Here is a 53,916-nt window from a genome sequence, read left to right as displayed (position 1 = left end):
GGTGAGGCAGAGCGGTACGTGTCATGGCCAAAGCAGGGTTATCGCAAAGACGATCGCGAGACCTGCACCCCAGGCCCGCCAAAGCAGCGTGACGGCGCTGTCGATCTGGGCCGGGCCGATGGATTTGCGGCCTTCGGGGTGAACGAAGGGGAAGTCGGTGAGCTGCCCTTCGTAACTGCGCGGGCCGGCAAGCGAGATGTTCAGCGCATGGGCCATGGCGGCTTCAGGCCAACCGGCATTGGGCGAGCGGTGCAGGCGCGCATCGGCAGTGATGTCCGACCAGCGGATCGGGCGCGGGGCGACCGCCTTGATCGCGAGGGCCGTCAGGCGGGCGGGGATCCAGTTGAGTGCATCGTCGAACCGGGCGGCGGCCCAGCCAAAGGCCTCGTGGCGCGGGGTGCGGTAGCCGATCATGCTGTCGGCGGTATTGACGACTTTGTAAGCGAAAAGGCCGGGAAGGCCGCCGATCAGGAACCAGAAGGCGGGCGCGGTGACGCCGTCGGAGAGGTTCTCGGCAGCGCTTTCGATAGCCGCGCGGGCGATGGCGGGATCGTCCATTCCGGCGGTGTCGCGGCCCACGATGCGGGCGACGGCGCGGCGACCTTCGGCGGTCGAGAGGCGGAGGGCCTGTGCGACCGCCTTTACGTGATCGGAGAGGCTGCGCTGGGCGAGCAGGATCGCGGCGGTCAGGATTTCGGCGAGTTTGCCGGGCAGAGCCGCGAGAAGGGCCCCGATCAGGAGGGCGGCGGCGAGAAGGAGGATCAGGGCGGCTATGCCTTTGGCCTTGCGGGCTGCGCCTTTATTAAGGCGGGTGTCGAGCGCGCCTACGGCGCGGCCCATGAGGACGGCCGGGTGAGGGGCGCGGCTCCAGAGCCAGCGAGGCTCTCCGAAGGCGGCGTCGAGAAGAGCGGCGGCGAGGAGGGCCGTGCTCATCGGGACGGACGTTCGGCGCTCGCTGGCGGCTGCGCCGCAGCGTCGCCCCGCCCCCCGTCCCATCTCATCTTAGGGCGGCCTGGAGCTGGTCCCAGCGATCCGAGGCGGGAAGGCCGAGGCGGAGCCAGGTTTTCGAATAGGGGAAGATGCGGGACCAGATGTGATGCTCGGCGAGGCGATGCTGCCATGTGGTTGCATCATCGACCTCGTAAAGGCGGAAGAGTGTGGTGCCTCCGGCAACTTTGGCGCCCCCGCCGGTGAGGAGGGCGTCCAGCCGGACGGCGTCCTGTGCGAGGCGGGTGCGAGTGGCCTTGGCCCAGTCGTGATCTTCGAGCGCGCGGGCCCCGATCTCGAGCGCGGGGCCGGAGACGGGCCAGGGGCCGAGAAGGTCGGTCAGGCTTCGGCCAGGCGTTTTTTTGGAGGAGTCCGTGATGATAGCCGGGTCGAGCGTTTCGGGCGCGCCGATGGCGAAACCGAGCCGCAGGCCCGCGAGGCCCCAGAACTTGCCGAAGCTCTTGAGCAGGACGATGCCGTCCTCGCGGGTCAGGTCGATGTGGCTGAGATGGGGAACGGTGTCGCAGAAGCTTTCGTCGATGATGGTAAGGGCGCGGCGGCCCAGATCCTGCGCCTCCCAGAGACGGCCATCCGGATTGTTCGGGTGGACGTAGATGTCGGCAAACGCGCCGGATCCGTCCGGGTCGTTCACGTGATGACCGGTCTTCGCGAACGCGGCGGCATGTTCGTTGTAGGTCGGGCCGGGAATATGGGCGCCCGCCAGATCGATGAGATCGGGCATCCGGGCGATCAGGGCGGAGGCGCCCGGGGCGATGATGATCCCGGCGCTCTTTGGGACGGACCAGACGTGGCGCGCTGCGCGGAGCAGGCGATCGGTCGCGGCCTGGTCAGGGAGCGCGGTCCATGCATCGGCCGGGATGTCGCCGACGGGATAGGGGACGGGGTTGATGCCGGTGGACAGATCGAGCCAGTCAGACCGGGACCCGCCATATCGATGGATCGCGGCATCGAGATTACCGCCGTGATCGCGAGGCGGAGCGGTCATTCCGTCGGCAGCGGCGGGTGGCGGGTGACGAAATGTCCCTTCACGCCTTGCGGCCAGTCGCGATAGGGCACGACGCCGGTATCGCTTTGGGCATGGCGGGCGGCATAGTCCACGATGGCTTCGGCTGCGTCCGGGGCGGGTTCGAAGCGGCCAAGCGTATAGCTGAGCTTGCCTTCGGCCTGGATCGCGATGTTGCACCCTTCCGAGCAGCCCATGAGGCAGGAGATGCGCCGCGTCCGGATCTCTTCAGGTGCCGCGGTTTCGATCAGGGCGGCCAGCCGTTCACCATCGGTCTGACCCGGCGCGCGGGTCTCCCAGCCGTCGCGTTTGCAGGTATCGCAGATAGTGATCCAGGTAGTCATGGGAGGCTCCGGGGCGGGGCTGGGATGTCCGGTCGGTTCAAACGCAAAACGGAGGACGGCACAAGGGATGGGAAGTTTCTGATAGCGCGGACTTGAACTGCGGCTCTGTTAAGCTCTCTTTACAAATATTAGGTCTTTATTAACCTTTTTGAATCGAAGCTGGGAGACCGACACCTCCTGGTTTAGGGGACCGGATGGGGTGTCGCGCAGAGGTAGTAATGAAGGTCCTGATCGTCGAAAGTAATTTCGACCTGTGCCAGATCTGGCGCAGACATCTGACGCGGCTCGATATCACGGCGCGCTGCGCCCACACTCAGGCGGAGGCTGTTGCCGCCATCAGAGACGGTGCGTTCGATGCCATCGTGCTGGATCTGGTCCTGACGGATGGCAGCGCGTTTGCCGTTGCCGATTACGCGAGCTACCGGCTTCCGGAGGCACGGGTGATCTTTGTGACGAACACGACCTTCTTTTCGGACGGGTCGATCTTTAACCATATGCCCAATGCCTGCGCTTTCATCGAATCTCAGACGCCGCCGGAGGATCTGGCGGCCATCGTGGAGCATTACGCCGCGACCTGACTTCGGTCCCGCCCATGCGGCGCGTCCCAGTCGAGCACCGGATTGATCGGGAGGATGCGGTTCGGGTTAATCGTCTCATGGCTGTAGTGATAGTGGCGAACGATGTGATCGAAATTCACCGTCTCGGCGATGCCGGGGATCTGGTAGAGCTCTCGCGTGAAGGCCCAGAGGTTGGGGTAGTCCACGATCCGGCGGCGATTGCATTTGAAGTGTTGGTGATAGACCGGATCGAAGCGAACGAGCGTGGTCCAGAGCCGCCAGTCGGCTTCGGTCAGGCGGTCGCCCATCAGGTAGCGGCGGGAGGAGAGCCGATCCTCGAGCCAGTCCAGCGTGTCGAAGAGCGGATGGACGGCCTTGTCATAGGCCTCTTGTGTGGTGGCAAAGCCTGATTTGTAGACGCCGTTGTTGACGGTGTCGTAGATGCGGTTGTTGACCGGCTCTATGGCATCTCGCAGGTCGTCGGGCCAGTAGTCATCGGTGTTGCCGGTGAGATCGTCGAGGGCCGAGTTGAACATGCGGATGATCTCGGAGCTTTCGTTGGAGACGATGGTCTCGCGGTCTATGTCCCAGAGGATCGGGACGGTGACGCGGCCTGAAATCCTGGGGTCGGCCTTACGGTAGATGTCGCGGGCGAAAGGCAGGTCGTAGAGCCTGTCTCCCGTTGCGCCGGGATAGTCTGTTGCGAAGGTCCAGCCGTCCTCAAGCATGTCGGGATGGACGGCGGAGACGTCGATAAGCTCGGTCAGGCCCTTGAGAGCGCGGAAGACGAGTGCGCGGTGCGCCCAGGGGCAGGCATAGCTGACATAGAGGTGGTAGCGGTTCGGTTCGGCCTTGAAGCCGCCTTCGCCGGAGGGGCCGGGCGCCCCGTCTGGGGTGATCCAGTTGCGGAACTTGGCGGTGGAGCGTTTGAAGGCGCCGCCGGTCGATTTGGTGTCGTACCAAGTGTCATGCCATTCGCCGTCGACGAGCTGTCCCATCGGGTATCCTTTCCGCTTTGCCGTTGTCCCGTCAAATAGCGCGTCCTCCGGTGCGCGCCTATTGCGCAGGGGCGCAGGGATGTCGTGCGCGGATGTCGGGCCGGACGGACGACGCTCGCTGGCGGCTGCGCCGCAGCATCGCCCCGCCCACCGTCCCGAGGGGAGAAGCGATTGCGGCGCGTGGTGGTGCAGGATATGCAGATCCGGACGACGCCCCGGTGCCGGGGCCGGAACGGAGGTGTTTGCCGGGTCGACCCAGATCGGGGACCGGTGCAGGCACATCGTCTGAGGTGGGCAATTCCGTCCATCCTCCGGTTTTGGCACGCTTAGATCGGAGAAAGACATGACTGCACTGCCTGCTCATCTTGGACATGTCGGCGAAGCGGCCGGACACGATCACTGGCTCGCGGGAGCCGCGATCGGTGTGGCCATAGGCGTGGCGATCTGGGGCGCACTGAAGGGCCGCAAGTCCGAGGCGCCCGATGAGGACGTCGAGGGCGATGCCGAGGAAGATGCACCCGCATGAAGACCGGCGTGATGATCTGCGGGCATGGCTCGCGGAGCCAGTCGGCGGTCGATGAATTCGCGACCCTTGCGGAGAGCCTGCCGGGTTATCTGCCGCCGGACTGGATGACGGAATACGGGTATCTGGAATTCGCCAATCCGGTGATCCGGGATGGGCTCGACAAGCTGCGCGAGGCAGGCTGCGAGCGGATCCTGGCGGTGCCGGGGATGCTCTTTGCCGCGATGCATGCCAAGAACGACATCCCGACGGTGCTCAATACCTATGCGGCCAAACACGGGATTGAAGTGTCCTATGGACGCGAGTTGGGAGTCGATCCCAAGATGATCGCCGCCGCCGCGGGCCGGATCGAGGAGGCGGTCGCGAAGGCCGATGCGGGCGGCGGGGCGGTGCCGCGCCACGAGACCTGTCTTGTGGTCATCGGACGCGGAGCGAGCGATCCCGATGCCAATGGCAATGTCGCCAAGATCGCGCGGATGCTGGCCGAAGGGATGGGGTTCGGCTGGGTCGAGACGGGCTATTCCGGTGTGACCTTCCCGCTGGTCGAGCCGTGCCTCGAACATGCGGTGCGGCTTGGGTATCGGCGGATCGTGGTTTTCCCCTATTTCCTCTTTTCGGGGATCCTGATCGACCGGATCTACGGCTTCACGCGTGAGGTCGCGGCGCGCCATCCGGGGACCGAGTTTGTGACGGCAGGCTATCTGGGCGATCATCCCAAGGTACTGGAGACCTTCGCGGAGCGCATCCTAGAACAGGACGGTCCCACCCCTCCCCCCAATTGCGCGGCTTGCGCCTATCGCGAGCAGGTGCTGGCTTTGGAAGACGGCCGCCATGTTCATATCCGCGCCGAGGACCGGCACCACCCGGCCTTCGGAGCCGTTCCGCCGTCGGTTTGCGTCACCTGCAAGTACCGCACGGCTGTTCTGGGCTTCGAGGCCGAGGTCGGCGCGGTTCAGGAAAGCCATCACCATCATGTCGAAGGGCAGGGTGCCAGCGCGCCGGGATCCAACGTAGCCGATTGCGCGCTTTGCGATGATTTCTGCACCGGGATGTGCCGTCTCGAAGCTCAGGACGATCACCACCATCACCATCATCACCACGGCGATGAGGACCATCATCACCATCACGCACCCTACCCTCAGGCGGACCATCCGCACGGACCTGAAAGTGTCCGCAAGAGGGGAGGATGATCCTCATCTTGCTCAAAATACCTCCGCCGGAGGCTGAGGGCCGTTTTAGAAACGCTCCTGTGGAGCGTTTCAGGCCCGAAGGGTCGAAGACCCTCTGCCTCGCAACATTTGGACCGGTGCGATCATGCGTCCCTACCTGACCGATCCGGCGGCAATCTATGCGGAAAGCTTTGCCACCGTGCGGCGCGAGGCGCGGTTGGAGCGCTTTCCGGCGGGGCTCGATGCGCTGGCGGTGCGGGTGATCCATGCCTGCGGGATGATCGAGGTGGCCGACCGGCTGGCCTTCTCCGAGGACGCTTATGAGGCAGGGCATGAGGCCTTGGCCGCTGGCGCTCCAGTGCTTTGCGATTGCGAGATGGTCGCGGCGGGCGTGATCCGCTCGCGGCTTCCGGCGGGCAATGACGTTGTCGTGACGCTGAACGATCCGTCGGTGCGCGAACGGGCCGAGGTGTTGGGCACGACGCGGTCTGCTGCGGCGGTGGAGCTGTGGCGGGACCGCATCGAAGGCGCGGTCGTGGCGGTGGGCAATGCGCCGACGGCGCTGTTTCACCTGCTGGCGCGGCTTGATGATGGCTGGCCGAAACCGGCGGTGATCCTTGGCTTTCCCGTGGGCTTTGTCGGCGCGGCCGAAAGCAAGGCGGAGCTGGCGGGCAACCCGCGTGGCTGCGCTTTTGTCGCTTTGCGCGGACGGCGCGGTGGATCGGCCATGGCCTCGGCGGCTGTGAATGCCTTGGCCGCCGGGCTGCCGGAGGAGGCCCCATGAGTGCGCCGTGGCTGCATATTGTCGGGATCGGCGAGGACGGGATGGACGGGCTTTTGCCTGCGACGCGGGCAGTGCTTGAGGGGGCGGAGGTCATTGTCGGCGGCGACCGGCATCACCGGCTGAGCGAGGCAGTCACGGCAGAGCGCGTGGCCTGGCCGCATCCGTTCGATGCGCTGATCGGGATGCTCAAGGAAATGCGGGGACGGCGGGTGGTCGTGCTCGCGACGGGCGATCCGCTTTGGTATTCGGTGGGCGCGCGGATCGGGCGGTCGATCGCTCCAACAGAGATCGTCTATCATCCTCAGCTCAGCGCTTTCCAGCTGTCGGCGGCGCGGATGGGCTGGAGCCTTGCAGATGTCGAGACTTTGACCGTGCATGGCCGTCCGGTCGAGCAGATGATCGCGTTTATCCAGCCCGACCAGAGGCTGCTGATCCTGACGACGGGCGCCGAGACGCCGGGGCAGATCGCGGCTTTCCTGACGGAGCGGGGGTTTGGCGACAGTCCGATGACAGTGCTCGCCGCGATGGGCGGCAAGGACGAGGCGCGGTTCGACGGGATCGCGCGGAGTTGGGATCATGAGGTGCCGGCGTTTAATACTTTGGCCGTGGAATGTCTGGCTGCGCCCGATGCGGCGCTGTTGCCGCGTGTGCCGGGGCTGGCCGATGCGCTGTTCGTGCATGACGGGACGATGACCAAGCAGGAGGTGCGGGCCGCGACGCTGGCCAAGCTGATGCCGATGCGCGGGGCGCATTTATGGGATATCGGCACGGGCTGCGGGTCGGTCGCGATCGAGTGGATGCGGGCAGCGCGGTATGCCCGCGCGACCGGGATCGAGCCGCGGGCGGACCGCCGGGCAATGGCGGCCTCGAACGCTTTGGCTTTGGGGGCGCCCAAGCTGGATCTGGTCGAGGGCAAGGCGCCGGAGGTGCTCGAGGGGCTAGATCCGCCCGATGCGATTTTCATTGGCGGGGGCCTGAGCGCCGGTGTCTTCGATGCGGCCTGGGAGGCCCTTCGGCCACTCGGGCGGCTTGTGGCCAATGCGGTGACCTTAGAGAGTGAAGCGGAACTGGTGCGGCTGCACGGCGTGCATGGCGGTGAGCTGGTTCGGCTGCAGGTGCATCGCGCCGAGCCGGTCGGGCGCTTTTCCGGCTGGCGGCCCGGGATGCCGGTGGTGCAGTGGAGCCTGGTCAAGCGATGAGGCAAGCGGCTGCGGTGGGATATGAGTATTTCTGGCCAGATGAAGGATCATCTCTTCTCGGGGAGGCGGGCCTTTGAGTGGGACGCTCTACGGGGTCGGGCTGGGGCCTGGGGATCCCGATCTGATGACGGTGAAGGCGCAGCGGCTGATTTCCGGGGCGGCGGTGATCGCCTATCCGACGCTGGCGGGGGCCGAGAGTTTCGCCCGGTCGATCGCCTCGGGCGTGATCCCCGAAGGCGCGCGGGAGATTGTGATGGACGTGCCTATGAGCGTCGAGCGGGGACCGGCTCAGGCGGCTTATGATGCCGGGGCGGCGCAGATTGCGGAGGCGCTGGAAGGCGAATCGGATGTGGTGTGTCTGTGCGAGGGCGATCCGTTCTTTTACGGCTCGTTCATGTATCTTTATGCGCGGCTCTCGGGGCGGTTTGCCTGCGAGGTTGTCCCGGGGGTGACCTCGATGACGGCCTGCGCGGCGGTCGCGGGGCTGCCTTTGGCGGCGCGCAACGAGGCGGTGACGGTCGTGCCGGGGACCTTGGCCGAGGCGGAGCTGGCGCGGCGCGTCGAGAGTAGCGAGACGGCGGTGATCATGAAGGTCGGACGGCATCTGGAGAAGATCCGGCGGGTGCTCGCCTTAGCCGGGCGGGCGGAAGGCGCAGTCTATGTGGAGCGCGCCTCGCTGGGGGCGGAGCGGGTGATGCCGCTGTCGGAAGCGCCGGAGGAGGCGCCGTATTTTTCGATGATCCTCGCGGTGAAGGGAGATGATCCGTGGTTGTGACCCCTGTCGTTCTGGCCTTGTCGGCCTCCGGTGAGGCGGTAGCCCGGCGGGTCGCGGAGGCGCTCGATGCGCCGTTGCACGGACGCGAGGGGCGCGTGCGACAGGCGGATGCGGTCTTTGCCGACGCGCTGGTTCATGCGCGGGATCTCTTCGCGGCAGGCGTCCCGGTGATCGGCGTCTGCGCGAGCGGGATCTTGATCCGGGCCGTGGCGCCGATGCTGTCGGACAAGCGGCGGGAGCCTCCGGTCGTGTCGGTGTCCGATGACGGGTCGGTCGTGGTGCCGCTGCTCGGCGGGCATCGCGGGGCGAACCGGTTGGCGCAGCAGATCACGGAGGCGCTCGGCGGCAAGGCCGCGGTGACGACGGCGGGCGATGTGGCGCTTGGCGTGGCTTTGGACGAGCCGCCGGAGGGATGGCGGCTGGTCAATCCGGGCGATGCAAAGGGTGCAATGGCTGGTCTGCTCTCGGGCGGCGGTGTACATATCGGCGGGGAGGCGGCAGAGGCCGCCGATTGGCTGAGCGGCCTGCCCGACGGCGATGGCCTGCGGATCAGCTGCACGATGGCGCCTGAAGAGGCGGGGCCGGATCATCTGGTCTTTGCGCCGCAGCGGCTGGCGCTGGGCGTCGGCTGTGCGCGGAACTGCCCGCCCGAGGAGCTGTCGGCGCTGGTGCGCGAGACGCTGGCCTCCGCCGGACTTGATCCGGCGGCTCTGGCTTCGGTCTCGACGATCGATCTGAAGGCGGATGAGCCTGCGGTAATCGCCCTGTCGACCGAGTTGGACGTGCCGCTGAGGCTGTTCACGGCGGAGGAGCTGGAGGCCGAGGCGGATCGGCTGGCGATGCCGTCGGACGTCGTCTTTGCCGAGGTGGGGTGCCATGGCGTGAGCGAAGGAGCCGCGCTGGCGCAGGGCGGCCCGGAGGCTGGGCTCCATGTGGTCAAGCGCAAGACGGCGAATGCGACCTGCGCTGTGGCGCTGGCTCCGGAGCCGTTGGTGGAGCTGCGTGGGCGGCCGCGGGGGCGGCTTTCGGTGGTCGGGATCGGTCCGGGGCAGTCGGGCTGGCGCACGCCCGAGGCGTCCAAGCTAATCGTCGAGGCCGAGGAACTGGTAGGCTACGGGCTTTATATCGATCTGCTCGGGCCGCTGGCTGCGGGCAAGGCACGGTCGGATTTTCCGCTCGGCGGAGAGGAGGATCGGTGCCGCTATGCGCTTGAGCGGGCGGGCGAGGGGCGCGACGTGGCGCTGATTTGCTCAGGCGATGCGGGGATCTACGCGATGGGCGCGCTGGTTCTTGAGCTGCTGGGGCGCTCCGAAAAGGGGGTAAGCGATGCGGCGCGGCGGGTGGAAGTTGTCTGCGCGCCGGGCGTGTCGGCCTTGCAGGCGGCGGCGGCGCGGGCGGGGGCGCCTTTGGGGCATGATTTCTGCGCGATCTCGCTGAGCGATCTGCTGACGCCGCGTGCGGATATCGTCCGGCGGATCAAGGCGGCGGCCGAGGGGGATTTCGTGATCGCCTTCTACAATCCGGTTTCCAAGCGGCGGCGCACCCTGCTGGCCGAGGCGCGCGAGACGTTGCTAGGGCATCGGCCGCCCGACACGCCGGTTCTGCTCGCCTCGTCGCTGGGGCGGCCGGAGGAGGAGATCCGGTTCCGGCGGCTCGATGCTTTGGAAGTGGATGAGGTGGATATGCTGACGGTGGTGCTGGTCGGCTCGTCCCAGTCGCGGTTGGTGCAATTGGGCGAGGGGCCGAGAATGGTGACGCCGCGGGGCTATGCGGCGAAGGCCTTTGCGGGAGGGTAAGCCGGGCTCATGCATATTTTTGACAAGATGAAGGGGAGCGCGACGTGACCGTCTATTTCATCGGGGCCGGGCCGGGCGATCCGGAGCTGCTGACGCTGAAGGCCGCGCGGATCATCGGGGCCTGTCCGGTCTGCCTTTATGCCGGATCGCTGGTGCCTGCAGAGGTCGTGGCAGGGGCGCCAGAGGACGCTTTGGTGCGGGATACGGCGTCGATGACGCTGGAGGAGACCCATGCCGAGATCCTAGCTGCGCGGGATCGGGGGGAGGATGTGGCCCGGGTGCATTCGGGGGATCCGTCGCTTTACGGGGCGATCGCGGAGCAGATCCGGCTGCTGCGGCGGGACGGGGTGGAATACGAGATCGTGCCTGGGGTTCCGGCCTATGCGGCGGCGGCGGCGGCTTTGGGTCAGGAGCTGACCGTGCCGGAGGTCGGGCAGTCGATTGTGCTGACGCGGATGTCGATGAAGTCGACCTCGATGCCGGGTGGCGAGACGCTGGAGAATTTTGCGCGCACCGGGACCACTCTGGCCATTCACCTGGGGATCCGGGCGCTGCGCGAGATCGAGCGGCAGCTGATCCCGCATTATGGCGCGGACTGTCCGGTTGTAGTGGCCTATCGCGCCAGTTGGCCCGATGCGATCTATCTGCGCGGCACTTTGGGCGATATCCGCGAGAAGGTGCGGGAGGCCAAGATTACGCGGACGGCGCTGATCCTGGTCGGTCCCGTGCTGGGGCAGGTTCGGGATTTCCGCGATTCGGCGCTTTATGATGGCGAGCGTCCGCATGTTTTGCGGCCCCGGCTTGTCGAATCGGGCAAAACTAAGGCAATCATGGAACCAGATGGGTAACCTGCGGTTAAGGCGTTGCTTTTATCGTCGGTGGGGGAGGTTCGCGATGTCGACATATCTGTCCAAGGAGATCCGCGAGGGGCTCGAAGCGGCGCAGCGCAAGTCGCTCAAGCAATCGGCGCGGTTGCGGCTGATGGCCGGGAGCAAGGCCTACCCGGTGATCCGGCTTTGGGAGACTGGCTTTGCACTCGATCTGGAGGATGCGCCGTCCCTGCGCGGGTTTGTCGATCTGTTCGATGGCAGCCGCCATGTCGCGCAATGTCTTGTTATCGCAAGTCAGGACGAGGGGCGCGAGCGCCATTTCGAATTCAAGCGCCGCTCGCGGGTGGAGGACGAGATGCCGCTGGACTTCGAACGGGCCGAGAATGCTCCGGTGGCGCTACTGACCTGAAAGGCGGTTTGCCCTGGGCGTTGTTCGAGAGGCGCGCCGGATCGTTGACGCCGGGCGTCTTTGATGGTCAATCACGGATGATCTGTTTTCAGGACCCGGGATTTTGACATGATGTATTTTCGAGGCGCCGGTGTCGCGCTAGCTGCTGTTCTCGCTCCCTTAACTGCTATCGCCGAATTGACGCTCGTCCAGGGCGCAAACAATTCCGCGCGGCTGGAAGGGCGTATCGACGGATATGCGATGTCGGTCAATTGCTCGGCGAATTGGGGTCATCAGGGGCTTGCCGGGTTCATGATCGGACCTCGGGACGAGGATCCGGATCCGGCGCTGACCGGGGTGAGTGGCTTCGGGTTCGAATTCATCCTGCCGGACAACGTGCCCGAAGAGATTGCAGAAGGCGCTGCCGTCTGGAGCGATGTCGAGATCGAGGAATTCAATGACCGGCTGTTCTGGTATGTGCCGATCGACGATACGTTGACCAAGCTTTTTGCCTATTCGACTGCGCTCGAGGTCGCGTTTACCTCGCGAACCGGCCCTGTGAACCTGACGATGGCGATGGATCGCCCTGACGGGGATCTGGTGGGACGGACCGGGCAGGCGTGGCTCGGCTTGCACCAGATCTGTCAGGACAAACGGTAGACATCGCCTTAGCCATCTGTAAGCGTAAGTCATGGCTTACGCATTTATCCTTGGCGGGACCGGACAGATCGGACTGGCCGTTGCGCGGCGATTGGTTGCGGACGGATGGGACGTCACGCTTGCCAGCCGCTCTGCGCCGTCGATCCCGGGGCCTTGGAGGCATATCGCGGTTGATCGAAATGAGGGGGACCCTCTGCGCACAGCCATGGGCGATGGCGCGGATCTGCTGCTGGATTGCATTGCGTTTGAAGAGGGGCATGCCGATCAGCTGATTGCTCTTGAAGGGTCTATCGTACGGATTGCTGTCATCTCGAGTGCGAGCGTTTATGCGGATGACGAGGGTCGCACGCTCGATGAGGCGCGCGATTACGGGTTTCCGCGCTTTCCGGTTCCGATCCGCGAGGATCACCGGACGGTTACGCCAGGGCCGCAGACCTATTCGACCCGCAAGGTGGCGATGGAACAGCGGCTGCTTGAGTGGGCGACTGTGCCGGTAAGCATCCTGCGGCCCTGCGCGATCCATGGTCCGTTTAGCAAACATGCCTGGGAATGGTGGTTCGTCAAACGCCTGCTGGATGGGCGCGCGCGGATCCCCTTGGCCTATGGCGGGCGGAGCCGGTTTCAGACGACCTCAACCGGGGCGATCGCGGAGGCTGTTCTTCGTAGTCTGACATTCGAAGGGCACCGGATCCTGAATGTAACGGATGCTGATGCGCCGGATGTGGCGGAGATCGGACGCGCCATCATGATGGCCATGGGCCGGGAGGCGGAGCTGCTCGGCCTGGCGGACGAACCCTTTCCGCCACGCTACGGTGCCACGCCCTGGTCGACGAAACGGCCGATGGTTTGCGCGTCGTCCGTGCCCAGTTCGAAGAGCTATGCGCAAACGGTGGCTGCGGCGGTGGACTGGTTGGTCGAGACGGTCAAGCCTGATGAGTGGCAGACGGCCTTGCCGCAGCTCGCCGCCTACCCGAGAGATCACTTTGACTATGCGCAAGACGATGCGGCGCTCGCGACGGAGGGGGCTTTTCGGATTCCGGTCTGATGGCAGCAGCCTTACTGCAAGTCGGAGAAAGCCGCTTTCAGCCGCTCGGTTGCATCTTCGACCACTTGCCCGGGGGCGGCGATGTTGAAGCGGAGGAAGCTGTCGCCGCCCTTGCCGAAGGTGGGACCATGATTGACGGCGATCTTGGCCTCCTGCTCGACCCGGCGGGTGAATTCCAGCCGGTCCATGCCGGTGCCGGAGAAATCGACCCAGGCAAGATAGGTCGCCTCTAGCGGGATGGAGCGCAGGCCCGGGATCGCGTTCACGGCCTCGTCGAAGAGGCGGCGATTGCCGTCGAGATAGGCGAGGAGATCCTCGACCCAAGCCGCGCCAGCCTCGGAATAGGCAGCGGTGGCCATGAACAGGCCGAAGCTGTTGGCTGACATGCCGAGAGCCGCCATGCGGGCGGCGAAGCGCTTGCGCAGGGTATCATCGGCGATGATGACATTGCCGACATGGGAGCCCGCGATGTTGAAGGTCTTGGTAACGGCAGTCATCATCACGAGGCGGTCCGCAATCCCCTCGATATGGGCCATGGGTATGTGGCTGTGGCCTGCGAAGACGAGGTCGTGGTGGATCTCGTCTGATACGATGAGGAGATCATGGCGGCGGGCAAAAGCAGCGACGTCTTCAAGCTCTTCGCGGGTCCAGACGCGGCCGCCGGGATTATGCGGGGAGCAGAGGATCAGCATCGTCTCGCGCCCGGTCATCTGCGCGTCATAGGCATCGAAATCCATCACGTAGCGGCCCTCGTCACGGGCCAGCTCGCATTCCACGACCTGCCGGTTTGACGCGCGGATCACCTTGGCGAAGGCGTGATAGACAGGCGTGAACAGAACGATGCCATCGCCTTCTTTTGTAAAGGCGTCGAGGCACATGGCGGTGCCGTTGACGAGGCCGTGGGAGGTGAAGATATGCTCGGGATCGATCTGCCAGTTATGACGCGTTTCCATCCACCAGCGGATCGCCTCGCGGTATTTGCTGTCGTCGCCGAAATAACCGTATACGCCGTGATCGACCATGGCCTGCACCGCGTCCTGAACGCATTGCGGCGGGCGGAATTCCATATCGGCGACCCACATGGCGATGCCGTCTTCTTTAGGGACGCCGTAGAGCGTTTCCATCATGTCCCATTTCACGCAATGGGTGCCGCGGCGGTCGATGAGTTGGTCGAAGGACATATCGGTCTCCTTTGAGGCAGCAAGCTACCGTCACGCGGGCCGGGCGCAAGCGCGGATTGCAGTGGCCCGGCGGCTGTCCTAGATGGAGGGCATGGCGAAACGACCCATCCTCATTCATCCTGATCCGCGGCTCAAATCGGAGGCCGCGCCGGTCGGTTCGGTCTCAGGCGAGATCAAGGCATTGGCCGCAGATATGCTCGAGACGATGTACGATGCGCCGGGCATCGGGCTGGCGGCGCCCCAGGTCGGTGTTCTAAGCCGGCTTCTGGTTATGGACTGCGTGAAGGAGGAGGATCAGCCGCCGCGCCCGATGGTGCTGGTCGATCCTCAGATCGTCTGGTCCTCGGAGGAGCAAAGCGTCTACGAGGAAGGCTGCCTGTCGATCCCGGATCAATACGCGGATGTAGAGCGTCCGGCGGAGGTCGAGGTGACCTGGACCTCGCTCGAGGGCGGCGCCTGTTCGGAGCGGTTTTCGGGGCTGTGGGCGACCTGCGTACAGCACGAGATCGACCACCTGGATGGGCGGCTGTTCATCGATTACCTCAAGCCGCTAAAGCGCCAGATGATCACGCGCAAGATGGTGAAGCTCAAGCGCGAGAGGGCGCGGGCATGATCCGCGAAATCCATGAGGCGCCGAGCGATGCGTTGCGGGTGGCCTGCACGCGGGTGGCCGAGTTCGGCGACGAGTTTCAAAGCCTTGCCGACGATCTGCTCGACACGATGTATGCCGCCGAAGGGCGCGGTCTGGCCGCCCCCCAGATCGGCGACGACCGAAGGGTCTTTGTGATGGATGCCCGATGGAAGACCGGGGACAAGGCGCCGATCGTGGTCGTCAATCCCGAGATCGTCGAGGCCGCACCGATGCAGACGGTCGGGGAGGAGGCGTGCCTGTCGATCCCCGGGAAGGTTTACCGCGTGCAGCGGCCTCTTTGGGTGGACCTGCGCTGGATGTCCCGAAGCGGCGTTCTGACGACCGAGCGGCTGGTCGGTCAGGAGGCGATGATCGCCTGTCATGAGCTGGATCATCTGGATGGGCGGCTTATCTTGGATCACGGCACGGAGGTGTGACGCGCCCGTTCCTGCTCTGGCCGGATCCTCGGCTGCGCAAGGCGGCCGAGCCGATTGAGGCGGTGGATGACAAAGTCCGCGCTATCTGGGACGAGATGGTCGCTGCAATGGACGCGATGCCGGGGATCGGCTTGGCCGCCCCTCAGATCGGTGTGATGCGGCACTTGGCGGTCGTCGATGCGTCGGAGACGCGCGGGCAGGTGATCCGGATAGCCAATCCGCGGCTTCTGCAGGTGAGCGATGAAACGATTGCTATTCAGGAGGCCTCGCCCAATCTGCCGGGTGTCTCGGCGGAGGTGGTGCGACCGATCTCCTGTACGGTCGCCTATCTGGACGAGGGAGGATCGCCTTGCGAGCGGGAGCTGGACGGCTTGTGGGCGCGGTCGGTTCAGCATCAGATCGATCACCTATCGGGCCGGATGTACTTTCATAGGCTCAGCCGCCTGAAGCGGGATCGGCTGTTGAAGAAAGCGGGACGGCGACAGATTTTTAGCTAAAAATCTGACGATGAGGGGGGCGCCCTGCGGGCGGGCGCTTTCTTCTGACGAAGAAAGCGAAAGGACAGCGCGGGATGAAGATCGTGTTCATGGGGACACCGGCGTTTTCGGTGGCAGCGCTGGAGGCTATCGTGGCCGCCGGGCACGAGGTTGTGTGCGTTTACTGCCAGCCGCCCCGCCCTGCCGGGCGCGGGAAGAAGGACCGACCCTCGCCCGTCCAGGCCCGCGCGGAGGCTCTGGATCTGCCGGTACGCCATCCAGTCTCGCTCAAAGGCGAGAAGGAGCAGGCGGAGTTCGCGGCGCTGGAGGCAGATGTGGGCGTGGTCGTGGCCTATGGTCTGATCCTGCCTGTTCCCGTGCTGGAGGCGCCGCGGTTCGGGTGCCTCAATATCCACGCCTCGCTGTTGCCGCGCTGGCGCGGAGCCGCGCCGATCCAGCGCGCGATCATGGCGGGCGATGCCGAAACGGGTGTGGCGATCATGCAGATGGAGGCTGGCCTCGATACCGGGCCGGTGCTGCTGGAGGGCCGCGCCGCGATCGGAGCGGAAGAGACATCAGGGCAGCTGCATGACCGGCTGTCCCGACTGGGCGCGGATCTGATCGTGCAGGCCTTGGCCGATCTAGAGGAGCTCGAGCCGGTTCAGCAGCCCGAGGAGGGCGTGACCTATGCCGCCAAGATCGACAAGGCAGAGGCGCGGATCGACTGGAGCCGGCCTGCGGCAGAGGTATCGCGGCTGATCCGCGGGCTGGCCCCGTTTCCCGGCGCTTGGTGCGAGATCGGGGGCGAGCGTGTGAAGCTTCTGGGCGCGCGCGTGGTCGACGGTGCAGGCGCGCCGGGTGAGGTGCTACCCGGCTTTGTGGTCGCCTGCGGCGATAGAGCCGTCGAGATCACGAAAGCGCAACGGGCCGGCAAGCAGGCCATGGCGGCGGAGGAGATCCTCAGGGGGCTCGATCTGCCGCGGAAACTGATCTGATCACGCCACGAGGGAAGCTGCCCCGAGGCTCGAGACGTCGGGACTGAGAAGGTCTGCGTGGTTACTGGAGATGATCTGGTTTCCGCCGAGGTGCTCGTGATTATTCCACATCCCCTCGCTCGCAAATTGGAGGCCTGATGGATGAAGGCGAGCCATTCAGCGATCGCCGCCAGTTGTTTTTTACGGGCTCTTCTCTCCTCCTGCCTCAAGCTCGAGAACGCACGAGATGTCACGGATGGGCGGTCTATTGAGCATAAAAATTTATACAATCATTTGTTGTTCTTTTTTAGCACGCGCCATGGCACCCAAGATCGCATGTTGACGATGCCTCAGATGGATCCCGCTGCCCTGCTGTCCGCCTCCCATGTGGAGCTGGGCTTTTTTGAAGGCTTCGACGACCGCGTGCTGGAGTTGCCGGAGGGTCATGTCCGCTATCGTATCGGCGGCTCGGGACCCACGATGCTGTTGCTCCATGGACATCCTCAAACGTCTGCGATGTGGCACCGCATGGCCGGGGACCTTGCGCGGGACCACACGGTAATTTGCCCTGATCTTCGAGGTTACGGAAAGTCCTGGAAGCCGCCGACCGAGGCGGACCATTCATCGATGTCCAAACGCGCGATGGCGTCCGATCTGCTTGCCTTGATGGATGCGTTGGATCTTTGGGATTTCGTGATCGGTGCGCATGATCGCGGTGCACGGGTTGCCCACCGGCTGGCCGCCGATCATCCCGAAAGGGTTCGGGCGCTGATGACGCTCGATATCGCGCCGACCCGCGAGATGTATCGGAACACGACGGCCGAATTTGCCGCTGATTATTGGTGGTGGTTCTGGCTGATCCAGCCCAGCCCGATGCCCGAACGCCTGATCGGCGCAGATCCCGATTGGTATTGGTGCAAGAAATGCTGCACCGGGTCAGACGGTACGCCAATCTTTGCGCGTCAGGCCTCCACCGAATATCTAGACTGCTGGCGAGACCCCGGAACGATTGCGTCTGCCTGCGAGGATTACCGTGCCTCATGGACGATCGATATCGTTCATGACGATGCAGACGAGGGAAAGCTTTCCATGCCCGTCCATGCCCTTTGGGGCGCGAATGGTGCGATCGAGCGGCATTTCGATTGTCTTTCACTTTGGCGCGAGCGGGCTGAGACGGTGACCGGGCGGGCCTTGCCGGGCGGGCATTACCTTGCCGAGGAGATCCCCGACGCGGTCTTGTCGGAATGGCGGTCGTTTCTGGAGCGCCTCTAGCTGGCCGATCCGAACCGCGCTTCGATCTCGTTCGCCCGGTGACGGGCCAGGTCGAGAAAATATCCGAGCGTTTCGCTATCGCGGTCTCGCTCTCTCCAGGCGACGCCGAATTGCAGCACGGGACCCGCGTTGAGAGGCACGAAGCGGACGCCATGCGCCTCGATCTCGGACACCCATTGCGGGATAAGACCGATCCCAGTCCCTTCGCTTACCAGCCTGAGCAGGGTCGACTTGTCGAGCACCTGAAGATCGCTCACTGGCGGGTTTTTGAGCCCGGCCAGACAGGTGTCGACGATATTGGCCAGATAGGGGCGGGAATGACGCGGATAGCTGATAAGCTTGCGACCGGATAATTGCGCGGTATCGAGCCGCGCCTCCTGTGCAAGCGGATCGTCTTCGGCGAGAGCCACGAACATGCGCTCTTCGAACAAGAGCTCCCATTGAACGCCGTCCCGGTCCACCGGTGGCCGGAAGAAACACAGATCGATCCGGTGGCGAACCAGTTCCTCAAGCTGCACGGCCGATGCCGAAACCTCGGTTAGTTGCAGCCTGATCCCGGGATGCCGTTTCTGAAAGGCGGTGAAGATCGGCGGCAGAAACCAGACCAGCGCAGCGTCGATCCCGCCAATCCGCAGCCGGTCCAGACCGCTGGACGCCGCTGCGCCAGCGCGGTCCACGGCGAGGTCCAACCGGCTCAGAACGGCGCGGCTTTCGTCAAGAAAGACCGCTCCTGCCTGCGTCAGACTGACATGACGGGTCGTCCGGAAGAGGAGGGGATATCCCAGTTCGTCCTCCAGCCGTTTGACCTGCGCAGAAAGCGCGGTCTGCGCCAGACCGACACGCTCTGCCGCGCGGCGGAAGTGCAGCTCCTCCGCGACAGCGATGAAGCATCTGATCTGTCGTAGGTCCATTTGGATATCTCAGCCTTGTGTGATCCGCTGTCTCGCCGGGTGCGAGGCCCGATGCAAGGGCCGCACTCAGGGTCGTCGAGCTTAGCTGGAGCTTGTCATAGGGACATCAGGCCGCTGGCCTCTCGGTCCCGCGGTCTATTTCGATGTCGGTTTGAAGGGGGCCATGCCTGCGCGGGCAAGCTCGTCGGCACGCTCGTTCTCCGGATGACCCGCATGGCCCTTGACCCATTTCCAGGTCACATCGTGGCGGGCCTGCGCTTCGTCGAGCCGGCGCCAGAGATCCTCGTTCTTGACTGGCTTTTTGGTGGAGGTTTTCCACCCCCGACGCTTCCAGCCGTCGATCCATTCGGTGATGCCGCCTTTGACATAGGCGCTGTCGGTGACGACCGTGATCCGGGAGGGTTTTTCCAGCGCTTCAAGGGCGTGGATCGCGGCCAGAAGCTCCATCCGGTTGTTGGTGGTGTGCGCCTCGCCGCCTTTGAGATCCCGTTCCTTGATGACGGCATCGCCATCGCGTGCGATCAGCAATGCGCCCCAGCCGCCGGGGCCGGGATTGCCCGAGCAGGCGCCATCGGTATAGGCGAACAGCTCAGCCACGGGCGAGGAAGAGAATATAGGGAGAGACATCACCGGCGAGGCCGCGTTCCTCTCCGGTTGTCACGGAGGTTACGGTAAAGCCCGCGGTGTCCAGATGTGTGCGAAGCTCCTCTTCGGAGTAGAAGCTGTAGAACCGTCCCAGGCTGTCGCGGCGCTCGCCGTCGCCAAGCTTCATGCCAAGATGCAGGAGGCCGCCCGGTTTGAGGGCTGCCGATATCGCCGCCAGATAGTCGGGCAGCTTTGCGCGCGGCGCGTGGAGGAGGCTGAAGCTGGCCCAGATGCCATCGTAGAGGTCTGTGCCGGTCAGATCATCGAAGCTCTCCTGGCGGGCGGTAACCCCGGCAATCTCACCGGCCAACGCAATCATCTGGGCGGAGGCGTCTGTCGCGACGACCTTGAGGCTCGCCTCGGCCATGTGGCGGGATGCCGTGCCAGGGCCGCAGCCAAGGTCGAGGACGCGGCCGCCTTCGGGGAGCGCGGCGATGAAGTCTTGCAGCGTTTGGAACGATGTCGGGCCGAAGCAGGCTGCGTATTCGGCGGCCTTTGCATCATAGACCGCGAGGGTTTGGGGATCCTCCGTCATGTCGCGGCAAAGGCCAGGCAGATCAGGACCACGGCGGTCAGGGGGATGCGCAGCGACAGCCACCAGGGCGGGGCGAGACCTTGCCGCTGGAAGCTCCAGTCAAGCAAAAGCAGCGCGGCATAGCCGATCATCAGGTTCATCGCGGCAAGCTGGTGGCCGCCGCCGAAGGTGAAGAAGGCCCAAAGCGCAGGCAGCGTGGAGAGGGCATAGCCCGCAGCGGCGGCTTTGCCCTCGGTCTTGGTCGCAAAGCCCCAGAGGACGCCGGACATGAAGGCGAGGATGATCGTGCCATAGGCGACAAGCACATAAGGCGCGGTGAAACGCGGGCCGACCGTGCGGATCGTGACCTGTGCGATAGGGTCGGAGACGAGCGTTAGCACCCCCCAGAGAAACGGAAGAAGCCCGGCTGCGCCAAGCAGCATGGCGGAGAGGGGGACGGGCCTCATCGCTTTGCTACGCGGGCTCGCGCAGGATGCGAGGGACCTTGAACTCGACATTTTCCTCAGCCGTCGTGACAGTCTCGATGGTCACGTCATAGCGGGATTTGAAGGCGTCGATGACTTCTTCGGTGAGGATCTCGGGGGCCGAGGCGCCGGCCGTCAGGCCGACTGAGCGGATGCCGTCCAGGGCGCGCCAGTCGATCTGGTCGGCTCGGCCGATCAGCTGGGCATAGGGGCAGCCCGCCTTGCTCGCGACTTCGACGAGGCGCCGGGAGTTCGAGCTGTTGGGCGCGCCGACCACGAGGAGGGCGTCGCAACTGGGGGCCATGGCCTTGACCGCCTCTTGCCGATTGGTCGTGGCGTAGCAGATGTCTTCCTTGTGGGGGCCGATTATCTTTGGAAACCGGGCGTTTAGCGCCTCCACGATTTCGGCGGTATCATCGACGGATAGAGTCGTCTGGGTAACGAAGGCGAGCTTTTCGGGATCCCGAACCTGAACCGTGGCGACGTCGGCGACGGTTTCGACGAGCAGGACCTCTCCGGGTGGGAGCTGACCCATTGTGCCGATGGTCTCGGGGTGGCCTTCGTGCCCGATCATGATCATCTGCAGGCCGTTTGCGGCGTGGCGCTCGGCCTCGATATGGACCTTGGAGACAAGCGGACAGGTCGCGTCGACATAGATCATCTCGCGCTGCTCGGCCTCGGCGGGGACGGATTTCGGCACGCCGTGGGCCGAGAAGATCACCGGGCGGTCGGTGGGCGTTTCAGATAATTCCTCAACGAAAACAGCACCTTTGTCGCGCAGGCCATCGACCACGTATTTGTTGTGGACGATCTCGTGGCGGACATAGACCGGGGCGCCCCATTTCTCGAGCGCCATCTCGACGATCTTGATCGCGCGGTCAACGCCCGCGCAGAAGCCGCGGGGAGCGGCGAGATAGAGGGTGAGGGGCGGCTTGGTCATAGGCAGTTAAGTAAGCGCTTCCTGATGGAGGGTAAAGCGCCGGGCTGCCGCAGATGTGCGAGGATGGTTTGCGCGTCGGCGGATCTGATTAACGGCGGCGATCCTGTCAAAACGGGAGGTCGGTATTGCGTCGGTAGTCCGTCGGTATCCGGTCGGTGAATTCTTGGTACGGACCAGGATGAACGATGCGCTCGGTGCGTTCTGGGGCAAAAAGAACCAGATCAGAGCTAAGTTATCTCGGGTTTTTCTGTGCGAGAGGATTTCGCCAACTAAATCGGACCCGGATGGCCGGAAAATTCGACGTCAAGGGACGGTTTCCCTGACCTGCCTGGACGGTTTGAGATCTGGCACCCCGGCAAAGTCGTCCCCACATAACATCATATCTTTAATAAATTCTTTTTTTTAAGAGGAGCATTCCTATGCGGATAGCGTTGGCATTGATGGTCGGAGCGACACCGGTGGTGGGACAGCAGGCAGATCGGCTGTCTCTCACAGCGTTGGTGGCCCCTGCGGAGGAGACTGTTCTCTGCGCCTATGCGATGGAGACCGCCTACCGGATCCGGCTTCCGGAGCAGAGGGTCGATCCAGCTGTCGACGGCGGGGCATCGCGCCTCGACGTCAAGATCCCGCGTGACACCAAATATGTCATTGTCCGGTCGGGCGCGGAGATGAGAGCGGTTCCGTTCGCACGCGAGGACGAGATTGCCGAGGGCCAGTTGAACACCTCGCTGACGGCCCAGCAGATCACGGAGACCGTTCTGGACGAGTATACACTTTCTATGGAGGGTCTGATTTGCGTGGCGCCCTTCGAGACCCGCTTCATCGAGCTTGGGATCTCGATGACGGCGACGATTGGGCGGTCTGAGCTGACCGCCGACGTTTTCACGATGAATCAGCGCGCGGGACTCGATGGATGGTCTCAGACGGCTGTGACGCTGCCCGAGGAGCCGCCCGCCGATACCGGCGTGAAGCTGACCTTTGATCTGCATGGCAGCGTGCGACCCATTCTCGGGGCCGAGCCGCCGGTGCCGGTTCAATTTTCCCTACCGCTTCAGTTAAACCTGTCGCAGGTTGACCATCTGCCGGACTAGGCGCACCCGGCGGGCGAGAGGCAAAATCTTCTAGAAGATTTTGAAGAGCAGATCTTTCTAGAAAGATCTGAGATCAAGAATTTTCTAGAAAATTCTTACCCCTTTTGGACCCGTCGCGGTTCCCACATCAGGCCGAGCCGACTTTTAATGAGGAGATAGGGTCGGAGTTCAATGGCTGGAATTGTGCCATATGATGCGTCCGGGGCGGGATCGCCCGATCCGGCCCGACTGGTGTTGGCAATAGCGCGTGCCTATCTTTTTTCTATCTCTCAAGGATTTTTTTTAAAAGGGAGTTTTGATATGCGATGGATTGCAATATTTTTGATGGTGTCAGCTCCGGCAGCGGCGCAGCAATCGGGTACGCCTTCGTACTTGGACCTGGTGGCGCAGATCGCGCCCGATCCGTCGATTACCGGGTGTGACCCGGTTTCGGAGACGCCATTTCGGATCGTGGTGCCTGAAAGAGAGATCCGGCCTGCGGTAGATGGCGGGCCGATAAGGGCCACGCAGCTTGCGCGTGGGCACAGCTACATCACCCAGCGGTCAGGAGGAGATATAAGAGCCGTTCCGATCGATCCGGTTGATGTGCCTGACACGGATTCTTCTGTCAGTCCGGCTCGTGTCGCGGCTCGTGTCGCGAATTTGGAGTTGGAGCAGTATATGTTCAGCTTTGAGGGAATATTATGTGTCGCGCCGTTCCGGACGCGGTTTGTCGATATTCGATCCGATGTTTTCGCGCAGGTTGGGCGCGGTTACCTGTCGACGCGGTATTCCAGGATTTATACGCGCGCAAATCCTGTCTTCTTTCAAGAGGTCAACGAGGAGACGTCCCAGGACATTGTCTTTGGCCAAGTTGCGATCGGTCCGCCATCCGAGGTGCAGGTTCAGGTGAGTATCGAGCTGAAAGGTGTGGTCCGCCCCTCTCTGGGGATACGGCAACCGGTCGAAGTGGTGATGAACCTGCCCATGGTTCTGACGCTTGAATTTCCTGATCCGCCAGCCCCGGCCGAGGACGCTCGGATCAGGTTCGTGTCGCCAGAAGGTTCGCCATCAGGCGGAACGCCCCGGGCACCAGCTGCTCCATCTGGTGGTGGAGGATGAGCGAGGTGTGGGTGTAGCGGCCCGCGCCTATTTCGGCCGTCAGGAGCGCGCCGGTCTGGGGCGGCTCATTCGGGTCGGCCATGGAGAGGAGCGGGGTGTAGGCGGCATCCCAGCTTTTCGCAAAGTAGAGGCCGCGCTCCTTGTGCCAGCCGCTCCAGTCGTCCGGGCCGATGCGGTTGGGCGTGGTCAGGAGTGGATGGTCCGGGACGAGATGCGTGACCTCGGCCTCGGCGTCGGTGACGCGCCAGCGCAGGGAGGGCTGGCCGATTTCGAGGGGCTTGGGCGGGATGCTTTGCGGGTCCCAGTTGTCCCATGGCCGGTGATAAAGGGTCAGGAGCGTGCCGCCGGTTTCGGTCCAGCGATGCAGGCGCGGCATCTGCGCAGTCAGGCCCGCGCGGGCGCGTAGGGCGAAGATGCCGATGACGAGCGTGTCGTATTCCGCGAGTGCCGCGTCGCTGCCGAGGTCGGCATCGGTCAGGTCGGTGACGTTCGCGGCCATCCGGGAGAGCCAGTGGCTCACCTTGTCCGCCCCGCCGCCGATATAGCCAATGCGGGTCTTGGGGAGTGTGGCGTCCAGCACGCAGATCCGGATCGTCGCGGGCGCGCTCAGCAGGCGGGGCGCGATGTGATCATAGGCGATGGTCCGAACGGTCGAGGCGGGCTGGCCATCCAGCGTGAGGGTGGCGGTGTAGAGGCCATGCTGCGGCGTGTTCGGCGCGGTGAGAGTGACGCCGGTTTGGGTTTGCGCGACTTGCCAGCCGTCAGGGGCGTCGAGCGCGACCTTGGCGGCAGCCGGGCGTTTGTCCGAGATCGCGATATCGGTGCTGCGGCGCGAGGTCTGCAGGTTGAGGATATCGGCCTCGGTCGCCAGCTGTGCGGAGCGGGCGGGCAGGATCAGCGGGGTCCGCTCGAACGGGATCTGGCTTTGCGTGGTGTGGCCGTGGGCGGTGACGCGGATGCGTAGGTTCGGAGCGGGCGGACGCTCCGGGTCGTAGCTGTCGGGGTAGGGATCGGAGGGCGCGGCGTCCGAAGAGATGGTAAGGGCGCGGTCCTCGTGGGACCATCCGCTTAGCAGGGAGGGGGTGAGCGTGACGGTCTCCGCCTCTCCTGCATGGTGGCGGAGCGTCAGGGCGGTCTGCTCCCCGGGGGAGAGGTGGTCCTCATCGGTGCGGGCCTGTGCCTCGACGCCGGAGGCGAGGCGGATCACATGGGTCAGCTGCGTGAGCTTGCGGGTCAGGCGGTGGGCGTCGTTGGGCGCGGTTTCCGAAAAGGCTTTTCCGAGAAGGCGGTGCGCCTCTGTGGCGTGGCGCAGGATGGCGGCGCTGTCCGGGAAGGCGGCGAGGGCAGCGTCGATCTGGGCCTGCGCGTCGGGCAGGTCCAGATCGGCAAGCGTGGCAGGCAGGCCGGAGGTGATGACCTTGTCCGGGCCGCTCACGGTGCTGGCGGCCAGATGGAGCGGCCAGTCGCGCTCCTCCCCCGGCGGGACCCAGCGGCCCATGCCTTGCGTCAGGTGCATCGCGCGGGAGTGTTGGGCGATCCGGGCATAGGGCCAGCCGGTGACGGGGTCGCGGCCCGACGCCTCGATGGTGAGTGTCGCGGGCGGCGGCGGCAGGTCGTCGTCGTAGGATTGGCCTGCGCCGGACCAAGCGGGCAGGTAGAGCTTGCCGATCTGCCAGGGCTCCAGATCGCAGCCGGTATAGGCGGGATCGGCGGCCCGCTCGAACACGGCATGGGCCATTTCGGTCATCGCACGGTGATGGCCGTGCTGGCCCGGCACATCGAGGAAGGTCGGGCAGAGGATATCCGGACGCTCGGTTCGCACGATATTGGTGAGCCGCGCCAGCGTGCGCTCGCGACCCCAGTGGGCCAACGTTTCCTCCCCGCTTTTTGAAAAGCCGAAGTCGAAGATCGGATCGTCCGGCGCGGTGCTGAGCCAGTAGAGGCGCATGCCAAGGATGCGGGAGGCCTGCTCCATCTCGGCGGTGCGCAGGGTGCCGAGCGCGGCGGTGCGTTCGGTGCCGATATCGTTCTGGCCGCCCTCGCCGCGATTGGCGCAGGCGAAGGACAGATCGATTCCATCGCGCCAGCCTAGGGCGGCGAGCATTCCCGTCGTCTCGTCATCGGGATGGGCGCCGGAATTCATGAAGGAGACCGTTCTGCGCAGACGCAGAAGCGCGCGCCACAACAGCACGATACGCGGGGAGAGGCGGTCGTTCAGGATGCGGGTCTGATCGGTCAGCGGCATGGCCGTCAGGCGACGGAGGCAAGCTGGGGTGTGAAGGCGACGTTCAGGATCAGCGCGGCGGCCCCCATCGTGGCCGTCAGCCTCCCGCAAGTGCCCCGGATCAGGCGGGGATGCGGATTGTCGGGGCGATTCGAGATGGAAGCCTCAGGCAGGGCGATACGGGCGATCAGACCGTCGAGCAGCGCCTCGGGCATGGCGCCGCCAAGGATGATCGTCTGCGGATCGAGGATGTTCTCGATCAGGAGCGCGGCATGGCCAAGGGCGCCCGCGGCCTGATCCATCCAGCCGGTGAGAGCGGGATCGGAGCGGGCAAAGAGCGCTTCGAGCGCGGCGATGTCCAGGTCGTCCGCGCCGATATCCAGCTGGGTGCGGAGGGCGGCGCGGCTGGCCAGCGTTTCGAGCGGGGCGGGGCCGTCCGGGGAGGGGACAGGGATATGACCGATCTCTCCGGCATTGCCGAAGGCGCCTGAAATCAGCTGGCCTCCGCTGACGATGCCGAGGCCCAGACCGGCGCCGAAATAGAGATAGGCGTAACTTTCCATGCCGCGCGCGGCGCCCGAGATCCGCTCGGCCAAAGCGGCGGCGTTGGCGTCATTCTCGACCTCGACGGGCAGATCCAGCGCCTCCTGGAACAGCTCGCGGGCATTCATGTTGCGCCAGCCCTTGAGGTCTGTCGTCGTGCCGGAGAGGCCCGAAAGGCCGGTCGGACCGAAGGGGCCCGGCATCACGATACCCGCGCCGAGGATGCGGCCTTCGCTGTCCGGTACGGCGCGTGACGCCTCGTCGCGAAGCTGCCTTACGAGATCGGCGACTGTGGCCGGATGGGTGTCGGGCAACGCCGCGCGGCCCGTATGGCGGGTGGCGCCTTCAAGATCGAGCAGGGCGGAGAGGATCGCGTCGGGCCGCACCTCGATCCCAAGGGCGAAGCCTCCGACCGGGTTCACGGCGTACTGCAACGCCGGCAACCCGCGCCCTTCAGAGCGGTGACCCCGGGTCACAAGCATCCCGTCGCCTTCGAGATCGGCGATGATATTGCTGACGGCTTGCGTTGTCAGGCCTGAGGCGCGCGCGATCTCGGCGCGGCCCATCTCGCCTTTAGCCTGAATATGCCCCAACACAAGCCGCTTGTTGTGAGAGCGCGATCGGCCGGCATTCGACCCTTGGATTCGGCGAGGTGTCTGCATCTGGCCCTAATAACTCAATCATGTTGATGGTTCAATGAAGTCGCGTTAGGGTTTGAGAAGATGCGCCGTATCAGCGCACAGTCCAGGACGCGAACGTTACGTAGCTTCATCAGACCGGGGGATATTTCATGAGACAGACGATCAGACGGCTTGCACAGGCAGGTGCGGTTTCGGCGCTGGCATCGATCGGGGGCGGGCTGTCGGCCCAGACCGTGGAGATCGAGTACTGGCAGTATTTCTTCGACGCGCGGGTCGAGGCGATGGAGCAGCTGATCGAAAGCTTTGAGGCAGAGAACCCGGACATCACCGTGACGATGACGCATTTTCCCTATGCCGATTATCGTACCAAGGTCGCAGCAGCGATCCCGGCGGGCGAAGGGCCGGATGTGGTGCAGCTGTTCTATGGATGGCTCAACGACTACATCGAGGCCGATCTGATCCAGCCGCTGCCCGAGGAGACCTTCCCGGCGGCGACGATCGATGCGGACTTCTTCCCGATGGTGCAGGCGATGAAGGTCGAGGGGCAGTATTACGCGCTGCCCACGGCGGTCCGGTCACTGGCTTTGTTCTATAACGAGCGTCTCTTCGAGGAAGCCGGAATCGAAGCGCCGCCCGCCACGCTGGACGAGCTGGTGGAGATCGCGAAGGCCACGACCAAGACCGACAATGCGGGCAATATCACGCAAGTCGGGATCACGACGGGCATGACGGCGCAGGATCACCACTGGTTTCGCGAAGTGCTGATCCGCCAGTTTGGCGGCGATCCCTATCAGGACGATTACCGGACGGTGAATTACAACGACGAGGCGGGCCTGAAGGCGCTGGAATTCTATGCGGGTCTCGAGAAGGAGCATGGCGTGACCGCGTCAAGCTTCATGGACGAGCCGCAGGCAGCGTTCAAGGCGGGCCGGGCGGCGATGCATATCGACGGCTCGTTCCGGATCGGATCGCTGGCCGATCAGCGGGGACTGAACTGGGGGGTCGCCGAGCTGCCCGCCGGGCCCGATGGGACGCAGGCCAACTATTCCTCCTACTGGGTCAACGCGATCACGACTAAGGCCGAGGGCGAGCGCTATGACGCAGCGGTCAAGTTCATGGAATTCGTCACCTCGGACGAGGCGATGCAGGTCTGGCTCGATGTCGTCGGAGAGCTGCCCGCCAAGCCCAGCGTCGGGATGACCGAGGAGAATGCCAATAACGAGGTGTTCGGTCCGTTCATCCGCGGTCTGGAATATGCGCGCACGACGAAATTCGCCAATGAAAGCGCGCAGCGGCAGGTTCTGGTGGACATGCTGGCGCGGACCGATCTGGAGGGTCAACCGCTCGAGGAGAGCCTTGCGGTCGCCGCTGAGGAGGAACAGGCGATCCTGGACGAGTATTACGCGCAATGAGGCCAGCCGCCCTGTCCCGAGCTGTCCCGGGCCTGACCCCGGACCTCTTATCCGGGTCCCACGGGTGAGGCGGGGGCCCTTGCGGTGGAAGTCCCGGGTCAAGCCCGGGACGCCTTTGCGCGGGCCGGCGGGCGTTTTGCGATGACCGGGTATCGCGCCCTGACCATCCGGCAAAAGCAGATCGTCTGGGCCTGGGCGTTTCTGGCGGTGCCGGTGATCTTCTACGTGGTCATCCGGTTCTATCCGACGGGCACCGCGATCCTGATTTCGTTTCAGGACTGGAACCTTCTGGGCAGCCGCAGTTGGTCGGGGCTTGAAAATTACCGCAAACTGGTCGCCGATCCGGTCTTCTGGAAGGTCTTTAAGAACACGTTTCTCTATCTGCTGATCGGAACGCCGGTCAGCCTCGTTCTGGCCTTTGTGATCGCCTACCACCTCGACAAGCTGCGCTTTGCCCATGGGTTTCTGCGGATGCTGTACTTTCTGCCCTTCATGACCAGCGCCGTGGCGATGGCCTGGGTCTGGCGGTGGTTCTATCAGGGCGTGCCGATTGGCCTATTCAATAACATGCTCGCCTCGATGGGGATCGCGCAGGTGGAGTTTCTGAACTCGACCACCAATGCGCTGCCCGCCGTGCTGGCGCCTGCCGTCTGGGCGGGGCTTGGCTTTCAGATCATCATCTTCATGGCAGGTCTGAGGGCGATCCCGACCTCGTATTACGAGGCGGCCAAGATCGACGGGGTCGGCTGGTGGACGGTGCTGACCCAGATCACCATCCCGCTGCTGAGGCCGACAATCGTCTTCATCGTCGTCTTTTCCTCCATCGGGTTCCTGCGGATCTTCGATCACGTCTTCAACATGACGACCAACAATCCGGGCGGGCCGCTTAATGCGACCAAGCCGCTGGTTCTGATGATCTACGAGACGGCGTTCACCAATTACGACATGGGCTATGCGGCGGCGCAGACGGTGGTGCTCTTCGTGATCCTGCTGATCGTCAGTCTGATCCAGCTGCGCTTGTTGAGGAGCAATTGAGGTGACGGCCACGGACACCATCCGCGCCTCGAGCGGCACCCTGCTGGAGGCCCGGGCCGCGCGCCGCCCGCGCAATATGGGGCAGGTGATCCGCTGGCTGCTGCTTTTTGCGGGCGGGATCGCGATGGTGATGCCGATCGCCTACATGATCTCGACCTCGCTGAAATGGCCGCATGAGGTCTACAACATCAACCTCATCCCGGACGAGCCGACGCTCGAGAATTACACCTATGTCCTTGAGGACGGGCGGTTCTATGGCTGGTTCATCAACTCGATCATCATCGCGACGCTGACGACCGTCTCGAACCTCTTTTTCGACAGCCTGGTGGGCTACACGCTTTGCAAGTTCCGATTTCCGGGGCGCACGCTGGTCTTCATCGCGATCCTCTCGACATTGATGATCCCAACCGAGATGCTGGTGATCCCGTGGTATCTGATGAGCCAGAGCTTCGGCTGGCTGGACAGCTATTGGGGGATCATGTTCCCGGGGATGATGACGGCCTTCGGCGTCTTCCTGATGAAGCAGTTCTTCGAAAGCGTGCCGGACGATTTCCTGGAGGCGGCGCGGATCGACGGTCTCAACGAGTTCCAGATCTGGTGGAGCGTGGCGATGCCGCTCGTGCGGCCCGCGCTCGCGGCGCTTGCGATCTTTGTGTTTCTCGGCAACTGGACCGCGTTCCTGTGGCCGCTGATCGTGACCAATTCGGTCGAGATGTACACGTTGCCCGTGGGCCTGTCCGGGTTCGGGGATGAGGCCGATGTGGCCTGGGAGCTGATCATGACGGGGGCGGCGATTTCGACCATCCCGACGCTGATCGTTTTTCTGATTTTCCAACGCTTCATCATTCGGGGCGTTGTCATGGCAGGACTTAAAGGATGACAGAGACACCGGACCGCCCGTCGGCGGATGACTATCAACGCGATCTGGCCGAGTTTCAGGAGACGGTGTCTCCGCTCGGGCAGGCCTCCCCGCTGGTGCGGACGGACCGGCTGGATCATGTCCATCTTTACGTCACCGACAGGGCGGCGGCATTGCGATGGTACAAGCGGGTGCTGGGGCTGGCCGTCTACGGCGCGGGCCATGACGACGTGGCCGAGGATCATCCGGTCTTTCTGGCGCCGGGAACGGGTGGGGCCCATTGCCTGTCGCTGTTCGTCGGGCCGCGCCCCGATGGCGGGGACAGGACGGTCGCCTTCCATGCCAGCGGCCGGGCCTTCGTGCAGTTCGCAAAGGCGCTGCCCTCTGCGCTTTTGAAGGGGCGGGACGGCACGGCGTTGACCGCCGGGCGGCACCACGATTACGGCGCGGCGCTGACGTTCAACTTCCTTGATCCGGCGGGCAACCAGCTTGAGCTGGTGACCTATGACGTGGACGAGGCGCGCGCGGGTCTCGAGGCGCTGGCGTGACAGACAGCTCGGTCTTTCCGCATCCGGTCTACCGAGACACGGTGCTGGCGCCGCTCTTCGAGGCGGTCAAGCGGCATCATGCCGCTGATATGGCGCGGATCAACCGCGCGCATCTGGTGATGCTGGCCGAGACGGGGATCCTTGAGCGGCCCGACGCGGCGGCTTTGGGCAAGGCTCTGGCGGGGATCGAGGACGAGGTGGATATCGAGGCGCTCACCTATACGGGCGAGCATGAGGATTACTTCTTTGTCGTCGAAGCTGAGTTGACCCGGCGGCTCGGCGATCTGGGCGGCGCGCTGCATACGGCGCGGTCGCGCAACGACATGGATCACACGCTCTTCAAGATGGCGCTACGCCGCCGGGCGGAGGCGTTGCAGGGGCAGCTTCTGGCGCTGACCCAGGCGCTGACCGCCAAAGCCGAGGCGGAGGCCGAGACGCTGATCGTGGCCTACACCCATGGCCAGCCTGCACAGCCCTCGACCTTCGGGCATTATCTAGGCGCTGTGATTGAGGTGGCGCTCAGGGATGCGGCGCGGCTGGATGCCGCCATCCAAGCGCTGGATCACTGCCCGATGGGGGCCGCCGCGATCACCACGTCAGGCTTTCCCATCGACCGCGCCCGGATGGCCGATCTGCTTGGGTTCGAGGCGCCGCTTTTGAACTCCTATGGCTGCATCGCGTCGGTCGATTACGTCACCGGACTCTATTCCGCGATCAAGCTGATCTTCGTGCATCTGGGCCGCGTCGTGCAGGACATGGCGTTCTGGTCGGCTTTCGAGGTCGGGCAGCTTCATGTGCCGCGCAGCCTTGTGCAGATCAGCTCGATCATGCCGCAAAAGCGCAACCCGGTCCCGATCGAGCATATGCGCCATCTGGCCAGCGTCACGGCGGGGCGCTGCGATGCGATTGTGGACGCGATGCGCAATACGCCCTTCACCGACATGAACGACAGCGAAGGCGAGGTGCAGCAGGCGGGCTATGCGGCCTTCGACAGCGGCGGGCGCATGCTGGATCTGCTGGCGGCCTTCCTGCCCGCCTGCTCTATCGATGCGGCTAAGGTGCGGCGCAACAGCGATGCGGCCTGCATCACGATCACCGAACTGGCCGATACGCTGGTCCGGCAGGACGGGCTGAGCTTTCGGCAGGCGCACGACATCGCGGCCCGCACGGCGCAGGCGGTGATCGAGGCGGGCGTGCCCTTGTCGGAGGGGGCTGAGGCGTTTGCCACGGCTTTTGCAGAGGTGACGGGCCGGGCATCGGCGCTGGACGAGGCGGCATTCCGCGAGGCGGTCGCGCCCGAGACCTTCGTAGCCCTCCGGGACCGGACGGGCGGGCCTGCACCTGCGGCCCTGGCCGAGGCGCTGGGCATCTACCGCGCCGAGCAGGCGACGCTGGCCCAAGCGCAGGAGGCGCGGCTGGCGCGCCAGTCCGAGGCGGCGGATCGGCTGGATGCGGCCTTTGACGCGGTAAAGGAAGGGTAAGGGTATGGCGGGTTTGGCCCTGCGCGATTTGCGCAAATCCTATGGCGCGACAGAGGTGCTCCACGGGATCGATCTTGAGATCGCCGATGGCGAGTTTGTCGTGCTTGTCGGCCCGTCGGGCTGCGGGAAGTCCACGACATTGCGGATGATCGCGGGCCTCGAAGAGGTGACATCGGGCGTGATCGAAATCGGAGGCCGCGAGGTCAACAACCTCGAGCCGAAAGAGCGCGATATAGCGATGGTGTTCCAGAACTACGCGATTTACCCGCATATGAGCGTGAAGAAGAACATCGCCTTCGGGCTGCGGTCGTCCAAAATGCCGCGCGCGGATAAAGAGGCGCGGATCGCCGATGTGGCGGCGCTTCTCGGGATGACGGACCTGCTCGAACGCAAGCCGAGCCAGCTGTCAGGCGGGCAGCGGCAGCGGGTCGCCATCGGCCGGGCGATGGTGCGCGATCCGGCGGTGTTCCTCTTTGACGAGCCGCTCAGCAACCTCGACGCGCAGCTGCGCACGCAGATGCGGCTGGAGATCAAGAAGCTGCACCAGCGGGTCGGCACGACCATCGTCTTCGTCACCCACGATCAGGTCGAAGCGATGACGCTCGCCGACCGGATCGTCATCATGAAGGACGGCCATATTCAGCAGGTCGGCACGCCGGACGAGGTCTATCGCGCACCTGCGAACATGTTCGTGGCGCGCTTTATCGGGGCGCCGTCGATGAACATCCTGCCCGCAACGCTCGAGGCGGGCGGCGATGTGGTTCTGGCCTCGGGCGGGCGCGTGCCCATGGGTCTGCCCGGCACGGGTGGGCCGGTGATGTTGGGCGTGCGGCCCGACGATCTGCATCCGCAGGAGGGCGGGATCATCGAGGGGACCGTCACGGTGCGCGAGCCGCTGGGGCCGGAGACGCTGATCTACGCCGAGACGACTGCCGGAGAGATCGTGGCTAAGGCCGATGGCCGCCATCCGCCCGAGGTCGGCAGCACTGTCCGGCTGGGTGCTCAGGCCGAGGATCTGCACTTGTTCGATGCGGGCAGCGGAGTGAGCCTGCGATGAGTGCGGGCGGGGTTCTTTGTGCCGGACGGCTGTATTGCGATCTGGTCTTCACCGGGCTGGACAGGCTCCCGACGCTTGGGACCGAGACCTTTGCCGACGGGCTGGGTCTTTATGCAGGCGGCGGTGCTTTCATCACGGCGGCTTATCTGGCGGCGTTGGGCCGTCCGGCATCGCTTGCCGCGACCTTGCCTGCCGATCCGTTCCGGGCGCTGGTGCAGGCGGATCTGGCGCGGTTCGGGGTCGGGGCGGATCTGTGCCGGGCAGCGCCCGAGGGGAGCGATCCCCAGATTACCGTGGCGATGACGACGGCACAGGACCGGGCCTTTCTGACGCGCGCCTCCGGGCCCGCCTTGCCGCGCCTTGGGCCAGACCAGATGGCGGCTCCCGGTCTGCGGCATCTGCATATCGGAGAGCTGCGGACGCTGGCCGACAACCCCTGGCTTCTGGAGGTCGCTCGGAAGGCGGGCCTGAGCGTATCGCTCGATTGCGGTTGGGAGGACGATCTGCCGGACAAGGCAGGGGCGCTGATCGCGGGTGTGGATCTGTTCCTGCCGAACGACGCGGAAGCGCAGCGGTTCCTCGATCAGGGAATTGCGCTGGGCGGCCCGATGCTGACCGTGATCAAGCGCGGCGCGGCGGGGGCTGTTGCCCTCAAAGGGACGGATCAATGGGAGGCGGCGGGGCATCCGGCGCGAACGGTCGACACGACCGGGGCGGGGGATGCGTTCAATGGCGGGTTTCTGGACCGTTGGCTTGCGGGCGCGCCAGTTCCCGACTGTCTGGAGGCGGGCAACCGCTGCGGCGCGGCGGCCGTCGCGGCCGTGGGTGGCACGGGCGGGATCTCAGGTTTGCGCGATGCGCGGCCTGTGCCGGTGGCAAGCGGCGTCTAGTCCGCGCCGAGCCCGGTTCGCGCGGTCAGCCAGGCAAGGATCACGTAGCGGCCTGTCTTGGCGATCGCGACGAGGCTCAGAAACAGCCAGAACCGTGTGCGCATGATGCCTGCGACGACGGTGATCGCGTCGCCGAACGGTGCCCAGGACAGCAGAAGCGACCACACGCCGTATTTCGCGTACCAGCGTTGGGCGCGGTCCAGCTGCGCCTCGGAGGCGGGAAACCAGCGGCGGTGCCGAAAGCGCTCGATCCCCATGCCCATGGCATAGTTGACGCAGGATCCCAGCGTATTGCCGATAGAGGCGACGATAAGAAGGGCAGTCAGCGACACGTCACCGCGCAGCTGAAGCGCGACAAAGACGATCTCGGACTGGAAGGGGAGGATCGTCGCCGCCCCGAAGGCGGCGACGAATAGCGTCAGCAGGGAGGCCGTATCGGTCATCGAGGCCTAAGCCGCGCCATCCCGAACCGGTTCCCCGTCGGGGCCTTATTCGGCCACGGTCTCTTCTTCGGTTTCGCTCTCTGACTTTTGCGGCGCGTTGAACTCCCGCGGCTCGCGCGGGGGGCGTCCGACGACATCCCGCAGTTCGTCCAGCTCGATGAAGTTGTCGGCTTGCCGGCGCAGATCATCGGCGATCATCGGCGGCTGCGACCGGATGGTCGAGACGACCGACACCCGCACGCCTTTGCGTTGCAGCGCCTGGATCAGGGGGCGGAAATCGCCATCGCCCGAAAACAGAACGATGTGATCGACATGGGGGGCCAGTTCCATGGCATCGACCGTCAGCTCGATATCCATGTTGCCTTTGACCTTCCGGCGACCCTGGCTGTCGGTATATTCCTTGGCCGGTTTGGTCACCATCGTGAAGCCGTTGTAGTGGAGCCAATCCACCAGCGGGCGAATGGGAGAGTATTCGTCGTTTTCGAGAAGGGCGGTGTAGTAAAACGCCCTAAGGAGCTTTCCCCGGCGCATAAACTCCTGCCGGAGCAACTTGTAATCGATGTCGAAGCCTAATGCCTTGGCTGCTGCATATAGATTCGATCCATCGATGAAGAGCGCTAATCGCTCATCACGATAAAACATCTTAAATATCCTTTCGGGGCCACACAAACGGTGAGTGGTAGGGAAGTGCATGACCCAGATTCATGTTTTGGAGGAATAGAATTTATGACGCAAGCCCGTGGTTCTGTGACACGGAGGCAGTCGGCTCTAATCTGCTTGGGCGCGAATCTGCCTTTTGGCCATCAACCGCCGCTTTTGACCCTCGAAGCGTCGCTTTTGCAGCTTTCTGACGAGGTCGGCGAGATCTCACATCAAAGTGACTTCTTTAAAACGCCATGCTTTCCTCCAGGTCAAGGGCCGGACTTTATCAACGCTGCCGTGTCTGTTGAGACTGCTTTGCAGCCAAAAGCGGTGCTGGACGCCCTGCACCGGATCGAGTCGCAATTTGGCCGAAGACGGGAGGCGCGGTGGTCGGCGCGAACGCTTGATCTGGATCTGATCGCGATGGGGGATCTGGTCTGCCCGGATGCCGAAACCCAGACCCGCTGGCGGCAGCTTCCCGAGGAGGCGCGCGCCCGTCAGGCGCCCGAGACGCTGATCCTGCCGCATCCGCGCATGGCTGAGCGGGCCTTTGTCCTCGAGCCGCTGGCGGAGGTGGCGCCGGACTGGCGGCATCCCCTGACCGGCCTGACCGTTCGGCAGATGCTGGAGGCTCTTCCTGAGGAGGACCGGGCAGGCGTCCAGCGGCTGGAAGAGGCGGCTGATTGAGGGCGCCCGGGGTTGCCGGTCGCGTCTTGTCAATCCCTTTTAGAGGCTTTATGCCCCCAGCTTCCGCATTCGCCTTCATCCGGAGAGTTCCATGGCCCGCGTCACCGTCGAAGATTGCGTCGATAAAGTTCCGAACCGGTTCGAGCTTGTCATGCTCGCAGCGCATCGAGCCCGCGAGCTGTCGACGGGTTCTCCCCTGACGGTCGAGCGGGACAACGACAAGAACCCCGTCGTCGCCCTGCGCGAGATTGCCGACGAAACGCAGCAGGCGGACGATCTGCGCGAGCGGATGATCGAGGCGAACCAGACCCAGATCGAGGTCGACGAGCCTGAAGAGGACGCGATGGCGCTGCTCATGGGTCAGGAGACCGATAAGCCACAAGCTGATGATATGGATGAGGAAAAGCTCCTGCGCGCGCTGATGGAAGCGCAAGGGCAGGGTTGACCCCGGGCGGGACAAGATGATCGATATCGACGATCTGATCGTCCTGGTCCGCAACTATAATCCGCATACGAACGAAGATCTGCTGCGGCGCGCCTTCACCTATGGCGAGGCCGCGCATGAAGGGCAGTTCCGCCATTCCGGTGAGCCCTATTTCACCCATCCCGTCGCTGTCGCCGCCATTTTGACCGAACAGCAGATGGATGATGCCTCGATCGTCACCGCGCTGCTGCACGACACGATCGAGGATACCCGCGCCTCCTACAAGGATGTGGAGACGCGATTCGGCACCGAGATCGCGGAGCTGGTGGACGGGGTCACCAAGCTGACCAACCTGCAGCTTTCGTCGGCCGAGACCAAGCAGGCCGAGAATTTCCGCAAGCTTTTCATGGCGACCTCCAAGGATCTGCGGGTCACGCTGGTCAAGCTGGCCGACCGGCTGCACAACATGCGCACGATCAAGGCGATGCGGCCCGACAAGCAGGTCCAGAAGTCGCGCGAGACGATGGAGATCTATGCGCCTCTGGCCGGCCGGATGGGGATGCAATGGATGCGCGAGGAGCTGGAGGATCTGGCCTTCCGCGTGCTCAACCCCGATGCGCGCTCCTCGATCATCCGGCGGTTCCTCACGCTCCAGCGCGAAGCGGGCGATGTCGTCACCCAGATCAATCAGGATATCCGCGTTCTGCTGATGGCTGAACGGATCGAGGCGGATGTCTTCGGTCGCGCTAAGAAGCCCTATTCGATCTGGCGCAAGATGCAGGAGAAGGATCAGGGCTTCTCCCGGCTGAGCGACATCTACGGCTTTCGGATCATCTGCGACAGCGAGGCGGACTGCTACCGGATCCTGGGTGCGATCCACCAGCGCTGGCGCGCGGTGCCCGGGCGGTTCAAGGACTATATCAGCCAGCCGAAATCGAACGGCTACCGGTCGATCCACACCACAGTGTCGGGGCGCGACGGCAAACGGGTCGAGGTGCAGATCCGCACCCGCCAGATGCATGAGGTGGCCGAGGCAGGCGTGGCCGCGCACTGGTCCTATCGGGATGGCGAGCGGGTGGAGAACCCCTTTGCCGTCGATCCTGCGAAGTGGATCAACGCACTGACCGAACGGCTTGATGCCGAAGGCGACCACGACGAGTTTCTCGAGGCGGTCAAGCTGGAGATGTATCAGGATCAGGTCTTCTGCTTCACGCCCAAGGGCGATGTGATCAAGCTGCCGCGCGGGGCGACGCCCATCGATTTCGCCTATGCGATCCACACCCGGATCGGATCGGCCTGCGTCGGGGCCAAGGTTGACAATATCCGCGTTCCGCTCTGGACACGGCTCAAGAACGGGCAATCGGTTGAGATCATCACAGCCGAAGGACAAAGCCCGCAGGTGACTTGGGTCGATATCGCGGTGACCGGCAAGGCCAAGTCGGCCATCCGCAAGGCCCTGCGCGAGGAAGATCGCGAGCGCTTTGTCCGGCTAGGCCGGGAGCTGGCGCGGGTGGCCTTCGAACATGTGGGCAAGCGGGCGACGGACAAGGCGCTCCGGACCGCGGCCAAGACGCTGGGCATGCCCTCGATGCCGGAGATGCTGGCGCATCTGGGCTCTGCCGAGATCACCGCGCGCGAGGTTGTGGCCGCGATCTATCCCGATCTGGCCGAGCAGGAGGGCGAAGAGATCGACGGCGCCCGCGCGGTGATCGGCCTGACCTCGGAGCAGAGCTTCGGCCGGGCGGGATGCTGCCAGCCCGTGCCCGGCGAGAGGATCGTCGGCATCACCTTTCGCGGCGAAGGCGTCGTCGTTCATGCCATCGATTGCGATGCGCTCGCGACCTATGAACACCAGCCCGAGCGCTGGCTGGACCTCAGATGGCATGAAGGGCGGCATCCGGCGGACAATACGGTCACGCTCGATATCACGATTTCCAACGCGGCGGGTGTGCTGGGACGAATCTGCACATTGATCGCGGAGCAATCTGCAAATATCTCCGATCTTAGTTTTCTGGATAGGAAACCGGATTATTACCGGATTCTCGTGGACGTGGATTTGCGCGATGCAGAGCATCTGCACACGGTCATGACCGCGCTCGAGGCCGATAGCGACGTGGCAAACCTTGCCCGGCACCGCGATCCCCGCCGGGTCAGCCCCGCAGAGGCGATCGCCTCGGGGCCGAACGGTGCGGCGCGTCGCCGCGACGCCGAACTGGTGTCGCAGAATTGACATATCGCGGCGCGATGACGACGTGCGAATGGAACAAGGGTGCGCCGCCGCAAGGCAAGGGCCGTCAAAGAGGATACGGGAAGTGGTTTTCAAGCGCCGCGACAGAAGAGGCATTCTGCGCATCGTGCTTGACGCGCTCTGGCCCAAGGGCGGCTGGGCCCGGGCATTTGAATACGTAAAGCACCGTCTGCGCCGCCTCCCCGACACGCCCGAGAAGATCTCGCGCGGGATCTGGGCGGGGATCTTTACCACCTTCACGCCGTTCTACGGTCTGCATTTCGTCATCGCGGCCATCATGGCCAAGATCATGCGCGGCAATATCCTCGCCGCGCTGCTGGCGACGTTCTTCGGCAATCCGCTGACCTATGTGCCAATCGGGGTCGTGGCGCTGAATTTCGGGAACTGGCTGCTGGGCAACCGCCCCGATCCCGAGGCGCATGTTTCGCTGGCGCGCAAGTTCTCCGATGCGGGCTCGGATCTGTGGGCGAACTTTCTGGCGATTTTCACCCATGCCGATACCAACTGGGCGCGGCTCGGGCGGTTTTACGACGAGGTCTTTTTCCCCTATCTGATCGGGGGCATCCTGCCGGGCATGCTGGTTGCCACCGCTGTGTCGATGCTGGCGCTGCCGGTGATCCGGGCGCATCAGAACCGGCGGCGCAAGGTGCTTCGGGCGCGGCTCGAGCGGTTGGCGCAGCGGACGCGGGACCAGAAGGCGCAGTAACGGGGAAGGCAAGGATATGGCGGGGCATTTGCGGCTAGGGGTGAATATCGATCACGTGGCGACGGTCCGGAACGCGCGCGGCGGCGCTGTGCCCGACCCAGTGCGCGCGGCCCGTATCGCCGAAGAGGCAGGCGCCGACGGGATCACCGCGCATCTGCGCGAGGACCGGCGCCACATCTCGGACGCCGATATCGAGGCGCTGATGGACGTGCTGACGACGCCGCTCAATTTCGAGATGGCCGCCACCGACGAGATGCAGAAGATCGCCTTGCGCCACGTGCCCCACGCGGTCTGCATCGTGCCTGAAAAGCGCGAGGAGCGGACGACCGAAGGCGGCCTTGAGGTCGCCAAGGACGAGAACCGGCTGGCCCACTATATCGCCCCCCTGCGCGAGGCCGGCTGCCGCGTGTCGATCTTCATCGCCGCCGATCAGCGCCAGATCGAGGCGGCCAACCGGATCGGCGCCGAGGTGATCGAGCTGCATACCGGCGCCTATTGCGACGCCTATGCCGAGGGCCGTCTGGAAGAGCGCGACGCCGAGCTGGCCAAGCTGGCCGACATGGCCGCCTTCGGCCACGAGTTGGGCCTCGAGGTTCATGCAGGCCATGGCCTGACCTACGACACGGTCCAGCCCGTCGCCGCCCTGCCTGAAGTGCGCGAGCTGAACATCGGCCATTTCCTGATCGGAGAGGCGATCTTTCGCGGCCTCACGCCAGCTATCGCAGAGATGCGGAGACTGATGGATGAGGCGCGGGAGGGGTAAGCGGGCTGCTTGCTGTCGCCGCCACGCCGGGATCGACGCGATAAAGATGAGAACGAGGTCGAGTATCAGATGTTTCTGAGGATCACTTCAAAGATTGGCTTAACAGCGGCTTAGAGCCTAGATTGCCGGATGCTGCACTTTGCTGCAATCTTCGCTTCAAGAACATACAGCATTTTCCTCAGTCTTCACCGTAAAGGCATTTTCATGAAACTTGCGATGGTACTTGTTAGCTTACTACTGGCGGTGGCGCCGCCTGTCTCAGCGCAAGACGTACAATGGGCTCTAGTTGACACTGGTGTCTTGTCTGATTTGTCTCACGGCCAAGGCATCGAAATGCGCATACAGCCGGACCCAGTCCCCGATGGTCTGTTCGGTAACGAAAATTTGGATGATCTTCTATTGGCTCTTTGCAATCATTATGCGCCATCCGTTATTCCGTTCGTGCAGCAGCAAGCGGATATTAAGGCTCCAGATTTCATTGCGGTGCGTATTGTTTCTGGAACTGCTGTAGGGCGCTATGTTTTAGAAAGATATGCTATATCTGATGGAAAGTGTGGAGGGGCATTGTAAACTGCCTGGTGATCAAACTGTCCATTCAGAGCAGACATTAGCGCGCGTAACGAATGCCCGCTTTGTCCCGTAAAGACGACGTCCAGTCAGAACACGGCAAGCCCCGCCCACCTGATTTCGTGAATATCAGTGTCCTAAGGTTCCGGGACATCCCGTCGCAGTTTGCTCAATATTTCCTGAGAAAATCTGAACTCTGCTCGCTGCGGGCCGTTGGTTTAACGACGTCACCTAACAGAAAGAGACATGACAATGACCAACGACCATAAGCCGATTGAAAAGCTCTATACCCGCATGATCGACAGCCGCGATGGCTATAACGATGCGCTGGATTCCGTCTCCGACGGATTTCTGCGCACGATCATGACCGAGCTTCGTAACGAACGGGCCGAGTTTGCACAGACGCTTCGCAGCGTCTTTGCCTCCAAGGACATTAATCTAGATGAGGACGGATCGCTTCTTGCCTCTGCGCACCGCATGTTCGTGAACCTGCGCGACACGCTGTCCGAAGGGGACGATGCGGTCCTCGCAGAGATCCGGCGCGGCGAACAATCGCTACGGGATCTTTATGAGGATGCGATGAAGGCGGTCGACACGGATGCCGAGTGGTCCTTTCTGACCCATCAGCGCGACCGGATCGACCAAGGCATCGCGCGCCTCGATCATAAACGCGCCGCCTAAAACTACGTCCTGACGAGTTCCATGGCCGCTCCCCTTGTGGGGGCGGCTTTTTTGCGCTGTTTAGGAGGAAACCTTCGAAAGGCTCTTACGGATGATCCTCGGTATCGGAACGGATCTTGCGAATATCGACCGGATCGCGGGCACGCTCGAGCGGTTCGGGGACCGGTTCCGCAATCGCGTCTTCACGGAAGTTGAGCAAACCAAGGCCGAGCGGCGGGCCGACACGCCCGGAACCTATGCCAAACGCTGGGCCGCCAAGGAAGCCTGCTCCAAGGCGCTGGGCACGGGTCTGCGCATGGGGATCTCATGGAAGGACATGGCCGTCTCGAACCTCAGGACCGGCCAGCCCGTCATGCATGTGACCGGCTGGGCCGCCGAGCGACTGGCCGAGATGACGCCCGATGGCTATAAGGCCATCATCCACGTGACGCTAACCGACGATCACCCTTGGGCGCAGGCCTTCGTCGTGATCGAGGCGCGTCCTCGCGCAGATGTGGGCGGCGTCGCTTGACTTGACGCAGGCGCGCCCGCATGTAGCGCCGAACCCTTCCCGGAGTGCTGAATGTCCGAACCGCAAGGCTTTGTTGCCAGCACCGTCGAGCTTATCAAGACGGTGGTCTACGCCCTTCTGATCGCGGGGATCTTCCGCACCCTCTTCTTCCAGCCGTTCTGGATCCCGTCGGGGTCGATGAAGGACACGCTGCTGATCGGCGATTTCCTTTTCGTCAACAAGATGAGCTACGGCTATTCCTACGCCTCCTGCCCGTCGATCCGGATCGCGCGGCTGGGTATCGATATCGATGCAGAGGATATCTGCGGAATCTTCGATGGCGATAACGGACGGCTCTTCGGCTCCGAACCCGAGCGGGGCGATGTCGTCGTCTTCCGCCATCCGGTCACGGGGCGCGATTTCATCAAGCGGGTCATCGGGCTGCCGGGAGAAACGGTGCAGATGCGAAGCGGTGTGCTGCATATCAACGGTGAGGCCGTCGCGCTTGAGGATGACGGGATCTTCACCGAAACATACGAGCTTCAGGGCCCGCAAGGTCTGACCCCAAGCTGCGCCAACGCGCCGGTCGGGCAAGGCGGCGTCTGCGAAAAGCCGCGCCAGATCGAGACGCTGCCGGGCGGGAGCACCCATGCGGTCCTGAATGTCGGCGACCGCCGCCTCGACAGCACGGGCGTGTTCACCGTGCCCGAGGGGCATTACTTCTTCATCGGCGACAACCGCGACAATTCCACCGACAGCCGCGTGCCGCAGGCCAGCGGCGGAGTAGGGTTCGTGCCGTATGAGAACCTCATCGGGCGCGCCGACCGGGTGATCTTTTCCTCGTCCGGGCGGCGGATGCTGGCCTTTTGGACCTGGCGCGGCGACCGCTTCTTCGAGAGGATCGACTAGGGGCCGGGCCCGTGCGGAAGGCGCTTGTCTCAGGCTTTGACTGGAACGGTACGACGCCGCGTGGCCGCTACCTGCTGGCGCTTCTTGGCTTCACTGTTTTTTCCGTCATCGGCAGCTATGTGCTCGAGCGTCGGGATATCCCCTATTGGGGCGAGGCCGTCGTCATTGTTGTGGCCGCGATCCTGCTGATCCCCCTTGTTGGTCTGACCATCCGGCGGCTGCACGATGCGAAGCTCAGCGGCCTTTGGACGTGGCTGACATTCGTGCCGGGCCTCAACCTTGCGCTGCTGCTCGCGCTACTCCTGATCTCGACGCGGGCGACCTATGGGCGCGTTCCGCCGTCGCGGCTGCGATCGGTGGGCTTCATGCTGACCGCTCTGGGGGCGTTCGTCATCCTGACGCGCCTGATCTGGGAACCCTATGTGATGCCGGCGGGAGGCATGAAACCGACGCTTCTCGTCGGTGATTACGCCGCCGGTCTACGCTTTGCCGAAGATCACGGGCGCGGGGATGTCATCGTCTTTCGCCACCCCGTCACGGACCGGCCTCATGTGGCCCGGATCGTGGCCTTGGGCGGAGAAACGATCCGCCTTGAGGCCGGAACCGTGATCCTGAACGACACCCCCTATCCCGCCGAGCCGGGCGGCACGTTTACCGAGACAATGGCGCGGCAGGGCCGATCCGGATCGTTGCCGCGTTGCTCCAACGGGGCGGTCGGCTTTGGCGCGCCTTGCGAAAAGGCCGCCTATCTCGAACAGCTGCCCGGCACGGCACCCTACCGCATTCTCGACATCGCAGATCAGCGATCGGACAATACCGCTAGCTATACGGTCCCCGAGGGCCATGTCTTCGTCATGGGCGACAACCGCGACAATTCCACCGACAGCCGCACGCCGAGCGTCCTGCGCGGTGTCGGCTTCGTCCCACTGGAGGCGATCGAGGCGCGGTTGAGCGTCGTTCTCTTCTCTTATGCCGGTCAATCGCCCTTGCAGTTCTGGACATGGCGCGCGGGCCGCTACATGCAGGTCATCGGATGAAACTGAGCAGCGATCTTCAGGAGTTCTCGGACCGCATCGGGCACCGCTTCGGCAAGCCGGAGCTGCTCGTGCGCGCGCTGACCCATGCCTCCATGTCCTCGGCCAATCGCGACGACAACGAGCGACTGGAATTTCTCGGCGACCGGGTGCTGGGTCTGGCCATGGCCGAGGCGCTTCTGGCGGACGATCCGAAAGCGCCCGAAGGTCTGCTCGCGCCGCGCTTCAACGCGATGGTGCGCAAGGAAACCTGCGCCGAGGTCGCGCGCGAAATCGATCTGGGCGCAGTGCTCAAGATGGGCCGCTCCGAGATGAAGACCGGTGGGCGCCGCAAGGAGGCGCTGCTGGCCGACGCGATGGAGGCGGTGATCGCGGCGGTCTATCTGGATGCCGGGTTCGACGTAGCGCGCGATCTGGTGCAGCGGCTTTGGGGCGCGCGGGTGCGCGCGGTCGAAGACGACGCGCGGGATTCCAAGACCTCGCTGCAGGAATGGGCGCAGGCACGGGGCGATGCACCGCCCGAATATGTCGAAGTCGGCCGGTCGGGCCCCGACCATGCGCCGGTTTTCACCATCGAAGGCCGTCTTCAATCGGGCGAAACCGAATCCGCCGAGGCCGGATCGAAACGGCAAGCCGAACAGGCGGCGGCCAAGGCGCTTCTCGCCCGCGTGAAAGGATCCTCATGACCCGTGCCGGTTTCGCTGCCCTGATCGGAGAGCCCAATGCAGGCAAGTCGACCCTCCTGAACCGCATGGTCGGCGCGAAAGTGTCGATCGTCACCCACAAGGTGCAGACGACGCGCGCCCGCATCCGGGGCGTCGCCATCGAAGGAGAGAGCCAGATCGTCTTCGTCGACACGCCGGGCCTCTTCCGTCCGCGCCGCAGGCTCGACCGCGCCATGGTCGCCGCCGCCTGGGGCGGGGCCTCCGATGCTGATGTGATCGTCCTTCTGATCGAGGCGCATCGCGGCATCACGCCCGGTGTCGAGGCGATCCTCGAGCAGCTCAAGGACCGGGGTGGCAAGGCTCCGGTGGCGCTTGCAATCAACAAGATCGACCGCGTCCAATCCGAGGTCCTGCTGGGCCTGACGCAAAAGATGAACGACCGCTTCGCCTTCACCGAGACCTTCATGATCTCCGCCGAGAAGGGCCATGGCTGCGATACTCTCAAGGCCTGGATCGCGGGCGTCCTGCCCGAGGGTCCGTGGCTCTATCCCGAGGATCAGATCGCCGACCTGCCGCTGCGCATGATCGCCGCCGAGATGACGCGCGAAAAGCTGACGCTGCGCCTTCATCAGGAGCTGCCCTATCAGCTGACCGTCGAAACCGAGAGCTGGGAAGAGCGCAAGGATGGGTCGGTCAAGATCGACCAGCTCGTCTATGTCATGCGCGATGGCCATAAGGGGATCGTACTCGGCAACAAGGGCGAGACGATCAAGGCCGTCGGCAAGGCCGCGCGCGAAGAGCTGGAAGAGTTCCTCGGCAACCGCGTGCATCTCTTCCTGCAAGTGAAGGTCCGGCCCGGCTGGCTCGAAGAGGCGGAGCGCTACTCCGAAATGGGCCTCGATTTCCGCGACGGAGATGGCTGAGCCGCGCCTGGCCAGCGGGATCTGGGTCGCGGCCTATCTGTCGCGGCTACGCCTCGCCGACATCCCCGCCTTCGTCGTCGCCCGCGGAGACGACACCGCGGGAGCCATCCTGATCAAGCTCAACACCCTCGACGGGCAGGCCCGGGTCTTCCAGCGGTCTTATGATCTGATGAGCGGTGAGCGCGTCTGGGTTATCCTCTCCGAAGGGCCCGAGACGGAGGTCGACGAAGCATTGGCCCGCCAGCGGCAGATGGACCGCGACGTCTGGGTGATCGAGGTCGAGGATCGCGCGGGGCGGCACCTGCTGGACGAAGAGGGCCTGCGGTAGCGGGCCCGTTTTCTCAATCGTCATAGCGATTCGGGCTGGCGGGATCCAGGCCACCGACAAGATCTGCCTTGCCCAGGATGGCCTCGGCCAGAAACTTTGCAAAAACGCGCACACGCTCCATCCGGCGCAAATCCGGATGGGTCAAGAGCCAGCCGGGATGGGTCGCGGTGATCTGCGTGCCCGGAACCCGGACGAGCCCGGGATATTGATCGCCCATCACGCAAGGGATCGATGTCATGCCCAGACCATGGGCGGCGGCCCGGGCGTGCAGATTGAGGTTCGGCATAATCCAGTTGATCCGCGCCTTCGGAAAGCTTGCCTTTCTCGCCCGGTCGAACAGCGGGCCACCGGTGGGCCAACCGATCCATTCGGGATCCACAGCGCGACCCTTTTCCCAATGCGCGGCGATATAGGCAGGCGAGGCATAGACCGCTTCGCCAAACACAGGCAGGCGGCGGCCCACCAAATAGTCGTCGGGCTCTTCAGAGAACCGGATCGCCAGATCGGCGTCCCGCCGGGAGAGGTCGGCATGGTCATAGGTCGATTCCAGATCGATAGTGATCAGCGGGTACTGTGCCTTGAATTCCGCGATCATCGGCAGGATCAGATAATCACAGACCGGCGGCGGCGCCGTCAGCCTGATATCGCCTTGAAGACGCACGTCGCTGCCGATTACGATGCGTTCGAGCTCCATCATCTCGGCTTCGATTTGCTGCGCCCGGGCGAGGATCCGAGCGCCCGACGCATTCGGCACGAACCCGTCAGGAGTGCGGTCGAACAGCTTCGTTCCAAAGCGCGTCTCCATCGCGTCGAGACGTCTTGAGATGGTGGAGTGGCTCACCTTTAGGCGCGCACCCGCCTCGCGCGCGGTCTTTCCCCGCTCGAGCGCGAGGAAGATCTGAAGGTCGTTCCAGTCGTTCTGCATCGTTCTACCTTGGTGCAATTTCAGACCAAAGGTAAGGCAATATTGCCTGTTCCGTCACGAAAATGCGCTCTGTATCGTCCATGAGCAACCTGAAGAAGGAGAGCCCGATGACACAACCCGACGCAACCGAACGCGACTTCCCGATCCACACCGCCGCCTCTGCACCGGAAGGATCGCAGGAGCCGCTTGCCTGGTATCTCGATACATTCGGGATGGTCCCTAACCTTGCTGCCGTGCTGGCAGAAAGCCCGGCCCTTTTGACCTCCTACTGGCAGACGCAGAACAACCTGCTGGCGGATGCCGCCCTCACCCGGCAGGAAATCAATATCGTCCAGACCAGCGTCGCTCATGCCAATGCCTGCCAATACTGCGTGGCGGGCCATACCGCCTTGCGCAAGATGGAGATTTTCGACAATACCGACGAGCAATTGGTCGCCGTGCGGCAGGACAAGCCCTTCGACGATCCTAAACTAGACGCGTTGCGCGACTTTGCGTTGCTCGTTCTACGCAATCAGGGCCGGATGGCATCAAGCCAGCTGCAGGCGTTTCTTGAGGCCGGATATTCTCGCCGGGCCGCGCTTGATGTGGTGGCCTGCATCGCGGCCAAGGTGATGACGAACTACGCCAATCAAATCGCGCTGACCCCCGTGGACGATGCTTTCGCGCCCTTCGCCAGCGATCTTCCCTACCGCGAGGACCGGACGGTCCGGACAGGTACGATTGCTGCCGAATAAGCCCGGCCGAAGCGGGTGCACCATCCGCTTCGGTCCGTCTTTTACACCCCATTCAACTGGAGATCTGTTATGCAACTGTCCCGCCTCGTGACCTACAGCTTCGATCCCAATGTCGGCTCCTATGATCGCGTCTTCCGCATCCTGTCCGGCCTTGCCCTGGCGCTGTTTCCCTTCCTCACCTCCATCGCCGTCCCCCCATGGCTGACCGTCGTTCTGGTCGGCTTTGGTCTGGCCTGGCTGATGACCGGCCTCGTGAGCCGGTGCGGCATGTACTACATGCTTGGCCTGTCCACCCGCAAAGCCGAGTGAAGGCGCCGGGACCCGCCGCACCTCGCTTCGGCGGCTTTCGGGCTTGGCAGTCAAGGTCTTAACCCACCACTTGACGAAACCGCGCAGCTCCTCGCCCTCCGCCGAGGTTCCGTTCGAACGGCAATTCGTCGAGGTGAAAGGCCCACGGATCGCCGATATCGAGGATGGGGAGGGGCCGGTCGTTCTCTTCAGTCACGGCGGCCCGACCTCGTCCTACCTCTGGTGCAATGTGATCCCCTTCGTGTCGGACGATGCCGCGCCCCCTGTCCCGATGCCCGAAAGCCGCCCTCGTCTGGCCGAACGAGATAGATCCCGCACGCATTGTCGCCCGTGATGGAAGAGATTGGGGGCTATCCATCCTCGACATTGCGGATCCGGGGCGCGTGAACATGCGTCCGGACAAGAAACGCGGCCGTCGCCCCGGCAAGCGCGCCGAAGAGATGCGCCTCCCACGACACGCCCGGCTGGCCGGGCAGAACGCCCCAGACCATCGTGCCGTAGAGCAGCCCCACCAGCAGCGCGACCCCCAGCGTCACGGGGGATCGGTCCACGAAGCCTCGCGCGACCAGAAACCCGAACCATCCGAAGACAAGGCCCGACGCCCCGATATGGATGGCGGTGCTCCCGAAGAGCCAGACCAGCGCGCCGCCCATTCCGATGATGATGCCGTTCACCGCAAACAGCGCCCGGGTCGCCGTCGCGGCCAGAAGAGCCCCCATCACCAGAAGAGGCGGCGTATTCGAAAGAAGATGCGTGAAGCTTCCATGCAAAACCGGCATTCCGGCGATCCCGTCAAGGCCCGAGACCCGCCGCGGAATAAGCCCGAATGTCGCATTCAGTCGGTATCCCGTCACCCAGTTCAGCGTCTGCAGACCCCACAGGATCCCGACAAACGCGGCAAGCAGGCCAAGCCGGACAAAGAGAACGCGTGTGTTGCCGGAGCCAAACATGACCGGAACGCTAGCAGCGTCCGCCCCGCATTCAAGGCCGACCTGCACCGGTCTTGAGCGACAGGATCCGCGCGCCAAGACCGGCCATGCGGCCAAGGCGGCAGGACCGCCCCTCCCCTAAGGTTGCCAGCCGGGACCCGGCCCCCTAAACCAAAACCCGCGCCCCTGCTGCAGCGAGCTGAGATCAAGCCGCCCGAGGAGACAGACCCATGACCCATGCGGACGTCATCGAGGCAATCACGGCATCCCTGAAAGACGTCCCCGGCCTGCGCGCCCTCTTTCTCAGCGGCAGCTACGGCACCGGCCTCGCGGACGAATACAGCGATATCGATTTCATTCTGGTGGCCGAGGACGGGGCGACCGACGAGGTCGCGGATCTCTGGCGCCAGGCGGTCAGCAAAACCGGCGACATCGTCCTATGGTGGGACCGGACCACGGTTCCGGTCCTGATCAACGCCATCACCGAGGATTGGACCCGCACCGATGTCCTCATCCTCAAACCCGACCAGATGGGATCGTATGCGCAAAGCAGCCTCAAACCGCTCTTCGATCACGACGGCATCTACGACAGCCTCGCAACGGTCGCCAAACCGCCCCTGCCGAACCCCAAGAGGTTCCGCCATCAAGTCGAGGAATTCATCCGAATTCTCGGGCTCCTGCACCTTGCCGCAGGGCGCGAGGAATACATCAACGGCGTTCTTGGGGTCTTCCACCTTCGCAACAAGCTCGTCGATCTTCTGATCGAGGAGACGAATGCCCCGAACCGGGGCGGCATCCTCCACCTCAACCGGCTGATCACGGACGAACAGAAGGACCTCCTCACCGCCCTGCCGCCGCCGCGCCCCGACCGCGAAGCCATGATCTCGGCCCACCTGGCCTACGCCAAAGCCTACCTGCCCCGCGCACGCGCAAGAGCGGGGCGCATCGGCACGGACTGGCCCGAAGCGTTCGAGGCCGCCACCTGGTCGCGCCTCAAAGAGGCCCTGTCGATCGAACGGCCTTACGATTAGCGATCTCGCCGTCTTGCGTGGTCAGAGCGGTCCGCGAGATAGTCGACGGCCAGGTCATCGGGTAAGATCGCGATATGGAACTGACGCATATCACCTATCAAGGTCCTGCGGTGGACGACGAAGAGATGCTGGACCGCCTGCCGGACAGTCTGAGATCCATCTTAACCTCGGTGAACGGCTTCATTCAGTTTGGCGGCGCGCTCCATATGCGCGGAGCCTGCTTCGGACCTGATTGGCATTCCTTGCGCCGCGCGTGGGACGGACCCGGTGCGCTCCATCATCTCTTTCCATCTGTAAGCCGCGACTGGGTGCCCTTTGCAGAGGATTGTGTCGGCGATCAGTTCCTCCTCGAGGGGGACGTAGTGCTCCGGCTGTCGGCAGAGATCGGCGACATCGAGAGGATGGAATTGTCGCTTCCAGATTTCATGAAAGCAGCCGCTACCGATCCTGTCGAATTTCTGTCGATGCATCCGCTTCTGCAGTATCTAAACCAAGAGACAAAGTTGCCTGAAGGGGCCTTGGTCCACGCCTATCCGCCGTTTTGTTCAAAAGAATCCGCGGACGGAGTATCCCTTAGGGCAGTGCCAGCATGGGAACTCCATGGCTTCCATTCGCAAATGGCGAGAACTCTTTCGGGAGACGCTTAGCGTGTTTTCCTTCGGTGCTACCCCAACATGATAGATTGGCAGGATGAGGGGGTCGTTCTGAGCGTGCGCCGGCATGGCGAGACGAGCGCGATCGTCGAGATCTTCACCGAGGCGCATGGGCGTCATGCGGGGCTGGTACGGGGGGCCACGTCGCGGCGGATCGCTCCGACCTTGCAGCCGGGCGCGCAGGTAGAGGCGAGCTGGAAGGCGCGGCTCGAGGATCACCTCGGCACGTTCACCGTCGAGCCGTTGCGGAGCCGGGCGGCGGCGGCCATGGGGGGCCGGCTTCCTCTTGCGGGGCTGAATGCGGTGACGGCGCTGCTGTCCTTTGCCTTACCGGAGCGAGAGGCGCATTCGCAGCTTTACCGGCGCTCGATCTCGCTTCTCGATCTTCTGGAGCAGACCGAGATTTGGCCACTGGCCTATCTGCGCTGGGAGCAGGCTTTTCTTGCAGAGCTTGGCTTTGCGCTGGATCTGGAAAGCTGTGCCGCCACCGGATCGCGCGAAGATCTGGTCTATATCTCGCCCCGTTCGGGCCGGGCGGTGAGCGGGGCAGGGGCGGGCGCCTATGCCAGCCGCCTCCTGCCGCTCGAACCCGTCCTGAAGGGGCAGGGCGACGCAGGCGGCGCAGAGATCGCCCGGGCGCTGGGCGTGACGGGGCATTTCCTTGAGACCGCGCTGGCACCGTCGCTGGGCGACAAACCGATCCCAGAGGCGCGGGCGCGGCTGGTTCAGGCGATTGCGCGTCAGGGCTGACGGCGGAAGACCAGCTCAAGCCCCGTATCGGTCGAAAGCAGCAACGTATCGCCCGACACTTCCGCTACGGCCGCATCCGACAATGCCTGAACGTAGCGCTGTTCGGCCTCAAGATCCGGGCAGGCGATCTTTGTGATCGCAAGCGGCGTCAGCTCGAACCACGGATAGGGCGCGGTCTGCCGGGCCGTAAAGCGATTGCAGGGCCCTACACCGGTCACGGCGCCGTCCGGGCCAAGAGTGAGAGTGCCGCTGGCCTCCTCCCCGGCGATTTCGGTCAACGCCCATGTTCCGGCGCCGCCATAGGCCGTCACCGTCTCGTCCGGGGTGCAGGCGGCAAGGCCGAGGGCGACCAGCGCGATCAGACCTGCCTTAGCTGGCACGACCGGCCTCGATCACGGCGGTGGCAGTATCGATCACCGCATCGCGGACGGGGCGAAACGTCATCTCCATCTCGGTCTTCGCCCTCTCGTTCGAGACGCTGTCTTTCCGGTCCAGCACCGGGACCAGTTGCCGGACGGTCCTGTCGAAAAGAGCCAGGATTCGGACCACCCAGTTCGGCGCTTGCCGGGTGGTGATCTTCCGGTCCGGGAAGGCCTTGGCAATGATCTCGGCGATTTCGGTGAACCAGAGAAACTCGGAGACAGCCAGATAGCGCTTCCCCGCTGTTTCCGGCCGTTCGAGGGCGCGCAGGTGCATCTCGGCCACATCGCCCACATCGACGGTGGCAAAGCCGAAATGCGGCAGCATCGGATCCTTGGACTGCACGATGCGGTCGATCACCTGAACCGAGGTGTTCCAGTCATCGCCCAGCGGTTTGCCCAGAACAAAGCCGGGATTGATCACCGTCAGCTCGATCTCGGGATTGGCGGTGACGAAGTCCCAGGCCGCCTGCTCGGCCAGCGTCTTGGATTTGTTGTAGGGCGTCGTCACCGGATGCTCGAGATCGGTCCAGTCCCGCTCGTCGAAAGGCCGCCCATCCGGCGCCGCGCCGCTGGTGACCGCAGCGGTCGAGGATGTCATCACCACCCGTTTCACACCAGCCGCGCGCGCCGCTTCCAGGGCGCGCAGGGTCCCGTCGACCGCGGGGCGGATCAGCTCCTCCTCGTCGTCAGGCTGCGACAGCGGAAAGGGAGAGGCGGTGTGCATAAGGATATTGACGCCCATCAGCGCCTCGATCCACCCCTCGTCGCGCGCCAGGTCAAGCGGCACAAAGGACAGGCGTTGCTCGGGTAGATCCTTGTTCAAAAGCTCGGGCCGGATGGCATCCCGCACCTCCTCGGCGCGGGCCGGATCCCGCAGGGTGCCGCGCACGGCGTATCCCGCATTGAGCAGCTTCGCGGCGATATGGCGCGCGATGAAGCCTGTGACGCCGGTCAATAGGACGGTCTGGGACATAGCTTTTCCATGTTAGCGACAATAACTTCGCAGGTAGGGCTGCTTTTTCGGAAGTCGATAAAACCTCTGCTCTGATTTCCAGAGAATACGCGGCCCGTAGAGCTTTACGTATCCTCACGAATAGGCGCCGCTTTGGGATGGTGTCATGGAAGAGGGAAGCCAAGCGCATGAACGGAGGATCTCTATGACAGGTATTACCGCTCCCAGTACGGAGGCTCCACCACCAGCGGGCCCCGAGCTGGATCTTGAACAGTTGATGGCTCTTCTGCGGATGCTCATGGCGGAGATGAACTCCAAAGGCGCCGGTCTGAACGAGCCGCTCGATGCTCTGATGACCGAGGATATGACCGATGCCGTGATCGAGAATGCAGTCGGCGATGCCGATGCCGAGATCGACGTAAACGTTCAGGACACCGCAGAAGGCGATAGTCTTGGCGACGAGCTCACTTATTCCGATCCCGAGGTTGTCGACTTCCTCGAGCGGTATTTTTCATCCGTCGATCAGATGACCACGCTTCTGCAGGGCGATGCCAGACCCGATAGCGCGGGCTGATCTGCCAGCTTATCTTGCCAGCAACCGCCGCGCGATGACCTGCGCCTGAATCTCGGCGGCGCCTTCGAAGATGTTCAGGATCCGCGCATCGCACAGGATCCGGCTGATCTTGTATTCCAGCGCGAACCCGTTGCCCCCATGGATCTGTAGTCCGTTATCGGCAGCCGCCCAGGCCACGCGCGCGCCCAGCAGCTTGGCCATCCCGGCCTCCAGATCGCAACGCCGTCCCTCGTCCTTTTCGCGGGCCGAAAAATAGGTGAGCTGCCGCGCCAGCATGATCTCCACCGCCATCATCGCCAGTTTACCGGCCACACGCGGGAAGGCGGCAAGCGGCTTGCCGAACTGCTTGCGATCCTCGGCATATTGCATCGACACATCGAGCGCCGACTGTGCCACGCCAATCGCCCGCGCCGCCGTCTGGATGCGCGCGCTCTCGAACGTCTCCATCAGCTGCTTGAAACCGCGCCCGGTCTCGCCGCCCAGAAGGTTCGCGCCATCCACATGGAAGCCGTCGAAGCTCAGCTCGTATTCCTTCATCCCGCGATAGCCCAGCACCTCGATCTCGCCGCCCGTCATCCCCTCGGTGGGGAAGGGGGCCTCGTCGGTCCCGGGCTCCTTTTCGGCCAGGAACATCGACAAGCCCTTGTAATCGCTCGTCTCCGGATCGGTGCGCGCCAGCAGCGTCATCATCTGCGTGCGC

At 64.0% G+C, this 53,916-nt stretch carries 64 protein-coding genes (1 of these 64 only partly in view); 45 read left to right on the top strand and 19 right to left on the bottom strand.

The genetic code is table 11. The annotated features are described in order from the left end of the window. Positions 1-21: 21 nt before the first annotated feature. From cbiB to AAD018_RS14650, 3 genes are all read right to left on the bottom strand, one after another. The gene (gene cbiB, locus AAD018_RS14660; RefSeq protein WP_367315425.1) at positions 22-933 is read right to left on the bottom strand and encodes an adenosylcobinamide-phosphate synthase CbiB; all 912 of its coding nucleotides are present in this window, start codon (positions 931-933) and stop codon (positions 22-24) included. Between the two features lie 64 nt (positions 934-997). Continuing rightward, positions 998-1,993: a threonine-phosphate decarboxylase gene (locus AAD018_RS14655; protein WP_367315426.1), complete on the bottom strand. Its 996-nt coding sequence runs from the start codon at positions 1,991-1,993 to the stop codon at positions 998-1,000. Further along, positions 1,990-2,355, bottom strand: coding sequence for a DUF1636 family protein (locus AAD018_RS14650; protein ID WP_367315427.1), 366 nt, complete (start codon positions 2,353-2,355; stop codon positions 1,990-1,992). Before AAD018_RS14650 ends, AAD018_RS14655 begins: the two co-directional genes overlap by 4 nt. A gap of 218 nt (positions 2,356-2,573) precedes the next feature. On the opposite strand from AAD018_RS14650, the gene AAD018_RS14645 reads away from it, so the two are divergent. After that, a complete protein-coding gene (locus AAD018_RS14645) occupies positions 2,574-2,933 on the top strand; it encodes a response regulator transcription factor (protein WP_367315428.1) in 360 nt (119 codons plus the stop codon). On the opposite strand, the gene AAD018_RS14640 is transcribed toward AAD018_RS14645, so the two are convergent. Next, positions 2,918-3,910 (bottom strand): glutathione S-transferase family protein, encoded by a 993-nt coding sequence (locus AAD018_RS14640; protein ID WP_367315429.1) that lies wholly within the window; start codon positions 3,908-3,910, stop codon positions 2,918-2,920. The two genes, AAD018_RS14645 and AAD018_RS14640, sit on opposite strands and share 16 nt — an antisense overlap. 343 nt (positions 3,911-4,253) lie before the next feature. Here AAD018_RS14640 and AAD018_RS14635 point away from each other — a divergent pair, with 343 nt between their 5' ends. The 10 genes from AAD018_RS14635 (at position 4,254) to AAD018_RS14590 (ending at position 13,079) form a co-directional block, all read left to right on the top strand. Then, a complete protein-coding gene (locus AAD018_RS14635; protein ID WP_367315430.1) occupies positions 4,254-4,436 on the top strand; it encodes a DUF6732 family protein in 183 nt (60 codons plus the stop codon). Beyond that, a complete protein-coding gene (locus AAD018_RS14630; RefSeq protein ID WP_367315431.1) occupies positions 4,433-5,623 on the top strand; it encodes a sirohydrochlorin chelatase in 1,191 nt (396 codons plus the stop codon). Before AAD018_RS14635 ends, AAD018_RS14630 begins: the two co-directional genes overlap by 4 nt. A gap of 124 nt (positions 5,624-5,747) precedes the next feature. Then, complete coding sequence (locus tag AAD018_RS14625) at positions 5,748-6,386, top strand: precorrin-8X methylmutase (protein ID WP_367315433.1); 639 nt, start codon at positions 5,748-5,750, stop codon at positions 6,384-6,386. Further along, positions 6,383-7,585 carry a precorrin-6y C5,15-methyltransferase (decarboxylating) subunit CbiE gene (cbiE, locus tag AAD018_RS14620; RefSeq protein WP_367315434.1) on the top strand — a complete coding sequence of 401 codons (1,203 nt, stop codon included), beginning with the start codon at positions 6,383-6,385 and terminating at the stop codon, positions 7,583-7,585. Before AAD018_RS14625 ends, cbiE begins: the two co-directional genes overlap by 4 nt. Positions 7,586-7,658: 73 nt before the next feature. Continuing rightward, positions 7,659-8,360 (top strand): precorrin-2 C(20)-methyltransferase, encoded by a 702-nt coding sequence (cobI, locus tag AAD018_RS14615; RefSeq protein WP_367315435.1) that lies wholly within the window; start codon positions 7,659-7,661, stop codon positions 8,358-8,360. Continuing rightward, positions 8,351-10,156, top strand: a complete 1,806-nt coding sequence (cobJ, locus tag AAD018_RS14610; protein WP_367315436.1) for a precorrin-3B C(17)-methyltransferase — start codon at positions 8,351-8,353, stop codon at positions 10,154-10,156. Before cobI ends, cobJ begins: the two co-directional genes overlap by 10 nt. Positions 10,157-10,200: 44 nt before the next feature. Further along, the gene (gene cobM, locus AAD018_RS14605) at positions 10,201-11,004 is read left to right on the top strand and encodes a precorrin-4 C(11)-methyltransferase (protein ID WP_367315437.1); all 804 of its coding nucleotides are present in this window, start codon (positions 10,201-10,203) and stop codon (positions 11,002-11,004) included. A 46-nt stretch (positions 11,005-11,050) separates the two neighbouring features. Next, entirely contained in the window at positions 11,051-11,395 is a 345-nt protein-coding gene (locus tag AAD018_RS14600) for a hypothetical protein (protein ID WP_367315438.1), read from the top strand. 108 nt (positions 11,396-11,503) lie between these two features. Continuing rightward, on the top strand, positions 11,504-12,034 hold the full coding sequence (locus AAD018_RS14595; RefSeq protein ID WP_367315439.1) for a hypothetical protein: 531 nt from the start codon (positions 11,504-11,506) through the stop codon (positions 12,032-12,034). A 31-nt stretch (positions 12,035-12,065) separates the two neighbouring features. Next, positions 12,066-13,079, top strand: coding sequence for an NAD-dependent epimerase/dehydratase family protein (locus AAD018_RS14590; RefSeq protein ID WP_367315440.1), 1,014 nt, complete (start codon positions 12,066-12,068; stop codon positions 13,077-13,079). A gap of 11 nt (positions 13,080-13,090) precedes the next feature. Here the strand turns inward: AAD018_RS14590 and AAD018_RS14585 are convergent, their stop codons facing one another. Beyond that, positions 13,091-14,260 (bottom strand): MalY/PatB family protein, encoded by a 1,170-nt coding sequence (locus AAD018_RS14585; RefSeq protein ID WP_367315441.1) that lies wholly within the window; start codon positions 14,258-14,260, stop codon positions 13,091-13,093. Between the two features lie 91 nt (positions 14,261-14,351). Here AAD018_RS14585 and def (AAD018_RS14580) point away from each other — a divergent pair, with 91 nt between their 5' ends. From def (AAD018_RS14580) to AAD018_RS14560, 5 genes are all read left to right on the top strand, one after another. Beyond that, entirely contained in the window at positions 14,352-14,873 is a 522-nt protein-coding gene (def, locus tag AAD018_RS14580) for a peptide deformylase (protein ID WP_367315442.1), read from the top strand. Continuing rightward, positions 14,870-15,328: a peptide deformylase gene (gene def, locus AAD018_RS14575; RefSeq protein ID WP_367315443.1), complete on the top strand. Its 459-nt coding sequence runs from the start codon at positions 14,870-14,872 to the stop codon at positions 15,326-15,328. The genes def (AAD018_RS14580) and def (AAD018_RS14575) overlap by 4 nt, the downstream gene beginning before the upstream one ends. Further along, entirely contained in the window at positions 15,325-15,825 is a 501-nt protein-coding gene (gene def / locus AAD018_RS14570; RefSeq protein WP_367315444.1) for a peptide deformylase, read from the top strand. Before def (AAD018_RS14575) ends, def (AAD018_RS14570) begins: the two co-directional genes overlap by 4 nt. A gap of 74 nt (positions 15,826-15,899) precedes the next feature. Further along, positions 15,900-16,799 (top strand): methionyl-tRNA formyltransferase, encoded by a 900-nt coding sequence (gene fmt / locus AAD018_RS14565; RefSeq protein WP_367315445.1) that lies wholly within the window; start codon positions 15,900-15,902, stop codon positions 16,797-16,799. Between the two features lie 333 nt (positions 16,800-17,132). Beyond that, positions 17,133-18,050: an alpha/beta fold hydrolase gene (locus AAD018_RS14560; RefSeq protein ID WP_367315446.1), complete on the top strand. Its 918-nt coding sequence runs from the start codon at positions 17,133-17,135 to the stop codon at positions 18,048-18,050. On the opposite strand, the gene AAD018_RS14555 is transcribed toward AAD018_RS14560, so the two are convergent. From AAD018_RS14555 to ispH, 5 genes are all read right to left on the bottom strand, one after another. Next, positions 18,047-18,961, bottom strand: coding sequence for a LysR family transcriptional regulator (locus tag AAD018_RS14555; protein ID WP_367315447.1), 915 nt, complete (start codon positions 18,959-18,961; stop codon positions 18,047-18,049). The two genes, AAD018_RS14560 and AAD018_RS14555, sit on opposite strands and share 4 nt — an antisense overlap. Positions 18,962-19,096: 135 nt before the next feature. Next, positions 19,097-19,558 carry a ribonuclease HI gene (gene rnhA / locus AAD018_RS14550; RefSeq protein WP_367315448.1) on the bottom strand — a complete coding sequence of 154 codons (462 nt, stop codon included), beginning with the start codon at positions 19,556-19,558 and terminating at the stop codon, positions 19,097-19,099. Next, on the bottom strand, positions 19,551-20,141 hold the full coding sequence (locus AAD018_RS14545) for a class I SAM-dependent DNA methyltransferase (RefSeq protein ID WP_367315449.1): 591 nt from the start codon (positions 20,139-20,141) through the stop codon (positions 19,551-19,553). Before AAD018_RS14545 ends, rnhA begins: the two co-directional genes overlap by 8 nt. Then, the gene (locus AAD018_RS14540) at positions 20,138-20,587 is read right to left on the bottom strand and encodes a DUF3429 domain-containing protein (RefSeq protein ID WP_367315450.1); all 450 of its coding nucleotides are present in this window, start codon (positions 20,585-20,587) and stop codon (positions 20,138-20,140) included. The genes AAD018_RS14545 and AAD018_RS14540 overlap by 4 nt, the downstream gene beginning before the upstream one ends. Before the next feature lie 7 nt (positions 20,588-20,594). After that, the gene (gene ispH / locus AAD018_RS14535) at positions 20,595-21,545 is read right to left on the bottom strand and encodes a 4-hydroxy-3-methylbut-2-enyl diphosphate reductase (protein WP_367315451.1); all 951 of its coding nucleotides are present in this window, start codon (positions 21,543-21,545) and stop codon (positions 20,595-20,597) included. A 419-nt stretch (positions 21,546-21,964) separates the two neighbouring features. Here ispH and AAD018_RS14530 point away from each other — a divergent pair, with 419 nt between their 5' ends. Both AAD018_RS14530 and AAD018_RS14525 read left to right on the top strand, forming a co-directional pair. Continuing rightward, positions 21,965-22,636, top strand: a complete 672-nt coding sequence (locus tag AAD018_RS14530) for a hypothetical protein (RefSeq protein ID WP_367315452.1) — start codon at positions 21,965-21,967, stop codon at positions 22,634-22,636. Positions 22,637-22,807: 171 nt separating this feature from the next. Then, complete coding sequence (locus tag AAD018_RS14525) at positions 22,808-23,737, top strand: hypothetical protein (RefSeq protein ID WP_367315453.1); 930 nt, start codon at positions 22,808-22,810, stop codon at positions 23,735-23,737. On the opposite strand, the gene AAD018_RS14520 is transcribed toward AAD018_RS14525, so the two are convergent. Beyond that, entirely contained in the window at positions 23,658-25,982 is a 2,325-nt protein-coding gene (locus tag AAD018_RS14520) for a PIG-L family deacetylase (protein WP_367315454.1), read from the bottom strand. The two genes, AAD018_RS14525 and AAD018_RS14520, sit on opposite strands and share 80 nt — an antisense overlap. A 5-nt stretch (positions 25,983-25,987) precedes the next feature. Beyond that, on the bottom strand, positions 25,988-27,166 hold the full coding sequence (locus AAD018_RS14515) for an ROK family transcriptional regulator (protein ID WP_367315455.1): 1,179 nt from the start codon (positions 27,164-27,166) through the stop codon (positions 25,988-25,990). Positions 27,167-27,294: 128 nt separating this feature from the next. Between AAD018_RS14515 and AAD018_RS14510 the strand changes: the two genes are divergently transcribed. The 7 genes from AAD018_RS14510 to AAD018_RS14480 all read left to right on the top strand — a co-directional run bounded on the left by AAD018_RS14510 (position 27,295) and on the right by AAD018_RS14480 (position 34,427). After that, positions 27,295-28,557, top strand: a complete 1,263-nt coding sequence (locus AAD018_RS14510; protein WP_367315456.1) for an extracellular solute-binding protein — start codon at positions 27,295-27,297, stop codon at positions 28,555-28,557. 141 nt (positions 28,558-28,698) lie between these two features. Beyond that, positions 28,699-29,592: a carbohydrate ABC transporter permease gene (locus tag AAD018_RS14505; protein ID WP_367315457.1), complete on the top strand. Its 894-nt coding sequence runs from the start codon at positions 28,699-28,701 to the stop codon at positions 29,590-29,592. Positions 29,593-29,668: 76 nt separating this feature from the next. Beyond that, positions 29,669-30,472, top strand: coding sequence for a carbohydrate ABC transporter permease (locus AAD018_RS14500; protein WP_367315573.1), 804 nt, complete (start codon positions 29,669-29,671; stop codon positions 30,470-30,472). Continuing rightward, positions 30,469-30,999 carry a VOC family protein gene (locus AAD018_RS14495; protein ID WP_367315458.1) on the top strand — a complete coding sequence of 177 codons (531 nt, stop codon included), beginning with the start codon at positions 30,469-30,471 and terminating at the stop codon, positions 30,997-30,999. Before AAD018_RS14500 ends, AAD018_RS14495 begins: the two co-directional genes overlap by 4 nt. Then, entirely contained in the window at positions 30,996-32,480 is a 1,485-nt protein-coding gene (gene argH, locus AAD018_RS14490; protein ID WP_367315459.1) for an argininosuccinate lyase, read from the top strand. Before AAD018_RS14495 ends, argH begins: the two co-directional genes overlap by 4 nt. Before the next feature lie 4 nt (positions 32,481-32,484). Continuing rightward, positions 32,485-33,537: an ABC transporter ATP-binding protein gene (locus AAD018_RS14485; RefSeq protein WP_367315460.1), complete on the top strand. Its 1,053-nt coding sequence runs from the start codon at positions 32,485-32,487 to the stop codon at positions 33,535-33,537. After that, on the top strand, positions 33,534-34,427 hold the full coding sequence (locus tag AAD018_RS14480; protein ID WP_367315461.1) for a carbohydrate kinase family protein: 894 nt from the start codon (positions 33,534-33,536) through the stop codon (positions 34,425-34,427). Before AAD018_RS14485 ends, AAD018_RS14480 begins: the two co-directional genes overlap by 4 nt. Here the strand turns inward: AAD018_RS14480 and AAD018_RS14475 are convergent. Together AAD018_RS14475 and AAD018_RS14470 are read right to left on the bottom strand one after the other, a co-directional pair. Continuing rightward, positions 34,424-34,870, bottom strand: coding sequence for a YqaA family protein (locus tag AAD018_RS14475; RefSeq protein WP_367315462.1), 447 nt, complete (start codon positions 34,868-34,870; stop codon positions 34,424-34,426). The two genes, AAD018_RS14480 and AAD018_RS14475, sit on opposite strands and share 4 nt — an antisense overlap. A 45-nt stretch (positions 34,871-34,915) precedes the next feature. After that, positions 34,916-35,512 (bottom strand): LabA-like NYN domain-containing protein, encoded by a 597-nt coding sequence (locus AAD018_RS14470; protein ID WP_367315463.1) that lies wholly within the window; start codon positions 35,510-35,512, stop codon positions 34,916-34,918. Positions 35,513-35,596: 84 nt separating this feature from the next. On the opposite strand from AAD018_RS14470, the gene folK reads away from it, so the two are divergent. The 13 genes from folK (at position 35,597) to AAD018_RS14405 (ending at position 45,937) form a co-directional block, all read left to right on the top strand. Beyond that, positions 35,597-36,199, top strand: a complete 603-nt coding sequence (gene folK / locus AAD018_RS14465) for a 2-amino-4-hydroxy-6-hydroxymethyldihydropteridine diphosphokinase (protein ID WP_367315464.1) — start codon at positions 35,597-35,599, stop codon at positions 36,197-36,199. Positions 36,200-36,290: 91 nt separating this feature from the next. Then, a complete protein-coding gene (rpoZ, locus tag AAD018_RS14460) occupies positions 36,291-36,644 on the top strand; it encodes a DNA-directed RNA polymerase subunit omega (protein WP_367315465.1) in 354 nt (117 codons plus the stop codon). A gap of 16 nt (positions 36,645-36,660) precedes the next feature. Next, positions 36,661-38,853, top strand: coding sequence for a RelA/SpoT family protein (locus AAD018_RS14455; protein WP_367315466.1), 2,193 nt, complete (start codon positions 36,661-36,663; stop codon positions 38,851-38,853). A gap of 82 nt (positions 38,854-38,935) precedes the next feature. After that, positions 38,936-39,577 (top strand): DUF2062 domain-containing protein, encoded by a 642-nt coding sequence (locus AAD018_RS14450; protein ID WP_367315467.1) that lies wholly within the window; start codon positions 38,936-38,938, stop codon positions 39,575-39,577. Positions 39,578-39,593: 16 nt separating this feature from the next. Beyond that, complete coding sequence (locus AAD018_RS14445) at positions 39,594-40,340, top strand: pyridoxine 5'-phosphate synthase (RefSeq protein WP_367315468.1); 747 nt, start codon at positions 39,594-39,596, stop codon at positions 40,338-40,340. Positions 40,341-40,469: 129 nt separating this feature from the next. After that, positions 40,470-40,910, top strand: a complete 441-nt coding sequence (locus AAD018_RS14440; protein WP_367315469.1) for a hypothetical protein — start codon at positions 40,470-40,472, stop codon at positions 40,908-40,910. Between the two features lie 249 nt (positions 40,911-41,159). After that, entirely contained in the window at positions 41,160-41,588 is a 429-nt protein-coding gene (locus AAD018_RS14435; protein ID WP_367315470.1) for a PA2169 family four-helix-bundle protein, read from the top strand. Between the two features lie 91 nt (positions 41,589-41,679). After that, positions 41,680-42,099 (top strand): holo-ACP synthase, encoded by a 420-nt coding sequence (acpS, locus tag AAD018_RS14430; protein WP_367315471.1) that lies wholly within the window; start codon positions 41,680-41,682, stop codon positions 42,097-42,099. A gap of 51 nt (positions 42,100-42,150) precedes the next feature. Continuing rightward, positions 42,151-42,987, top strand: a complete 837-nt coding sequence (lepB, locus tag AAD018_RS14425) for a signal peptidase I (protein ID WP_367315472.1) — start codon at positions 42,151-42,153, stop codon at positions 42,985-42,987. 11 nt (positions 42,988-42,998) lie between these two features. Further along, positions 42,999-44,024, top strand: a complete 1,026-nt coding sequence (gene lepB / locus AAD018_RS14420) for a signal peptidase I (RefSeq protein WP_367315473.1) — start codon at positions 42,999-43,001, stop codon at positions 44,022-44,024. Then, positions 44,021-44,707, top strand: a complete 687-nt coding sequence (rnc, locus tag AAD018_RS14415) for a ribonuclease III (RefSeq protein WP_367315474.1) — start codon at positions 44,021-44,023, stop codon at positions 44,705-44,707. The genes lepB (AAD018_RS14420) and rnc overlap by 4 nt, the downstream gene beginning before the upstream one ends. Continuing rightward, the gene (gene era / locus AAD018_RS14410; protein WP_367315475.1) at positions 44,704-45,609 is read left to right on the top strand and encodes a GTPase Era; all 906 of its coding nucleotides are present in this window, start codon (positions 44,704-44,706) and stop codon (positions 45,607-45,609) included. The genes rnc and era overlap by 4 nt, the downstream gene beginning before the upstream one ends. After that, positions 45,602-45,937 carry a DUF1491 family protein gene (locus tag AAD018_RS14405; RefSeq protein ID WP_367315476.1) on the top strand — a complete coding sequence of 112 codons (336 nt, stop codon included), beginning with the start codon at positions 45,602-45,604 and terminating at the stop codon, positions 45,935-45,937. Before era ends, AAD018_RS14405 begins: the two co-directional genes overlap by 8 nt. A gap of 13 nt (positions 45,938-45,950) precedes the next feature. Here AAD018_RS14405 and AAD018_RS14400 read toward each other — a convergent pair whose 3' ends face one another. Beyond that, a complete protein-coding gene (locus AAD018_RS14400; protein ID WP_367315477.1) occupies positions 45,951-46,862 on the bottom strand; it encodes a LysR family transcriptional regulator in 912 nt (303 codons plus the stop codon). A 107-nt stretch (positions 46,863-46,969) separates the two neighbouring features. Here AAD018_RS14400 and AAD018_RS14395 point away from each other — a divergent pair, with 107 nt between their 5' ends. The 3 genes from AAD018_RS14395 to AAD018_RS14385 all read left to right on the top strand — a co-directional run bounded on the left by AAD018_RS14395 (position 46,970) and on the right by AAD018_RS14385 (position 48,239). Next, on the top strand, positions 46,970-47,596 hold the full coding sequence (locus AAD018_RS14395) for a carboxymuconolactone decarboxylase family protein (RefSeq protein ID WP_367315478.1): 627 nt from the start codon (positions 46,970-46,972) through the stop codon (positions 47,594-47,596). A 69-nt stretch (positions 47,597-47,665) separates the two neighbouring features. Then, entirely contained in the window at positions 47,666-47,905 is a 240-nt protein-coding gene (locus AAD018_RS14390; protein WP_367315479.1) for a YgaP family membrane protein, read from the top strand. A 70-nt stretch (positions 47,906-47,975) separates the two neighbouring features. After that, complete coding sequence (locus tag AAD018_RS14385; protein ID WP_367315480.1) at positions 47,976-48,239, top strand: hypothetical protein; 264 nt, start codon at positions 47,976-47,978, stop codon at positions 48,237-48,239. A gap of 16 nt (positions 48,240-48,255) precedes the next feature. Here the strand turns inward: AAD018_RS14385 and AAD018_RS14380 are convergent, their stop codons facing one another. Further along, positions 48,256-48,855: a rhomboid family intramembrane serine protease gene (locus tag AAD018_RS14380; RefSeq protein WP_367315481.1), complete on the bottom strand. Its 600-nt coding sequence runs from the start codon at positions 48,853-48,855 to the stop codon at positions 48,256-48,258. Between the two features lie 209 nt (positions 48,856-49,064). On the opposite strand from AAD018_RS14380, the gene AAD018_RS14375 reads away from it, so the two are divergent. The 3 genes from AAD018_RS14375 (at position 49,065) to recO (ending at position 51,268) form a co-directional block, all read left to right on the top strand. After that, positions 49,065-49,865 carry a nucleotidyltransferase domain-containing protein gene (locus AAD018_RS14375; RefSeq protein ID WP_367315482.1) on the top strand — a complete coding sequence of 267 codons (801 nt, stop codon included), beginning with the start codon at positions 49,065-49,067 and terminating at the stop codon, positions 49,863-49,865. Between the two features lie 74 nt (positions 49,866-49,939). Continuing rightward, a complete protein-coding gene (locus AAD018_RS14370; RefSeq protein ID WP_367315483.1) occupies positions 49,940-50,512 on the top strand; it encodes a hypothetical protein in 573 nt (190 codons plus the stop codon). A gap of 30 nt (positions 50,513-50,542) precedes the next feature. Then, on the top strand, positions 50,543-51,268 hold the full coding sequence (recO, locus tag AAD018_RS14365; protein ID WP_367315575.1) for a DNA repair protein RecO: 726 nt from the start codon (positions 50,543-50,545) through the stop codon (positions 51,266-51,268). On the opposite strand, the gene AAD018_RS14360 is transcribed toward recO, so the two are convergent. Further along, positions 51,259-51,648, bottom strand: a complete 390-nt coding sequence (locus tag AAD018_RS14360; RefSeq protein WP_367315484.1) for an META domain-containing protein — start codon at positions 51,646-51,648, stop codon at positions 51,259-51,261. The two genes, recO and AAD018_RS14360, sit on opposite strands and share 10 nt — an antisense overlap. Continuing rightward, positions 51,638-52,663, bottom strand: a complete 1,026-nt coding sequence (locus tag AAD018_RS14355) for an NAD-dependent epimerase/dehydratase family protein (RefSeq protein WP_367315485.1) — start codon at positions 52,661-52,663, stop codon at positions 51,638-51,640. The genes AAD018_RS14360 and AAD018_RS14355 overlap by 11 nt, the downstream gene beginning before the upstream one ends. 184 nt (positions 52,664-52,847) lie before the next feature. On the opposite strand from AAD018_RS14355, the gene AAD018_RS14350 reads away from it, so the two are divergent. Next, positions 52,848-53,216, top strand: coding sequence for a hypothetical protein (locus AAD018_RS14350; protein WP_367315486.1), 369 nt, complete (start codon positions 52,848-52,850; stop codon positions 53,214-53,216). A 9-nt stretch (positions 53,217-53,225) separates the two neighbouring features. Here the strand turns inward: AAD018_RS14350 and AAD018_RS14345 are convergent, their stop codons facing one another. Further along, on the bottom strand, positions 53,226-53,916 hold the final stretch of the coding sequence (locus tag AAD018_RS14345; protein WP_367315487.1) for an acyl-CoA dehydrogenase family protein. It continues 998 nt past the right edge of the window; 691 of the gene's 1,689 nt are visible here — the last part of the coding sequence; its start codon lies beyond the right edge, outside the window; the stop codon is at positions 53,226-53,228.

It is taken from the genome of Aestuariibius insulae (assembly GCF_040783535.2).
Lineage (GTDB): Bacteria > Pseudomonadota > Alphaproteobacteria > Rhodobacterales > Rhodobacteraceae > Aestuariibius > Aestuariibius insulae.
This window is presented reverse-complemented; position numbering and strand designations above follow the sequence as displayed.

Excerpts from the sequence above, each read along its gene's own strand:
- AAD018_RS14525 (WP_367315453.1), top strand. The coding sequence starts at position 22,808 with ATGGCTGGAATTGTGCCATATGATGCGTCCGGGGCGGGATCGCCCGAT.
- AAD018_RS14650 (WP_367315427.1), bottom strand. The coding sequence starts at position 2,355 with ATGACTACCTGGATCACTATCTGCGATACCTGCAAACGCGACGGCTGG.
- AAD018_RS14505 (WP_367315457.1), top strand. The coding sequence starts at position 28,699 with ATGACCGGGTATCGCGCCCTGACCATCCGGCAAAAGCAGATCGTCTGG.
- AAD018_RS14625 (WP_367315433.1), top strand. The coding sequence starts at position 5,748 with ATGCGTCCCTACCTGACCGATCCGGCGGCAATCTATGCGGAAAGCTTT.
- ispH (WP_367315451.1), bottom strand. The coding sequence starts at position 21,545 with ATGACCAAGCCGCCCCTCACCCTCTATCTCGCCGCTCCCCGCGGCTTC.
- AAD018_RS14655 (WP_367315426.1), bottom strand. The coding sequence starts at position 1,993 with ATGACCGCTCCGCCTCGCGATCACGGCGGTAATCTCGATGCCGCGATC.
- AAD018_RS14560 (WP_367315446.1), top strand. The coding sequence starts at position 17,133 with ATGGATCCCGCTGCCCTGCTGTCCGCCTCCCATGTGGAGCTGGGCTTT.
- AAD018_RS14635 (WP_367315430.1), top strand. The coding sequence starts at position 4,254 with ATGACTGCACTGCCTGCTCATCTTGGACATGTCGGCGAAGCGGCCGGA.
- rpoZ (WP_367315465.1), top strand. The coding sequence starts at position 36,291 with ATGGCCCGCGTCACCGTCGAAGATTGCGTCGATAAAGTTCCGAACCGG.
- AAD018_RS14390 (WP_367315479.1), top strand. The coding sequence starts at position 47,666 with ATGCAACTGTCCCGCCTCGTGACCTACAGCTTCGATCCCAATGTCGGC.
- AAD018_RS14515 (WP_367315455.1), bottom strand. The coding sequence starts at position 27,166 with ATGCAGACACCTCGCCGAATCCAAGGGTCGAATGCCGGCCGATCGCGC.
- AAD018_RS14510 (WP_367315456.1), top strand. The coding sequence starts at position 27,295 with ATGAGACAGACGATCAGACGGCTTGCACAGGCAGGTGCGGTTTCGGCG.
- AAD018_RS14645 (WP_367315428.1), top strand. The coding sequence starts at position 2,574 with ATGAAGGTCCTGATCGTCGAAAGTAATTTCGACCTGTGCCAGATCTGG.
- AAD018_RS14480 (WP_367315461.1), top strand. The coding sequence starts at position 33,534 with ATGAGTGCGGGCGGGGTTCTTTGTGCCGGACGGCTGTATTGCGATCTG.
- lepB (WP_367315472.1), top strand. The coding sequence starts at position 42,151 with ATGTCCGAACCGCAAGGCTTTGTTGCCAGCACCGTCGAGCTTATCAAG.
- AAD018_RS14470 (WP_367315463.1), bottom strand. The coding sequence starts at position 35,512 with ATGTTTTATCGTGATGAGCGATTAGCGCTCTTCATCGATGGATCGAAT.
- AAD018_RS14400 (WP_367315477.1), bottom strand. The coding sequence starts at position 46,862 with ATGCAGAACGACTGGAACGACCTTCAGATCTTCCTCGCGCTCGAGCGG.
- era (WP_367315475.1), top strand. The coding sequence starts at position 44,704 with ATGACCCGTGCCGGTTTCGCTGCCCTGATCGGAGAGCCCAATGCAGGC.
- AAD018_RS14520 (WP_367315454.1), bottom strand. The coding sequence starts at position 25,982 with ATGCCGCTGACCGATCAGACCCGCATCCTGAACGACCGCCTCTCCCCG.
- def (WP_367315442.1), top strand. The coding sequence starts at position 14,352 with ATGGCGAAACGACCCATCCTCATTCATCCTGATCCGCGGCTCAAATCG.
- AAD018_RS14355 (WP_367315485.1), bottom strand. The coding sequence starts at position 52,663 with ATGTCCCAGACCGTCCTATTGACCGGCGTCACAGGCTTCATCGCGCGC.
- def (WP_367315443.1), top strand. The coding sequence starts at position 14,870 with ATGATCCGCGAAATCCATGAGGCGCCGAGCGATGCGTTGCGGGTGGCC.
- AAD018_RS14475 (WP_367315462.1), bottom strand. The coding sequence starts at position 34,870 with ATGACCGATACGGCCTCCCTGCTGACGCTATTCGTCGCCGCCTTCGGG.
- AAD018_RS14500 (WP_367315573.1), top strand. The coding sequence starts at position 29,669 with ATGGGGCAGGTGATCCGCTGGCTGCTGCTTTTTGCGGGCGGGATCGCG.
- AAD018_RS14455 (WP_367315466.1), top strand. The coding sequence starts at position 36,661 with ATGATCGATATCGACGATCTGATCGTCCTGGTCCGCAACTATAATCCG.
- AAD018_RS14555 (WP_367315447.1), bottom strand. The coding sequence starts at position 18,961 with ATGGACCTACGACAGATCAGATGCTTCATCGCTGTCGCGGAGGAGCTG.
- AAD018_RS14495 (WP_367315458.1), top strand. The coding sequence starts at position 30,469 with ATGACAGAGACACCGGACCGCCCGTCGGCGGATGACTATCAACGCGAT.
- AAD018_RS14350 (WP_367315486.1), top strand. The coding sequence starts at position 52,848 with ATGACAGGTATTACCGCTCCCAGTACGGAGGCTCCACCACCAGCGGGC.
- AAD018_RS14530 (WP_367315452.1), top strand. The coding sequence starts at position 21,965 with ATGCGGATAGCGTTGGCATTGATGGTCGGAGCGACACCGGTGGTGGGA.
- AAD018_RS14375 (WP_367315482.1), top strand. The coding sequence starts at position 49,065 with ATGACCCATGCGGACGTCATCGAGGCAATCACGGCATCCCTGAAAGAC.
- acpS (WP_367315471.1), top strand. The coding sequence starts at position 41,680 with ATGATCCTCGGTATCGGAACGGATCTTGCGAATATCGACCGGATCGCG.
- folK (WP_367315464.1), top strand. The coding sequence starts at position 35,597 with ATGACGCAAGCCCGTGGTTCTGTGACACGGAGGCAGTCGGCTCTAATC.
- AAD018_RS14435 (WP_367315470.1), top strand. The coding sequence starts at position 41,160 with ATGACCAACGACCATAAGCCGATTGAAAAGCTCTATACCCGCATGATC.
- AAD018_RS14405 (WP_367315476.1), top strand. The coding sequence starts at position 45,602 with ATGGCTGAGCCGCGCCTGGCCAGCGGGATCTGGGTCGCGGCCTATCTG.
- fmt (WP_367315445.1), top strand. The coding sequence starts at position 15,900 with ATGAAGATCGTGTTCATGGGGACACCGGCGTTTTCGGTGGCAGCGCTG.
- AAD018_RS14595 (WP_367315439.1), top strand. The coding sequence starts at position 11,504 with ATGATGTATTTTCGAGGCGCCGGTGTCGCGCTAGCTGCTGTTCTCGCT.
- AAD018_RS14485 (WP_367315460.1), top strand. The coding sequence starts at position 32,485 with ATGGCGGGTTTGGCCCTGCGCGATTTGCGCAAATCCTATGGCGCGACA.
- AAD018_RS14395 (WP_367315478.1), top strand. The coding sequence starts at position 46,970 with ATGACACAACCCGACGCAACCGAACGCGACTTCCCGATCCACACCGCC.
- AAD018_RS14445 (WP_367315468.1), top strand. The coding sequence starts at position 39,594 with ATGGCGGGGCATTTGCGGCTAGGGGTGAATATCGATCACGTGGCGACG.
- AAD018_RS14440 (WP_367315469.1), top strand. The coding sequence starts at position 40,470 with ATGCTGCACTTTGCTGCAATCTTCGCTTCAAGAACATACAGCATTTTC.
- cbiB (WP_367315425.1), bottom strand. The coding sequence starts at position 933 with ATGAGCACGGCCCTCCTCGCCGCCGCTCTTCTCGACGCCGCCTTCGGA.
- cbiE (WP_367315434.1), top strand. The coding sequence starts at position 6,383 with ATGAGTGCGCCGTGGCTGCATATTGTCGGGATCGGCGAGGACGGGATG.
- AAD018_RS14540 (WP_367315450.1), bottom strand. The coding sequence starts at position 20,587 with ATGAGGCCCGTCCCCCTCTCCGCCATGCTGCTTGGCGCAGCCGGGCTT.
- rnc (WP_367315474.1), top strand. The coding sequence starts at position 44,021 with ATGAAACTGAGCAGCGATCTTCAGGAGTTCTCGGACCGCATCGGGCAC.
- AAD018_RS14630 (WP_367315431.1), top strand. The coding sequence starts at position 4,433 with ATGAAGACCGGCGTGATGATCTGCGGGCATGGCTCGCGGAGCCAGTCG.
- AAD018_RS14380 (WP_367315481.1), bottom strand. The coding sequence starts at position 48,855 with ATGTTTGGCTCCGGCAACACACGCGTTCTCTTTGTCCGGCTTGGCCTG.
- AAD018_RS14545 (WP_367315449.1), bottom strand. The coding sequence starts at position 20,141 with ATGACGGAGGATCCCCAAACCCTCGCGGTCTATGATGCAAAGGCCGCC.
- AAD018_RS14590 (WP_367315440.1), top strand. The coding sequence starts at position 12,066 with ATGGCTTACGCATTTATCCTTGGCGGGACCGGACAGATCGGACTGGCC.
- AAD018_RS14640 (WP_367315429.1), bottom strand. The coding sequence starts at position 3,910 with ATGGGACAGCTCGTCGACGGCGAATGGCATGACACTTGGTACGACACC.
- AAD018_RS14600 (WP_367315438.1), top strand. The coding sequence starts at position 11,051 with ATGTCGACATATCTGTCCAAGGAGATCCGCGAGGGGCTCGAAGCGGCG.
- AAD018_RS14370 (WP_367315483.1), top strand. The coding sequence starts at position 49,940 with ATGGAACTGACGCATATCACCTATCAAGGTCCTGCGGTGGACGACGAA.
- AAD018_RS14585 (WP_367315441.1), bottom strand. The coding sequence starts at position 14,260 with ATGTCCTTCGACCAACTCATCGACCGCCGCGGCACCCATTGCGTGAAA.